This is a genomic window from Pseudomonas sp. GXZC (genome assembly GCF_026967615.1).
GTDB classification, from domain to species: Bacteria; Pseudomonadota; Gammaproteobacteria; order Pseudomonadales; family Pseudomonadaceae; genus Aquipseudomonas; species Aquipseudomonas azotoformans_A.
Genome location: NZ_CP114115.1, coordinates 5,578,046 through 5,632,105, shown reverse-complemented (window position 1 = coordinate 5,632,105; position 54,060 = coordinate 5,578,046). Strand labels below are relative to the sequence as shown.

Sequence of the window (54,060 nt, the reverse complement as noted above, 5' to 3'; positions counted from 1 at the left end):
GAGCTGAAAAAGTGGCGTTTCACCGGGCTGCTGGGGCTCAACACGCTATTTGTGGCGTTGATGGACCATCCTGATTTCAAGTCCCTGGATTTCTCCCACCTCAAGCTCACCAACTCCGGCGGCACCGCACTGATCAAGGCCACCGCCGAGCGCTGGGAGCAGATCACCGGTTGCGCCATCGGCGAGGGCTACGGTCTGACGGAAACCTCTCCGGTGGCCAGCACCAACCCCTACGGCAACAAATCCCGCCTGGGCACCGTGGGCATCCCGGTGCCGGCCACGGCGATGAAAGTGATCGATGACCAGGGCGTCGAGTTGCCACTGGGCGAGCGCGGCGAGTTGTGCATCAAGGGCCCGCAGGTGATGAAGGGCTACTGGCAGCAACCAGCCGCGACCGCTGAGGCGCTGGACGCCGAAGGTTGGCTCAAGACCGGTGACATTGCAGTGATCGACGAGGATGGCTTTGTGCGCATCGTCGACCGCAAGAAAGACCTGATCATCGTCTCGGGCTTCAACGTCTACCCCAACGAGATCGAAGACGTGGTGATGGCCCACCCGGCGGTGGCCAACTGCGCGGTGATCGGCGTGCCGGACGAGCGCACGGGGGAGGCGGTGAAGCTGTTTGTGGTGGCGCGGGCCGAGGGGGTGAGCCTTGAGGAGTTGAAGGCCTACTGCAAGACCAACTTCACCGGGTACAAGGTGCCCAAGCATATTGTGCTGCGCGAATCGTTGCCGATGACGCCGGTGGGCAAGATTTTGCGGCGTGAATTGCGCGACATCGCCTGACCATGAATTGAAATGCAATAAAAGTGTGGGAGCGGGCTTGCTGTGGTGAGCGGGCTTGCCCCGCGCCGGACTGCGCAGCGGTCCTCATTGATTTGCGGTGAACCTGTCGGGGGACAAGCCCCCTCACCACAGCAAGCCCGCTCCCACATTCGTCTTGTGTTGCCATGAAAACCCTATTCCAGAGCGTTTTTCGCAGGCAATTAGGTGTTGTTTAAAGTGTGACCGAATATTGTAGGACAGTCGCGTTTATGACCACGGGGCCCATCTTTGGCTCTAGGCGACCTTTGGCAAAGCTGCTACTCTCGGCGCGCTTTGTGACGTCTCGGCCTGCTTGAAAGCGCCAGATTCACCTAAAAAAACATACACCAATAATAATCGCATCAAATGCGATGATGAATTCGCGTCGCTGACGTCGCTGAGGAGTGGGCTTCCATGAACGAAGACTTTTGGAAGGATAAGTACCCCGCCGGGATTGCTGCACAAATCAATCCAGACGAGTATCCGAATATTCAGGCGGTACTGAAGCAGTCCTGCCAGCGCTTCGCCAACAAACCGGCTTTCAGCAACCTGGGCAAGACCATCACCTACGGTGAGTTGTACGAATTGTCCGGCGCCTTCGCCGCGTACCTGCAACAGCACACCGACTTGAAGCCCGGCGATCGCATCGCCGTGCAACTGCCCAACGTCCTCCAGTACCCGGTTGCCGTGTTCGGCGCGATCCGTGCCGGCCTGATCGTGGTCAACACCAACCCGCTGTACACCGCGCGGGAAATGGAACACCAATTCAACGACTCCGGTGCCAAGGCCCTCGTCTGCCTGGCCAACATGGCGCACCTGGCGGAAAAGGTCGTGCCCAAGACCGCCGTCAAGCACGTGATCGTCACCGAAGTTGCCGACCTGTTGCCGCCGCTCAAGCGCCTGCTGATCAACAGCGTCATCAAGTACGTGAAAAAAATGGTCCCGGCGTATCACTTGCCCCAGGCGATCAAATTCAACGACGTGCTGGCCAAGGGGCACGGCCAACCGGTCAACGACGCCAGCCCGGCCAGCGGCGATGTGGCCGTGCTGCAATACACCGGCGGCACCACCGGCGTGGCCAAGGGCGCGATGCTCACCCACCGCAACCTGGTCGCCAACATGCTGCAGTGCAAGGCACTGATGGGTTCCAACCTCAACGAAGGTTGCGAGATCCTGATCACGCCGCTGCCGCTGTATCACATCTATGCGTTCACCTTTCATTGCATGGCGATGATGCTGATCGGCAACCACAACATCCTGATCAGCAACCCGCGCGACCTGCCGGCGATGGTCAAGGAACTGTCGAAGTGGAAGTTCAGCGGCTTTGTCGGCCTGAACACCCTGTTCGTGGCGCTGTGCAACAACGAGGCGTTCCGCAAGCTGGACTTCTCCGCGCTGAAAGTCACCCTGTCCGGCGGCATGGCCCTGCAATTGGCCGCCGCCGAGCGCTGGAAGGCCGTGACCGGTTGTGGCATTTGCGAAGGCTACGGCATGACCGAAACCAGCCCGGTGGCCACGGTGAACCCGATCCAGCACATCCAGATCGGCACCATCGGCATTCCGGTGCCGTCCACCGTGTGCAAAGTCATCGCTGACGACGGCACTGAACTCGCCCTGGGTGAAACCGGCGAGCTGTGCGTGAAAGGCCCGCAAGTGATGAAAGGCTACTGGCAGCGCCAGGACGCCACCGACGAGATGCTCGACAGCGAAGGCTGGCTCAAGACCGGTGACATCGCGATCATCCAGCCCGACGGCTATATGCGCATTGTCGACCGCAAGAAGGACATGATCCTGGTGTCGGGCTTCAACGTGTACCCCAACGAGCTGGAAGATGTACTGGCAGGCCTGCCGGGCGTGTTGCAGTGTGCGGCCATCGGTGTGCCGGACGAGAAGTCCGGGGAACACATCAAGCTGTTCATTGTGGTCAAGCCGGGCGCGACCCTGACCAAGGACCAGGTGATGGAGCACATGCGCGCCAACGTCACCGCCTACAAGGTGCCCAAGGCCGTGGAATTCCGCGATGCGTTGCCGACCACCAACGTGGGCAAGATCCTGCGGCGTGAGTTGCGTGATGAAGAGCTGAAGAAGCTCGGTCTTAAAAAGTAACCCATAAAAAACCCCGCCGAAGCGGGGTTTTTTATTGAAGGGGGTTACAGGGCGAAATGCGCGAAGCTCACGTTAGCACCTGTTGGCCGCACATCCTTCAAGAACGAGTCCTTGTCGGCACTCAGCTCCAGCGTGATCTCCGGCTTGCGCTTGTTCGCATTGCGCACCACCAACCCTTCGATGTGCTCACGCAAAAACGCGGTCGGCACCTTCAGGTGCAGCAACTGGTCAGTCTCGGCGTTGTGCATCAACAGATGGATCCACTCGTACTGGCCCACGGCAATACGGCCCACCGGCAGGTCGAACCACCAGATGTTGCGTTTGCGGTCCAGGTCGGTGAAGTGGCAGTTGTTGACGCCGAGTACGGCACCGCCCAGTTCGGTGTTTCGGCGGGCGATGGCCTGTGCTTTATTGAGTTTCATAACCTTCCTACGGGATCTGTTATTCAGCGTTTGAGCCTGAATGTGCCGGGCATTCTCAGGGGTTGGCGGCAAAACATAAAGCCAAACCTGCGGCTGGCGATGAAATGCGTGGGCAAAAATAATTGAAACTCTGCCGAACAGCCTCGGGTCAATCTTTAGGTAATGACCAAAACCCTTGATTGTTCTTACGGAGAAATACCATGGGCAGCACAGCGGATAAGGCAAAAGGTTTGAAAGACGAAGCCGTCGGCAACATCAAGCAAGGCGTCGGCAAAGTCACCGGTAACGACAAACTGCGCGCTGAAGGCGTGGTGCAGGAAAAGAAAGGCCAAGTCGAAAAAGCAGTTGGCGACACCAAGGACGCTGTAAAAAAAGCGACCAAGTAAACGCGCTTTCAAGCAGTCCAAACGGCCATCCACGGATGGCCGTTTTTATGTCACATGCTGTGATTAAAGTTTCGAAATTGTTTCAAGGTCGCCAAATAGGCTACCTTGATGTAGAAAACGGCCCCTGAGTCGCCCACGAACTCAACCTTTTTGCGGCGAAAGGAGACGCTATGATTTTTCCGGTTCTCGATGGGCTCAAGCTGCACAAAGTGCTGCTGCGCACCGTCAAGGAATTCGTCGATGACGAAATGCCCACCTACGCCTCGGCACTGGCCTACCAGATGCTGTTCTCGCTGTTTCCCTTCCTGCTGTTCCTGATTGCCCTGATCGGTTTCCTGCACCTGCCGGACTTCTTCACCTGGCTGCGCCTGCAGTCGGAACTGGTGTTGCCGCCCCAGGCCCTGGAGCAGGTCAACCCGGTAATCGACCAGTTGCAGCAATCCAAGGGTGGCCTGCTGTCGGTGGGTATCGTGATCGCGCTGTGGACGGCCTCGGCCGGCGTGCGCCTGATGATGAGCGCGATGAACGCCGCCTACGATGTGGTTGAAGGCCGGCCGATCTGGAAGCGCTTCCCGCTGTCGATTTTCTACACCGTTGGCATCGCCGGCATGTTGCTGGCCGCCGCCGCGCTGATGGTGCTGGGCCCGCAAGTGATGGAATGGCTGGCCGGTCAGATCGGCATGCAGGAATTCGTGGTGACCTTGTGGACCATCCTGCGCTGGCCGTTGATCGTGATTCTGCTGATGTTCGCCGTGGCCCTCATGTACTACGTGATGCCCGACGTCGAGCAGAAATTCCGCTTCATCACCCCAGGCTCGGTGCTGGCGGTGGTGGTGTGGATCGTCGCGTCGCTGGGTTTTGGCTACTACGTCAAAACCTTTGCTGACTACAACGCCATGTATGGCAGTATCGGCGCGATCATCGTGTTGCTCCTGTACTTCTACATTTCCGCCGCCGTGCTGTTGCTGGGTGCGGAGATGAACGCGGTGATCGAGCACATGTCCGCCGAGGGCAAGGATCCGGGTGAAAAAGAGTTCGATGAACCCGGCCACACCGATGAAAAACAGCACGTCTCAGGCCTCGGCCGGGACCACTCCAAGCCCACTGCCGATGAAGTCTGAGCGATGATCCGTGAAATCCTGAAAATGGGCGACGAACGCCTGCTGCGCATCGCACCTCCGGTCCCACCGGAAATGTTCGACAGCCCCGAGCTATGGCAATTGATCGACGACATGTTTCAGACCATGGAACACGTGGGCGGCGTCGGCCTGGCCGCACCGCAGATCGGTGTCGACCTGCAATTGGTGATTTTTGGCTTCGAGGCCAGCGAACGCTACCCGGACGCGCCGCCGGTGCCGCAGACGATTTTGATCAACCCACTGATCACACCACTGAGCCCGGTGCTGGAAGAGGGCTATGAAGGCTGCCTGTCCGTGCCGGGTTTGCGGGGGGCGGTGGACCGTTACCAACAGATTCGTTATGAGGGTTTTGACCCAAAGGGCGAGCCGATTGTGCGCATCGCCGAGGGCTTTCATGCGCGGGTGGTGCAGCATGAGTGCGATCACCTGATCGGCCGGTTGTATCCGTCGCGGATTACCGACTTCACCAAGTTCGGCTTTATCGAAGTGATGTTCCCGGACATGGATCCCACGGCTGACGACTGACCCTGCAGCTGAATGTGAGGCTGCTTGTTGTAGTGAGCGGGCTTGTTGTGGTGAGCGGGCTTGCCCCGCGCTGGGGCGCGAAGCGGCCCTAAAACCTGCCACCGAGTTTTGTCTGAATGAACGCGGTGGGTTTGTTGGGGCCGCTTCGCAGCCCAGCGCGGGGCAAGCCCGCTCACTACAGAAAAGCGATACTTCAATGTTTGTTAGTGGCCGGGTTTGACGAACCGCAACGTCATCCGATCCGACTCCCCGATCGCCACATACTTCGCCTTATCCTGCTCGCCCAATCTCAGCGTCGGCGGTAACGTCCACACGCCTGCCGGGTAATCCTTGGTGTCCTTCGGATTGGCATTCACCTCGCTCTGTCCCGCCAGCTTGAACCCGGCATCGGAGGCCAGCTTCACCACCTGTGCGGTGGTCAGGTAGCCGCTGTCCTTGATCGCTTCCAGATCCGCCCCATCCTTGGCCCGGTGATCTTCCACGCCCAACACGCCGCCCGGTTTCAGCACCTTGTAGAACGCACTGAACGTGGCCGGCGCAGTGCCTGCCTCGACCCAGTTATGCACATTGCGGAAGGTCAGTACGGCATCCGCCGAAGCCGGCTTGCCGAACACCGGCGCCTTGGGGTCGAACTCGACCACCTCAGCCTTGGCGTAGCGAGCTGGATCAGCCGCGAACTTCTTTTTCAGGTTCTCTTCAGACGTACGCGCGTAGGCGCTGCTGCTCGCCGCCTGCACGGCGGCGATGTAATGCCCATGCTCATTGAGCAACGGCGCCAGCAGTTCGCTGTACCAACCGCCACCGGGGGTAATTTCGATCACCGTCTGCTTGGCGCCCAGGCCAAAGAACTCCAGCGTCTGTTGCGGATGGCGATAGCTGTCGCGGGCGCTGTTGGCCGGGTCGCGCCAATTGCCGGCGAGCGCGCTCTGGTACTGCTTGGCGGTAATGGGCGCGTCGGCTGCCTGGCCCAAGACTGGAACGAGCAGGGCGGTGAGGGAGAGAGCTGCAAGCGTCGTTTTCATGATCATCCTGTAAAGGGCCACTGTGCCGCCGAGGCTAGCATGGGCCCTGCAGGCGCCGATCACACATTATCTGCGGTCGACCTTACCAAACGATCTAAGCCCATCGCGATCATGGGTTTGTTGCGCTTGTAGCGTACCCAGCGTTCGCTGAGGGATTGCGGCAGCACGGTGTCCTGGGTGAAGCCCATGCGTTGATACAACCCTTCCAGGTCTGGATGACACAACAACCACAGGGTGCCGTCGACATCGGCAACCGCGGCCTCAATCACCCGCGCCGCCAGCCCTTGGCCGCGATAGGCCGGGTCAACGAACACCCCGGTCAGCCATTGCCCTCCCACCACCGGCGTCAGGCACAACCCGGCGACGATCTCTGCGTCCCGCGCCACCCACAAACGCCCACCCTTGAGGGCCTTCATCGACGAATTGTGGTTGCGGTAAAACTTGTTCAGCAGCGGCCACAACGGCTCTGCCAGCGGTTCGATGTTCAATTCGGGCATGGTGTTCAGGCAGCGTTATCCAGGGCCTTGGATTATAAGCGCCTTCTGCCGGGCAATAGGTGGTATACCCAGTGCTACATCCCCTGTCAGTGGAGCATGCATCATGGCCAAAGGTATGGATTCAAAGAAAGCCGCGAAGAAAAAACCGGCAAAGACCGCCGATGAAAAACGCGCAGACAAAAAGGCCAAGAAGTCTGAAACCGGCCTTTTCGGTCACTGAGTTACAAGCTTAGAACCAAACGATCTGCAAGATTTTCCCGCGCCATTGCACAGAGCAGGAAACACCTGCTCTGAGCGGCTGATGGCAAACTACCTTGATCTGACCCAACGCCGGGAAATCGAAGCCCTGGCCAGCACCTTTATCGCAAGAACCGAATGGCCGACCTGGCTGCTGCTGATCGGCGTGTACGCCGGTTGGTTTGCCGTGATCCTGGGCAGCCATTGGCTGGGCCTGGGGTTGAGCCTCTTGCTGCTGATTCCAATCGTGACGCTGTGGCTGTCGGTGCAACACGAATTGCTCCACGGCCATCCCACCCGTTCGTTGCGGCTCAATAAACTGCTTGGTTACGCGCCCTTTGCTGTGTGGTACCCGTACACGCTGTACCGCGACAGTCACTTGCTGCACCACAACGACGAAGACTTGACCCTGCCGGGCATCGACCCGGAAAGCCGTTACCTCAACCAGCAGCAATGGGACAACAGTTCGTTGTTCGAGCGTGGCGTGCATTGGCTGACCAAGACGGTTCTGGGTCGCTTTGTGTTGGCCGCCCCCTTGGCAATCGGGCGTTTGGCCCGGCATGAATTCCGGCGCCTGCCCCAAGTGTGGCCGATGTGGCTGGCCCATGGCGTCGTCACCGTGTTGATGCTGAGTTTCATCGCCCATTACAGCGCGCTCTCGGTGTGGCATTACCTGCTGCTGGTCAGCGTGCCGGCCTTGTCCCTGGCGTCGATCCGTTCCTACTATGAACACCGCCCGCACCCGCAGCCGGAGCAACGTACCGTGCTCAACGAAGCGTCCTGGCCGTGGACCTGGCTGTTCCTCAACAACAACCTGCACCTGGTGCACCACGACCTGCCGAAACTGCCCTGGTACTTGCTGCCCACGGTCTACCGGGCCCGACGTGAGCAATGGGTGGCGCGCAGCGGCGGCTTCCTGGTGCAAGGCTACGGCCAGTTGATCAGCCGCCACGGCCTCAAGGCCATCGACAGCCCCCGGCACCCTTTTGCGTGAGAGATGACCATGAGTGACCACTATGCCGAGCTGCTGATGTACGTCGCGCCCGAGCCGATCGAGCAGGCCAACCAGCAGTGGATTGCGCGCATCCTCGACCACCTGAACCTGGGGCGGCGCAATGCCGATCACCTCGACCTGCACGGTCTGTGGCTTGCGCCTGAATTGCTCCTGACTCAGACCTGCGGTTATCCGCTGATGACCCAGCTGCGCGGCCAGGTCCGCGTCATCGGCCGCCCATGCTACGAGTTGCCCCATAGCAGCCAAGGCGAGCATTGCAGCCTGTTGCTGACTCGCGATGACAACCCACGCCGCACCTTGGCGGACTTCTACAACAGCCGTGGCGTGATCAACGGCCACGATTCCAACAGCGGCATGAACCTGCTGCGCGAACGCCTGGCCCCCTTGCAACGCGACGGGCGCTTCTTCGCCAACGTCGCCATCAGCGGCGCCCACCGCGAGAGCCTGCGTTGGCTGCGCGAAGACCGCGCCGACCTGGCGGCCATCGACAGCGTTACCTACGACTACCTCGCCCGTTTTGCGCCGCAGGAAGTGGCGGCGCTGCGCATCGTCACGCGCAGTGCACCGAGCCCGACCTTGCCCTATATCGGTCCAGTGGGCTTGAGCGATGAACAGGTCGTTCAGATCCGTCAGGCCATGAACCAGGCACTGCTGGATTTACCGCAGGTGGCCGAGACATTGGGCCTGCAAGCCGTACTGCCCGCCAGAGAAGACGACTACCAGGTGCTGTTGGGCTACCAGCAACAAGCCGCCAGCGCGGGCTACCCAGCACTTCAATAAGGTTATATAAAAATGCCTTTTAAATATTATTAAAGAATAAGCAGCCTTGCTAGGATCGCTCCACCGGAACACCGGACATAACGCGCAACCTACTCAGATGGAGCCACTATGTCCGGCGCCGACACTTCTCACAGCGATTACGTGGGCGGATTGTTCCGCAGTCATTACGACTGGCTGTGCAGCCGTTTGCACCGCCACCTCGATTCTCGTGCCCACGCCGAAGACATCGCCGCCGACACCTTCGTCCAGCTGCTGAGTGCGCCGGGTGTGGTGCCCATCCGCCAGCCGCGTGCGCTGCTCACCACCATCGCCCAGCGGCTGATGTATCAACTGTGGCGCCGGCGTGATCTGGAACGGGCCTACCTCGACGCTCTGGATAACGACGAAACCTCCACCGCGCCCTCTCCCGAAGAGCTGGCGCAAATGCTTGAAGCCCTGCAAGCCATCGACCAGCTGCTCGACGGCTTGCCGGCCAAGGTCAAGGCGACCTTTTTGCTCTCGCAACTCAATGGCCTGACCTACCCGGAGATCGCCAGCGAACTGGGGATTTCCCAGCGCTCGGTCAGTGACTACATGACCCGCGCCTTCAACCGCTGCCTGCGGCTGTGCCTGGAATGAGCGACGAGCTGATCGACAGCGCCACGCGCTGGTACGTGCTGTTGCGCTCCGGCCAAGCCACTGCGGGCGACTGGCAGCGCTATGAACAATGGCGCGCCGCCGACCCGCGTCATGACGCCCTGTGCCGACAGTTGGAAACCCGCTTGGGGGTGTTCCAGGTTCCCCAGGCGCAAGGGGTGAGTGGCAAGGTGCTGCAACAGGCGCTGGAGGCGCCGTCCAGTCGACGGCAGGTGTTGCAGGTCGCGCTGGCCGGTGCTGGTGTGGCGGTTGGCGCGGTGTTGTTGGCCAAGCCGCTGGGCTTGCCATTGACTGAACTGACGGCGGATATCCGCACCGGCACCGGCGAGCGCCGTACCGTCGCGTTGGACGATGGCAGCGAATTGCTGCTCAACGCACAAAGCGCGGCCGACATCCAGTTTGATCCGCAACGCCGGCTGATACGCCTGCGCGAGGGCGAGTTGCTGGCCAAGGTCGCCAGCGACCGCATCCGACCGTTTTTGATCCAGACCGACCAGGCGCGTCTGCGCGCCGACGGCACCCGTTTCCTGGTGCGTGAACGGCAAGGGCAGGGCCAGGTGGTTGCCCTCAACGGCGCAGTGGAAATTGACGGCCAGCACGGCGAACGCCTGCAACTCGCCGCCGGCCATGAAGTGCATTACGACCGCGCCGGATTCGGCCCGGTGCAGGCCAGCTCCTCCGGGGCCACGGCCTGGGTCGACGGCTTCCTGCAAGTGCGCGACCGGCCACTGGCCGAAGTCATCGACGCACTGCGGCCCTATCACAATGGCGTGCTGCGCCTGGACCCCGCTGTGGCGGGCCTGCGCGTCAGCGGCTTGTATCGGCTCGACAACCCCCAGCAAATCCTCGACACCCTGGCGCGCACCTTGCCGATCCACATCACCCGCCGCAGCGGTTTTTGGGTGACCGTCAATGCTGCGTGACCTCGGTTCTATCGACATAACCAAACGATCTGCAAGTTTTCCCCCCGCCGTCCCACATCACTCCCGTAAGCGCTGCGGGGAGCAGCGCCGTCGAGTTTCCTTGGGGGGAGCCAAAGTGAATCAGTTCAACCGTGTGCCGCTTCGAACCTTTGCCCTGGTGCCGTTCGCCAGCCTGTTGTTGTCGTTTGCCGCGAGTGCCGAGGAGGCGCGCCAGGTCTATCACATTGCACCTGGCCCGTTGGATGAAGTGCTGCTGAGCATCAGCCGCCAAAGCGGCCAGGTGATCTCGTTTACGCCGCAGTTGGGTAACTATTCCTCGGCCAGCGTGGACGGTTCTCTGTCGGCGCAACAGGCGGTGGACGCCGCGCTCAAGGGCACCGGCCTGCAAGTCCAGGTGAGCCCGGACGGCGCGTTCATCATCAAGGAAGGCGCGAGCAAAAACGCGACCAGCAACGTCAACGCGCAAACCCGTGCAGCGCAAGCACCGACCCTGGACCGCGTGGTCGCCATCGGCACCCGGCGCAGCGACGCCACCGCCTTGACCAGCGCCGCGCCGGTGGATGTGATCAACGCCGAAGAACTCAAGCAGACCGGCGCCACCAGCCTCAACCAGGCGCTGTTCCAACTGCTGCCGTCGTTCAACTTTCCGCAGAACCAGAGCGCCACCCGTGGCCAGAACCCCAAGGGTGCGTCCCTGCGTGGCTTGGCGCCGGACCAGACGCTGGTGCTGATCAACGGCAAGCGCCGTCATGCCTCGGCGGTGGTGAACATCTCCGGTGGCGTGCCGTTCATTGGCGCGCAGCCGGTGGACCTGGACATGATCCCCATCAGCAGCATCGACCACGTCGAAGTGCTGCGCGATGGCGCCTCGGCGCAATACGGCTCGGATGCGGTGGCGGGCGTGGTCAACATCGTGCTCAAGGAGCGTGACAGCGGCGGCCAGGTCAACACCCAACTGGGCAAATACGCCCAGGGCGACGGCTTCAGCAAAACCACCGACGGCTGGTACGGCCTGGGGTTGCCGGGGGATGGTTTCCTGACCCTGAGCTTCAACACCCTCAACAACAAACCCACCGACATTGGCGACAAATACGTCGCCGACGGCCAACTGCAAGACCCGCGCTGGGGCGGTGCCGGGCGCGATAAATTCAACCTGGCGGCCAACGCCGAAGTCGGCCTGAGCGACCAATGGCGCCTCTACAGTTTCGCCACCTTTGGCCAGGACAAATCGGTAAACAACACGCCGCCGTTGCTGGCGAATAATCCGAATAACGTGCAGGGCATTTACCCCAACGGCACCATTCCCAAATACCGCTACCGCTATGAAGACGGCGCACTCACCGTCGGCACCCGCTATGAAGACGACACGCTTGGCCGCTTTGACCTCAGCGCCACCTACGGTCGCGACAAGCACGATGAACTGGCCTTCAACACCGTCAACCCGAGCTACGGCCTGAACAGCCCGACCAAGTTTGACGTGGCGACACTGGTCAACGAGCAGACCAACCTTGGCCTGGATTACGCCAAGGACCTGGACGTCAACTGGTCGAGCCATCCGCTGACCGTCTCGGCAGGCATTGCCTACCGCCATGAGCAGTATCGTCTGGAGGAGGGCGACTACGAGTCCTACTCCTTTGGCGGCATCAACGGTGTGCAGGTCGGCGCGGTGCAAGCCTCCGGTCTCACACCAGACGACGCCGGCACCTATAAGCGGGATGTCGGCGGCGTTTACTTTGGCCTTGAGCACCAGCTCACCGACAAATTCCAGGTCGGCCTGGCGGGGCGTACCGAGCACTACTCGGACTTCGGTTCGGCCACCACCGGCAAGCTCTCGGCGCGGTATGACTTCACGCCGCAGGTGGGCTTGCGCGCCACGGTGAACAACTCCTTCCGTGCGCCGACCCTGGGCCAGATCGGCACGTCGTGGACCACCACCACCAACGTCGACATCAACGGCAACCCGGTGCTCACGCGCATGTTGCCCGCCGACAACCCGGCCGCCCGTGCGCTGGGCGCCGAGCCGCTCAAGCCCGAGAAGTCCACCAACTACTCACTCGGCTTGGTGCTGCGTCCGGTCGAAAACGCTTCATTGACCATCGACGCCTACCAGATCTCGATTCGTGATCGCCTGCTCTACAGCGGCGGTATTTCCGGGCCGCGTGCCGAACAGATCCTGCAACAAGCCGGGTTTGGCCAGTACACCTGGGCGCAGTTCATGACCAACGCGGCCAATACCCGCACCCGTGGCGTCGACATCGTCGGCAAGTACAACCTGGACCTGGCGCAGTACGGCGCGTTGAGCCTGTCGGCCGGCTACACCAAGGCGCGCACCACGATCGAGAAGGTCCACGAAAACCCCAACGGCTTCGACATCCTCACCCGCGAAGCCCGTGGCTTCCTGGAACACGGCTACCCCGAAGACAAACTGGTGCTCGGTGCGACCCACCGCATCGGCGCATGGACCATCGCCCTCAGCGAAACCCGCTACGGCGAATACCGCAAATACGCCGCCAGCGAAGCCAACGCCCAGTACGACCAGACCTTCGGCGCACAGTGGAACACCGACCTGGACGTGAACTACGCCTTCACTAAACAACTGCGCTTGTCAGTCGGCGCCAACAACCTGTTCGACAGCAAGCCCGACGACTTCAACACCCGCCTGCGCCAGACCCCGGGCCAGCAGTACAGCTACCTGTCGCCGTCGGCGCCGGAAGGGGCGTTTTACTACACGCGGCTCAGTTATGACTTTTAACGAACATCACCGCACAACTATGAGGTTGCCGATGAAGCATCTGAAAAAACTCCTGGGCGGTGGTCTGCTGGCCCTGAGCCTGCTGACCCCAGCCGCCCACGCCGCCGAAGCTGTCAAACCCATTCACTTCGGTGACATCACCTGGGAAAGCGGCAGCCTGATCACTGAAGTGCTGCGCCTGATCGTCGAGAAAGGCTACGGCCTGCCGACCGACACCTTGCCCGGCAGCACCGTGAGCCTGGAAGCCGCCCTGGCCAAGGACGATATCCAGGTGATCGGTGAAGAGTGGGCCGGGCGCAGTCCGGCGTGGGTCAAGGCGGAAAACGAAGGTAAGGTATTCGGCCTCGGTGACACGGTCAAAGGCGCCACTGAAGGCTGGTGGGTGCCGGAGTTCGTGATCAAGGGCGATGCCGCGCGCGGTATCAAGCCCCTGGCGCCGGACTTGAAGTCGGTGGCCGACCTGCCGCGCTACAAGGACGTGTTCCGCGACCCCGAAGACCCGAGCCGTGGGCGCTTCCTCAACAGCCCAACCGGCTGGACCTCGGAAATCGTCAACAGCCAGAAACTCAAGGCGTACAAACTCACTGACAGCTTCGTCAACTTCCGCACCGGCTCTGGCGCGGCGCTGGATGCCGAAGTCGCATCGTCGATCCGTCGTGGTAAACCCGTGTTGTTCTACTACTGGTCGCCGACGCCGCTGTTGGGGCGGTTCAAGCTGGTCAAGCTGGAAGAGCCGCCGTTCAACGCCGAAGCCTGGAAGACCCTGTCCGACGCGAAAAACCCCAACCCCATTGGCACCCGCTCGATGCCGGCGCGCCTGGCCATTGGTGTGTCGGCACCGTTCAAGGCGCAGTACCCGCAACTGGTGAGCGTGTTTGAAAAGGTCGACCTGCCGATTGACCTGCTTAACGGCATCCTCGGGGAAATGAGCGAGAAACGCACGCCGCCCCGCCAAGTGGCTGAAGCCTTCCTCAAGGACCATCCAGACGTCTGGCAACAATGGGTGCCAGCCGATGTGGCGGCCAAGCTGAAGGGGGCGCTCTGATGCTTAAAATCTTCGCTGCTGCGGTACTTTCACTGGTTGCCGCTCAGGTTCTGGCGGCCGAACCGGCCACGTTGCGCATCGGCTACCAGAAAAGCTCTGTGAGCATGGTGCTGGCCCGTGAGCACAAACTCTTCGAGGACGCGTTGCCCGGTACCCAGGTGCAGTGGATCGAGTTCCTCGGCGGCCCGCCGCTGATCGAGGCGCTGAACGGCGGCAGCCTGGACATCGGCAATATCGGTGACATCCCGCCAATCTTCGCCCAGGCCGCAGGCATCGATTTGCAGTATTTCGCCGTCGAACCCAACGAGGGCAAGACCGAAGCGGTGTTGGTGCCCAAAGCCAGCAGCGTGCAGAGCGTGGCCGAACTCAAGGGTAAACGCGTGGCGCTGCTCAAGGGCTCCAGCGCCCACAACCTGTTCCTCAAAAGCCTGCTGCGCGCCGGTTTGCAATGGAAGGACGTGAACGTGGTGTACCTGTCGCCGTCCGATGGCCGCGCTGCGTTCGAGCAAGGCAAAGTCGACGCGTGGGTGGTGTGGGACCCGTACTACTCCGCGGCCGTGGTCGACGGTTCCGCCCGCGTGTTGGGCGACGGCCAGGGACTCAATCCGGCGGGCAGTTTCTTCGTGGTCAGCAGCCCATTTGCCAAGCAATATCCGCAGTCCATTGGCGCGATCATCAAGACGTTGGCCAAGGCGCAGCGCCTGTCCCTCGACCAGCCCGAAGACAGCATCGCGCTGATGGCCAAGACCCTGGGCTTGCAACCAGCGGTGGTCAAAAGCTACTTCGAACACCGCTCGCCCGCGCCGATTCGCCCGTTGGAAGCGGTTGACGTCGGCAACCAGCAACGCACTGCCGACCTGTTTTTTGCTAACGGCCTGATCCCGAAAAAGGTCGATGTGCAGCAGGCGGTATTCAAGGCGCCCTAATGAGCGGGCTTTTTTGTGGTGAGCGGGATTTCTGTGGTGGAGAGGCTTTTTGTGGTGAGCGGGCTTGCCCCGCGCTGGGCTGCGAAGCAGACCCAAAACCTGTCACGCGGTGTGCCTGAAGTAACGCGGTGGCCTGAATAGGGGCCGCTTCGCAGCCCAGCGCGGGGCAAGCCCGCTCACCACAACAAGCAAGCCCGCTCGCCACAAGGTAAAGCGCACTCATCCAAAATTAATCAGTGAGCAGACCATGCAACCGATCTACATCGATTTTCTCAACGGCCTGGACATCGACGAACTGGGCCTCACCAACGAAGAAATCCTCACCGCCATCGAAGCCAGCCTGGCGATCCAAGGCCGTGGCGAGGCGGTGATCGAGCCGCGTACCCACCTGATTCCCGGCGGTGAGATCAACGGCCACTTCAACGTATTGCGCGGTGTACTCGGCGGCGATATCGGCTATGCCGGCGTCAAAGTGGTGGGGGATTTTGTCGACAACTACCGCAAGGGTTTGCCCTCGGAATTGGCCATCCTCAACCTGCTGGACCCGGCCACCGGGATTCCCAAGGCGATCCTGGATGCCTCGGCGATCACCGATATGCGTACCGGTGCGATTACGGCCATCGGCGCCAAATACCTGGCCCGGCCCGACAGCAAGGTGCTGGCGCACATTGGCGCGCGCGGCACGGCGTATTGGAACGTGCGCTTGCTGGATCACCTGTTCGACTTCGACGAAATTCGCGTGCACTCACGCCGCAGTGAAAGCCGCGAAGCCTTCGCTGAGCGCTTGCGCAAGGACCTGGGAAAACCCGTGATCGTCACCGACGATTGGGCGTCCACCGTGCGTGGCGCCGACATCGTGGTCGAGGCGTCGCGCCTGGACCAGCCCGAGCCCTTGTTGCGCACCGAGTGGATCAAACCCGGCGCCTTTGTGGTGCCCTACGGCACCATGAGCGCGGTGGAATTGTCGCTGACCGACATCATGAGCAAGCTGGTAGTCGATGATTGGGGCCAGTGCAAAGGCGGGCTTTTTGGCGCGCTACGTGCCCATGTCGACGCTGGAAAACTCAGTGCCGAAACCCTGCATGCCGAGCTGGGCCAGATCGTGGCCGGCTTGAAAACCGGCCGGGAAACCGCCGAGGAAACCATCCTGTTCTGGCACCGTGGCCTCAGCCTCAGTGATATCGCGCTGGGCCATGCACTGCTGGAAAAAGCCAAGCGCCTGGGGATTGGCCAGCGGTTGCGCTGGGCATGATTCACTTCGATCCCCAAGGTTTAGCCCTGGCAGATTTGCTGGCGATTGCCCGGCAGGATGTGCCGGCGGATTTCTCTGTGCAGGCCCGTCAGCGCATCGATGAAGGCCACCAGTTGTTGGTGAAACTGGCGGCTGAAGGCACGCCGATTTATGGCGTAAATACCGGCCTCGGTGCAGCGGTGGATACGCCGGTGGCGCCCGTGCAGGCGAGTATTCCGTTGGGGCGCGCGGTGGGTGTCGGACGTTTGGCCAATCGTCAGGAGCTGCGCGCCATTACCGCCGCGCGGCTGGCAGGATTGGCTCAGGGGCGTTCGGGTATTTCAGCGCAAGCTGCGCAGGCGTTGCTGGATTTACTTAACTCGGGTGCCGAACCGCAAGTGCCGTTACTCGGCTCGTTGGGCGAGAGCGACCTGGCGCCGTTGGCACACTTGAGTCTGTCGCTTTCGGTGCCATTGACCGGAAAGGACGGGCTGGCGCTGGTCTCAGCGAATGCCGCCAGTGTCGGGCTCGGCGGATTGCTGGTCGCCGAGGCACAGCAAGTGTTGGCAGCGGTGCTGGCGGCGCTGGCGTTGTCGTGCGAGGGCTATCGGGCCAACCTCAGTCCGTTCCAGCCATGGGCTTCGCGCCTGCGGCCGGCACCGGGGCAAACCGAGCAGTCGGCGGCGTTGTTGCAGTTGCTGGCGGGCGGTGAGCTGGCGGACAGCCCGCGTCGTCTGCAGGACCCCTTGAGCTTCCGCTGTGCCACGGTGGTCCAGGGTGCGGCGCAGCAGGCGTTGCAGCAGTTGCATGAGCTGGTCGAACTGGAATTGCGCAGCGGTGCGGATAACCCGGCGTTGATCAGCGAAGCGTCGCTTGTGTTAGCCACGGCGAATTTCGACAGCACCCACTTGGCGCTGGCCGCTGAAGGCTTGGGCCTGGCGCTCAATCGAGTAGCCGCATGCAGCGCCGAACGGATTGCCAAATTGCTATCGCCGGCTTCGAGTGATCTGCCGCGTTTCCTGATCACTCAACCCGGTCATGTCGGTATGGCCGCCTTGCAGCGCACCAGTTCGGCGTTGGTCGCGGAAATCGGGCATCTGGCCAATCCACTGCCGGCGGTGAGCGTGCCGGTGGCGGACCGTGTTGAAGACTATGCGGGCCAGGCGCTGGCCGTGGTCGACAAGACCCGTCGCTTGACCGAGCGGGTGTTGTGGCTGGCCAGTATTGAACTGATTGTTGCCGCGCAGGCGGTGGACTTGCGCGGCGAGCTACGTTTAGGTGAAGGCGCTCGGCAGATCCATGAAACCGTGCGTAGCCAGGTGGTCCACCTGGACCAGGATCGCTCGGGTTCGGTGGATGTGCTGGCGTTGAGTGCCTTCATCTCGACTCATGGGTTTTCGGCGGCCAACGCCGCAATCACCGCCGGTCGCTCACCCACCCGCTGCTGAAACGCCGCCAGCGCCGGCCACTCACCCAAATCAATCGCGTGAAACGCCGCCCAACGCAGCACCACGAACAGGTAGGCATCCGCCACCGAGTATCGCGCACCCAACAGGTAATCCTGGCGCTCCAGCGTCTGCACCAGCACCGCGAAGCGCTTGAACAGGGTGGCCTGGAATGAGGCCTTCACCTCGCCCTGGATCGCGCCGTTGAAGAACACCGCCAAGCCGCCATGAATCTCGGTGGCGATGAAGTTCAGCCATTCCTGCAGACGCACGCGTTCCCAGCTGCCAGTGGCCGGCGCCAGGTCTGCGGTGGGTTTCAGGTCGGCCAGGTATTGCAGGATCGCGCTGGCTTCGGTCAGCACCTGGCCGTTGTCCAGTTTCAGCGCAGCAACGTAGCCCTTGGGGTTGATCTGCAGGAAGTCGTCGCCGTCGGCGGTGGTCTTGGCTTGGTTATCCACCAGGACCAGGTCGAACGGCAGCGCCAATTCGCGCAGCACGATATGCGGGGCGAGGGAACAGGCGTGGGGGAAGAAATACAGTTTCATCTGGGGCAGCTCCGTTGAATTTGCGCCAGTCTCGCGGGCGTGGCACCGTGCGTAAAATTAAACGTTCAGACCCCCGCCATAAGGACAGCTACTGCCATGATGAACCTGATGCACTGGCGCTTGCTGGTGGCCGTGGCCGATCACGGCAGCATCACCGCCGCCGCCGAGCGCGTGGGCATGACCCAATCCGCCGCCAGCCAGGCCATGGCCGGTATGGAGGCGACGCTGGGTGCGCAGTTGTTTACCCGTGAACCGCGCAAAACCCTGCCCACCGCCTTGGGCTTGAGTGTGATCGAGCAGGCACGGGTGATGCTTGGGGCCTTGCAGGCGATTCGCAGCACCGTGGACGAAGCCAGACCGATGCTGCGTGGGACGATTCGCATCGCCAGTTTCCCCATGGTGCTGGCGACGTTTCTGACACCCGCTTTGCAGCGTTTTGCGCAGCTCTATCCCGGTATCGAGGTCACCACCCTGGATGTCACTGACAACGAAGTGCTCACCCTGCTCGACACTGGCCTTATCGATTTAGGCGTGGTGCTCAACCCCGCGCCCGAGCGCAACGCGACGGTGCTGGGCCGTGACTTATGGACGGCCGTGCTGCCAGTGGCGCATGCGCTGGCGCAACGCCCGGCGGATGCCACGGTGTCGCTTGAGGAACTGCTTGAGCAGCCTTTCGTGCTGGCTACCGGTGGCTGCACCGCCAATGCCCGCAGCCTGGGCGCCGCGGCAGGCCTGACCCTGCGCGATATCCGCGTTGAGGTGCGTGAATGGAACAGTGCCTTCAGCCTGGTGCGTGAGGGCGTCGGCGTCACACTGGTGCCGGAAATGGCCTTGCCGGTTCAGCGCAAGGGCCTGCGCGTGATGGCCTTGGATGTGCCGCTGCACCGCGAATTTGCCTTGGTCGGCTCGCCGGACCGCCCACCGTCAGCCGCCGCCCTCGCATTGTTAAAAATGCTGGCTGACTAGTGGCCTTGCATAGCGCCAAGCCCTGTCTATGCTCACCCAGAACCGTTGATGACGCTTGGCATATAAAGCGATTTGGATGGTTATTTCCCCATGAAGGTGTGCCAGCAATATCCAACAAATGAATGGAATGCGCCTTCCAGGCGCCGGGAATCTAGGGTGATCTGACCATGTTCAACCGCCATCACAAATCCGACCTGCAACAAATCGAACGTTTCTCCTGCGCCCTCACCGAATCCAACGCCAAACTGGCCGCCATCAGCCGTTCCATGGCCATGATCGAGTTCGACCCCAGTGGCGTGATCCTCGACGCCAACGACAACTTCTGCAAAACCATGGGTTACAGCGCCGAGGAAATACGCGGTAAACATCACCGGCTCTTTTGCGACGAGCCCTACACCCATACCGACGCCTACGCCAAGCTATGGCGCGACCTGGCGCGGGGCGAGGCCCTTAGTGGCACCTTCATGCGCCTGAACAAGCATGGCCAGGAAGTCTGGCTGGAAGCCAGCTACATGCCGGTGCTGGACAAGGACAACCACGTTCAAAGCGTGATCAAAGTCGCGTCGGATATCACGGCGCGGGTCCATCACGAACATGAAAACCAGAGCCTGATCGATGCTATTGGCCGTTCCATGGCGGTGATCGAGTTCACCCCGCAGGGCCAGATCCTCAACGCCAACGAAAACTTCCTGAAGACCGTGCAGTACTCCCTGGATGAAATCGTCGGCCAGCACCACAGCCTGTTCTGCCACCGCAACGAAGTGGAGTCGCCGGCCTACAAGGCGTTCTGGGCATCGCTCAATCGTGGCGAATACCACTCGCACCGCTTCGAGCGCAAAAACAAGTACGGCAAGACCCTGTTCCTGGAGGCGTCCTACAACCCGATCTTCGACACCAATGGGCGCCTGTACAAGGTGGTGAAGTTCGCCAGCGACATCACTGACCAGGTCACCACCCTGCGCACCGCCGCCGACTCGGCCCACGCCACCTCGGTGCAAAATGACGCCTGCGCCCGCAAGGGCTCGGAGGTGGTGCAGCAAACCGTGCAGATCATCGAGGAAATTTCCCACGACCTGAACCAGGCGGCGCAGAGCATCGATGCGGTCAGCAAACAATCGGACATCATCGGCGCCATCGTGCAGACCATCCGCAGCATTGCCGAGCAGACCAACATGCTGGCGCTCAACGCCGCGATCGAAGCAGCACGGGCCGGTGAGCATGGGCGCGGCTTTGCCGTGGTGGCCGACGAAGTGCGCAGCTTGGCGGCGCGGACCAGTCAGGCGACGGTGGAAATCGTCGATGTGGTGCGCAAGAACCACGATTTGTCGCTGAGCGCGGTATCGAGCATGCAATCGAGCTTGAGCCGCACGGGCTTGGGGGTGGAATTGGCGAATGAAGCGGGGCAGGTGATTCTGGAGATTCAGGAAGGGTCACGGCATGTGGTGGATGCGATCGGGCAGTTCAATTCGACGTTGCAGCTGCAATAAACGCATTTTCGGCTTGATAACCTGATCACTGTGGGCGCTGGCTTGCCTGCGAAAGCATCACCTCGGTACATCAGAAACACCGAGTGATCCGTATCGCAGGCAAGCCAGCTCCCACACAAGTGCGGCTTAGATCGCCGCCAGGGTCTCTTTCACTGCCTGCGCTTGCGGGTCAACGGTCTTTGCCGCTACCTGCTGCTCTTGCTGCTGCTTCAGGCGTTCGGCCACTTGCTTGGAAATCGCATCCTGCTTTTCCTGGGACATGTTCTGCACGTCCGCCTCGGTCAAACCTTGTTCCTTGAGCAATTGCTCACGGATGCGCTCGGCCGGGGATTTGCTCATGTAGTCAGTGAACTCAGAGCGCGCAGTGCTGGCGGTGGCGCCGGTTTTCGGTACGTCCGGTGTCGCCGTAGCGGCAGTGACCGCCTCTGTGGACGTCTGCAACTGCACGCGGGTCTTGGCGAAGGCCTCGTCAATGCGGTCGTTGGCCTTGTCCAGTTCCTTCTGCGCGGCCGGCACGGTCACGCTTTGTTGCGCGGCTTGCAGGGCACCGCTGTACAGCGCGCTGGCAGCGGCGTTGGCGGGGTCCATGTCGGGCCGTTTGAGTTGTTGAACGGTCGACACGGCTAAGGTGTTGTTGTTAACCAGCATGATCGGTCACCTGGGGAAATGTTCGGTGCCACAGGTGCAGCAAATAGCGTGCCGGGTGTAAACGCTAGGGAGTTGGGGCCTGGACCAAGCCGCTATGGCAAGAGTTGTCCTGCTGCCGGCCAATTCTTGCCGGTTGCTGGCAGTTTGAAAGCCCCCTGCAGGCCTGCTTATTATCTCAAAGGCCGATACCCACTAACTGCATCTCCCCTCCATTGACTTCCAGCAACTCACCCCCTGCACCTGTGGCTCTCATGTAGAACCGGGCATGGACTTTTCCAGTGCTGGTATTGAATTCATAAAATGTAATTTCTCCGGACGAAGCTTGAAACTTGAGGGGAGCAGGGTCGGAGGTGTATTTCAATTCGCAGCTGGCGGTCACTTGTCCGCTGGGGTTGCTGATGGTGTATTTGTCTCGGTCTCCCGTAATTCCACTTGGGAGGTGAAACTCCAGGTAAGCGGCATTTGAGCCTTGCATAGTGGTATCCAATACATAGCCGAAGGGCGTTTTCTTTAGCCTGATTTCGTCGGCGATGTATTCAAAAATCACGCTGCCCCTGACCAGTTGTGCGGTAAATGTTCCATTGGTGGGATTTTTGTCGTCGCGTTCAACTTGGGAATTTGTCATGACGTTATCCTGATGTGTTCGCTAAGGGGCTTCATAGAGCTGTCCTAGCCCTGCTCAAAATCTGATGCCTATAGCGACTTCAAGTCTACTGTCAGAAATAACAGTCACGACAAATGGCAGCGTTGCTATCAGTGGGCGATATTTTCCAACGCCAGGTTCCGCGTACGCGGCCCGAACCAACTGATGGTGATCATCACGATCAACATGCTGCTGGCAATGAATGCCAACACCCCCGGTGTGCCCAGGTGTTCGAGGATAAAACCGATCAACAAGCTGCTGAACACCGTGGACAAACGGCTGAACGAGTAACAGAAGCCTACCGCCCGTGCGCGGATGTTGGTGGGGAACAATTCACTTTGGTACGAGTGATAACTGAAGCTCAGCCAGGCGTTGCAGAAGGTGATCATCACCCCACAGATCACCAGCCCCACCGCCGTGGTTTGCAGGGCGAACAGGCTGCCGAAGACCATCGCGCCCAACGCCGAGCCGACGATCTGCCATTTGTTTTCAAAGCGGTTGGCCACCTTCACGAACAACAACGGCCCCAGCGGATAGGCGAGGGTGATGATGAAGGCGTAGAGCAAGCTGTGGGTCACGCTGACGCCCTGGCCCGACAGCAACGCTGGCAGCCAGTTACCAAAACCGAAGAAGCCGATGGCCTGGAACACATGAAACACGATCAGCATCAAGGCGCGACGGCGGTATGGTGGTTGCCAGATATCGGCAAAGCGACCGCTGCCCTGCACGCTGACGGCTTCGGGCTCGGGCTCATCCAAGGGTTTGCCATGATCCTTTTGGCAGCGCGCTTCAAGGTTGTCCATGATCACACCGGCTTCTTCGAAACGTCCTTTTTGTGCAAGCCAACGCGGCGACTCTGGTAAACGCTTGCGCAATTGCCAGATAAACAGCGCAAACACGGCGCTCGACAACACCACCCAACGCCAGCCGGATACGCCGAACGGCGCCTGTGGCACCAGCCACCACGACATCAACGCCACCGCCGGCACGGACAGGAACTGGATAAAAAACGCAAAGGCAAACGCCGAACTGCGCATGCGCTTGGGCACCAGTTCCGAGAGGTAGGCGTCGATGGTCACCAGCTCGATGCCCAGGCCAATGCCGACCAGGAAGCGCATGCAGATGATGCCCACGGCGGAGGTCTGGATGCCCATCAATACCGTGGCGACGGTGTACCAGATCAACGCAAAGGTGAAGATCGCCCGCCGTCCGAAGCGGTCGGCGATAGGGCTGAGCAGGCTGGCGCCGAGGAACAGGCCGAGGAAGGTTGCCGAGGCAAAAGCGGCCTGGTCCGAGAAACCGAATACGCCTTCGCTGCCGGTGTGGAAGATTCCGTCACTGATCAGGCCGGGGCTGATGTAGGCGGTCTGGAACAGGTCGTACAGCTCGAAAAAGCCGCCGATGGACAGCAACGCCACCAGGCGCCAGACCGTGGCGACGGCAGGCAGGCGATCGATGCGTGCGCTGATATGGGCGGCGCGGATCGGATCGATGCCGTCGGTGCTAGAGAGTGCGGGCATGGGGAAACTCAATAAGTGATCGGAATCTCGAATGTCTGAAACGCATCATCCTGGGGATGGTAACCCAGCACCCGCGTGGTTTCGCTCAGGTCCAGGCGCTTGAAGCGGTTATTGGAAATGCCATGGGCAATCAGGTGCTTCACACCCTCGGCTTCCACCGAGCGTTGCAGCAACTGCACCGCGTCACGCGGGCTGAGCCAGGCGCTGAGGTCACGGGCGTTATTGAGGTCGTGGGTTTCGGGGAATTCGAAGGCGCCGATGCGCAGGGCAATCGTCGACAGCGGGGTTTTCGCGGCGTAGTAGCCACACAGCGCCTCGCCGTAGCATTTACTCACGCCGTACAGGTTGGCGGGCATCACCGGCATGCCGGGCGTGATCTGGCGGTCTACCGGGTAGCCTTCGATGGTTTGCGCGCTGCTGGCGAACACTAGGCGCTTGACTCCGGCGGCCACGGCGGCTTCGAACAGGTAGGTGGTGGCGAGGATGTTATTGGGCAGCAATTCATCGAACGACGCGCTGGCGTGGGGGATGCCCGACAGGTGCACGATCACGTCGATGCCGTCGAGCAAGGCCGCCAGGCTGGATTTGTCGCTGAGATCGGCGTGCACGAAGCGGTGCTCGCCCAGGTCGAAATCCGGCGCGATGCGGTCGGTGAGGGTAAAGCGGTAACGGTCTTTGGATGCGTCGAAAAACGTCTTGCCGATTCTCCCGCAGGCGCCGGTGAGCAGTACGTTGAGTCCTTTCACGCTGTAGTCCTTGTTTTAGTTATGGCCGTCGAGGGCAAAGGTTTTGAAACCGGGGCGCTGGCTGAGGCGCTGGTAATACGCCTCCACCGCCGGGTAGGGCGGATGCTCCAGCGGCGCGTTGCGCCAGCGGTGTACCGAGAGGCCGACGAGGATGTCGGCCAGGGTGAATTCATTGCCGGTGACGTAGGCGCCGGTCTTGATCAGCTGTTGTTCGAGCAGGCCCATCTTGTCGTTCCAGGCCTGCACGCCGGCCTGGATGCGTTGTGGGTCCTGGTAGTCCGGGTTCTGGCGCACCAACGCATGGAACGCGTAGCCCCAGGACGGGTTGAGTTCGGTGGCTTGCCAGTCCATCCATTGCTCGACCCGGGCCCGTGGCGCGGGCTCGGCGGGGAGCAGGTCGTGGCGTTGGTAGAGGCTGACCAGGTAACGGCAGATGGTGTTGGATTCCCACAGCACGCCGTGGTCATCGATCAGCACCGGGACCTGGGCGTTGGGGTTCAGGGCGAGGAAGTCGGCGGACTGGGTGGGCTGGAAGCCGATGCCCCAGTCTTCGCGCTGGTAATCGATGCCCAGTTCCTGGCAGGTCCAGAGCACTTTGCGCACGTTGATGGAGGACGTGCGGCCCAAGATTTTCAGTGAGTGTCCCATGGTGCTTCCCTGGCGGTGACAAGGGACTCAATTTAGCAGGGACATGGGGGCGGTGCGAGACCGTTGTCAGGCATAGGTGGCAAGAGCGCTTTTAGAGGACACAGTGCTCTTGCCACTTTAAGAACATGCACTTTATTAATGTTAAAGGCTGGTGAGCGTAACGATCCCATTCGTAACGTTTACTGCCGGCCCATCTGGCCTGCCAGTTGCTTCGAACTCAAATGTCCCGTCAATTTGAGTCTTGGCGAAATCAACACTATTCAAGTTGAAGGTTCCGGTTTCGGCATAGTGGTTATATTGACCATCTGAGTAAGTGTGGAAAATGTAGGCGCCCACATCTTCGTCGCCACCTGGGGCACCTATGGAGTAAGTGCCAGGGACGATATCTTTATCTACGTAAATCAATACTGCGCGGTCACTTGATTCGCTGGTTGCGAGAATCAGGTACTGGTTGCCCGTATCTAGAAAATTCACAGTATGAGAAGTAAATGGCAAGGGGGTGATGGATACAGTACAGCCGACAACCCCTTTGGCGAGTAGCGATGGAGTGGAAGTTTTAGAGGGCATGGCAGGGTCCTTTTCGGTGAGATTCAAGCGTCAGACGTCTTCGTCGACGCTTCACTTATAAGGCGCACATGCGCGGGTGCCTACTGTCAAAGTTGACAGGTAGATAGACGCGGATCTGCTCTGCCTTGGCTCAGAACGCAGGCAGCAACCCTCTTACGTACTCTCCCGCACCTGCAACTCAAACCCCATGTCCACCACCGGCTTGGCGATCTTGTTACCCGCCATGATCGTCAACAGATGCTCCGCCGCACGCCGCCCAATCGCTTCACGCGGGGTGCTGATGCTGCTCAGGCGCGGCACCATGAAGGACGAGGCGGGCAGGTCGTTGAAACCCAGCACGGCCACACGTTCCGGCACCTTGATGCCATGGCGCATGGCTTCCAGCAAGGCGCCCTGGGCCAGGTCGTCGTTGCCGAAGAAGATGGCGTCCACGTCGGGATGGGCGGCCAGCAGTTGCAGGAACAGTTCGCCGCCCAGGCCGACTGAGGAGGGGCGGGGTGTCAGCAGTTCCAGTGCCGGGTCGTACAGGCCAGCCTGTTGCAGCGCGCGACGGAACCCTTCGCCACGCAGCAGCGTGCGTTGGTCCAGTTGCGCGCCGATATATGCCAGGCGCTTGTACCCACGGGACAACAGGTGCGCCGCCGCCGTCTCGCCCGCGCTCAATTGCGAGAAACCCACGCAGTTCACCCCGGCGTTCGGGTCCAGGTCCATCATATAGACGCAGGGCACATTGCTGGCCTCGACCATCCGTCGGGCGCTTTCGGTGCGATCAAACCCGGTCAGCAGCAAACCCCGTGGCTGGTAGGCCATGTAGTTGCGCAGCAGGTTTTCTTCTTCATCGCGGGAATAGTGGGAGTTGCCGATCAGCACTTCAAAGCCCTTGGGCCGCAGCACCTGGTGGATGGCTTCGAGGGTTTCGATAAACAGCAGGTTCGACAACGATGGCACCAACACCACCACCGAATGGCTCTGGGCCGAGGCCAGGGCGCGGGCGGCGGGGTTGACCACGTAGTTGAGTTCGGCGGCGGCCTGCTGCACTTTTTCCACCAGTTCGGTGGCCACGGTGCTGATACCGCGCAGGGCGCGGGAGGCGGTAATCGGGCTGACGCCGGCCAGGCGGGCGACTTCGTTAAGGGTCGGGCGACCCGTGGTGCGCAATTTTTTATCGTTCTTGGAGGTCATCAGGCGGCTTGCCAAACAAAAATCGAGGCACTAAGGTAGCGCTGTCTCCAAAAGGCTGCAAATTCTTGAACAAAGGGTTGCCTGATCCTGTTCAAAGCGTTGGAGCGGATGCACGCGTCACTCCATAAAAAAAGACAAGACGGCGCGGGAAAAGCCTGTTTTTGCACTAGCCTTACAGCGTGCAAAGGTAGCGCTATCTGCGTCCTGAGGTGTTTCATGAGTCAACCTGTTACCGCCCTGGTCATCATGGGTGTTTCCGGCTGTGGCAAGTCCAGCGTCAGCGAGGCCCTGTGCCGCCTGAACGGTGCCACCGCCATTGAAGGCGACAGCTTTCACCCTGCCGCCAACATCGAAAAGATGAGCGCCGGCCACCCCCTCAACGACGACGACCGCGCCGGCTGGCTCGACATCCTCTGCGATGAACTGCGCCGTTCGCTCAAAGCGGGCGAGCATCCCGTGCTCACCTGTTCCGCCCTGAAAAAGAAATACCGCGACCACCTGCGCGAAGCCGCGCCGGGCCTGGGTTTTGTCTTTTTGGAGCTGACCCGCGCCGTGGCCGCCGACCGCGTGTCCCATCGCCCTGGGCATTTCATGCCGGCCAGCCTCATCGACAGCCAGTTCGCCACCCTTGAATCGCCCAAAGGCGAACCGCTGACCCTGGCCCTCAACGCCAGTGAAGACAGCGTCGAGGAACTGGCCGAGCAGACCAACGCCTGGTGGCTGCAACACGGCTTTGAACCTACTCATTAATTTTTTGCCGGAAAAGATAGCGCTATCCCCGGCAGGAAATTCAACACCCGCTTTAATAACAACAACAAACAGGAGAGACCCCCCATGTTTGGCATGTCCCACGAGTCCTACCTGCTGCTTGATGCAGTGGTCACAATCATTGGGTTGATCGTTCTGATCACCAAGTTCAAGGTGCACCCGTTCATTGCGCTGATCATCGCGGCCGGCTTCCTCGGCCTGACCTCGGGCATGCCCGTGGACAAGATCATCAAGGCGTTCCAGGACGGCTTCGGCGGGGTGCTCGGCTTTGTCGGCATCATCCTTGCGCTGGGCACGATGCTCGGCAAGATGATGGCCGAATCCGGCGGTGCCGATCAGATCGCACAGACCCTGATCCGCGCGTTCGGCAAAGAGAAGGTCCAGTGGGCCATGATGTTCGCCGCGTTCCTGGTGGGCATCCCGCTGTTCTTCGAGATCGGCTTCGTGCTGCTGATCCCGCTGGTGTTTATCGTCGCGCGCCGTACCGGCGTGTCGTTGATCAAGATCGGCATCCCGCTGCTCGCCGGCCTCTCGGCGGTACACGGCCTGGTGCCACCGCATCCCGGCCCGCTGCTGGCGATTGGCGTGTTTGGCGCGGACATCGGCAAGACCATCCTCTACGGCCTGATCGTCGCACTGCCGACTGCCATCATCGCCGGCCCGATCTTCGGTACGTTCATCGCCAAGTACATCCCGGGCAACCCGTCCCAGGAACTGGTCGATCAACTGGCCCGCGAGTCGGAACACAAAAACCTGCCGAGCTTCAGCATCACCCTGATTACCGTGTTGTTGCCGGTGTTCCTGATGCTGCTCAAAACCTTCGCTGACATCGGTTTGCCGGACGGCCATATCGTGCGCAACTGGATGGACATGATCGGTCACCCGATCTCCGCCCTGTTGCTGGCGTTGCTGCTGTCGCTGTACACCTTTGGCCATCGCCAAGGCATCCATTCCAAGCAGATCCTCAAGTTGCTCGACGCCAGCCTGGCGCCGACCGCTGCAATCATCCTGATCATCGGTGCCGGCGGTGGCTTCAAGCAGATGCTGGTGACCAGCGGTGTGGGCGACGTGATCGGCCATATGGCGGTGAACGCGCAGATCAACCCGATCCTGCTGGCGTGGCTGGTGGCGGCGGTGATTCGTGTGGCAACCGGTTCGGCCACGGTGGCGACCATAACTGGCGCGGGCATTGTGGTGCCGGTGGTGGGGATGATTCCGGGGGTTAACCGTGAGCTGCTGGTGCTGGCGACGGGGGCGGGTTCGTTGATCCTGTCTCACGTCAACGATGCGGGGTTCTGGCTGGTGAAGCAGTACTTCAATATGACGGTAGCCGAGACGTTCAAGACGTGGACGGCAATGGAGACGATTCTGTCCGTCGTGGCGTTGATATTCATCATGCTGTTGTCGCTGGTGGTCTGACCGCCGCGCAAACAAAAAAGGGAGCCGCTGGGCTCCCTTTTTTCGTTATTCGCTGGTCTTCTTCACCAGCCCATCCGCCCTGAACATCCCGCGAATACCCCGCACCGCCTGGCGGATCCGGTCCTGGTTCTCGATCAGCGCAAAGCGCACGTGATCATCGCCATACTCGCCAAACCCAATCCCCGGCGACACACACACCTTGGCCTCCAGCAGCAGCTTCTTGGCAAATTCCAGCGAACCCATGGCGGCATATTGCTCGGGAATCTTCGCCCACACGTACATCGACGCCTTCGGATTTTCCACCATCCAGCCCAACTCATGCAGGCCCTTGACCAGCACATTGCGGCGTTGGCGGTACTGCTCGGCGATGTCCTTCACGCACTGCTGATCGCCTTCCAATGCTGCAATGGCGGCGACTTGCAGCGGGGTGAAGGTGCCGTAGTCGTGGTAGCTCTTGATACGTGCCAGAGCGTTGACCAGTTCCGGGTTGCCCACCATGAAACCGATGCGCCAGCCCGCCATGTTGTAGCTCTTGGACAGGGTGAAAAACTCCACCGCAATGTCCTTGGCGCCGGGCACTTGCATGATCGACGGGGCTTTCCAGCCGTCGTAGACGATGTCGGCGTAGGCCAGGTCGTGGATCACCAGCACGTCGTATTGCTTGGCCAGGGCGATCACACGTTCGAAGAAATCCAGTTCCACGCACTGCGCGGTGGGGTTGGACGGAAAGCCGAGGATCATCATCTTCGGCTTGGGGATCGAGCCGCGAATCGCCCGTTCCAGCTCCGCGAAGAAGTCCACGCCCGGCACCAGCGGCACCGAACGCACTTGCGCGCCGGCAATCACCGCACCGTAGATGTGAATCGGGTAGCTCGGGTTGGGCACCAGCACGGTGTCGCCCTGGTCCAGGGTGGCCAGCATCAAGTGCGCCAAGCCTTCCTTGGAACCGATGGTCACGATGGCTTCCGACTCAGGGTCGATGTCCACTTCATAGCGGTCTTTGTACCAGCGCGAAATCGCCCGGCGCAGACGCGGAATGCCTTTGGACGTGGAATAACCGTGGGTGTCTTCACGCTGGGCCACTTGCACGAGTTTTTCAACAATGTGCGGCGGCGTGGCGCCGTCAGGGTTGCCCATGCTCAAGTCGATGATGTCTTCGCCGCGCCGACGCGCAGCCATCTTCAGCTCAGCCGTGATGTTGAAAACGTAAGGGGGGAGTCGATCTATGCGCGCAAAGCGGCGCGGCGAACCTTGGTCGGCCATTGTTGCCTCGAAGTACGTAAGCGCCCGGAACCGTCCGAGCGACGTCGGCCACTGCGGTGGCCTGCGGGGCAGACAATACGGTCGATGATGGCCGGTTGTCCAGATGCGTAGGAAAATTTTCTGCATGGAGCCCAATGCGGATATGCCCCTATACTCGATGCGGGTTTGTTCCCTCATAAGAAGGAGACTGTTCGTATGGATCAGCAGACAAAACAACCGTTAGAGCCACGCATGGAAGCCGGTAAAGCCCTGGTGATCGCCGGGGTGCAAGGGCGTTATTCGAAGGCCACCGTGGGGGATATCCCCAAGCTGTGGGAGTTGTTCGATACCTGCATCAAGGACATCAAGAAGCGCGTGGGCGGTGTGACCTATGGCGTTTGCCACAACCCCAAGCACGGCGAGTTCGACTACATGGCCGGTGTCGAAGTGCCGACCAAAGCCGATGTGCCAGGCAACTTCGAATGCATCGAAATCCCCCCGCTCAACTACGCAGTGTTCCCCCATTACGGACCGGTGCAGGCGCTTGAGCAAACCTACGAGCGCATCATGTTCGAATGGCTGCCGCATTCGGGCTACAAGGTGATGGGCGCGGATTTCGAGCGCTACAGCGCGGACTTTGACGTGAGCAAGGGCACCGGGACCGTGGAGGTCTGGTTGCCGGTGGGCGAAAGAGGCTAAACACAGCCCCGTGACGAAGCCCGGCAAGCCGGGCTTCTGCAGGCGTATCAATACAGTGTGGCTTTGACCCGCTCAGGCATCTCCCGGTCATACGCTTCTGCGTCAAACTGCCCATCATTGAGCCGCTTGTGAAACTCCCCCGCTGACGGCAACGCCGAGCGGTCCAGGTGCTTCTCGGGGTTCCAGCAGTCCGAACGCACAAATGCCTTGGAACAGTGGAAATACGCAGCCTCCACCTGCACCAGAATCACCGATCGCGCCGGTTTGCCATTCACCGCAAAACTCTCCAGGAGTTCAGGCTCAATGGAAATCTGCGCCCGGCCATTAACGCGCAACGTCTCGCCAATCCCCGGAATGATGAACAGCAGCGCAATTCGCGGGTCCTGCACCAGATTGCGCAAGGTATCCAAGCGGTTGTTCCCCGGCCGATCGGGAATTGCCAAGGTGCGCTCATCCACAATCCGCACGAACCCCGGCACATCCCCGCGTGGCGAACCGTCGATACCGTCGGGCCCGGACGAACTCACCACCACCAGCGGCGAAGCCTGCACCATCGCCTGGTAGTCCTCGTTGAGAAGCGGGATTTCCTTGCGCACGGCGCGCTCGTGGGGGAGGCCATAGAGGGTTTCGAGTTGTTCGAGGGTTGTCAGCATGGAAGTCACCTTGTCCTTGGATGAAAGCAGGCGCGTGTTCAGCCGCCAAAGCTGTATTGATAACCCTGAGCAGATTGTCGAATGGCGTTTGCCACCTCAGGCGCTAACCGGCAGTAATCGTCTTCACGCTTGAGCGTTACTTCAAGGGTTTGGAGCAGCGCCTGGATGCGTGTTTCGGGATTCTCGACTTCGCAGGTTCTGGCAAATTCGAGGATGCCCAGGCGTGAGGCGAACAGCGATTTGTTTCCGCTCAGATCCAACGCCAACGAGTCTTCGGGAATATAGGCAGTCGTGTTCACGATGTCGTAAGCGGGTGCCAAACGTGCGTCCGATTTCACTGGATCGCTGTAGAGTACCCCGAAGTTTTTCAGATGCGCATCGCCGTTACCTACGATGCAGCTCAGCGCTACGCTATCGAATAACTGATCGAGCGAACTGCGTTGATGTACCTGTGCGCAAAACACGCGGACGGCCTTTGCAATGGCGGCGTAACTCTTGGTGTACTTTTGTTCGGCGGACAGGCCCATCAGCGTGGTCATGTCCTCAAAACCCAGTGGGTTGAGGTGTTCATCCCGGTCAAAGCGTCGCATGATGAACAACTTATGATTTTTTGACAGGTAAAACGGTGGCACCGGCAGTCCTGCATCACGGGCAATGGACATGCAGAGGTATTCATTGATGGCTAGCCCCGGAAACTCTTCGCGCCCGCTTTTTATAATCAGGTCGTTGGTTTTCGAGGTGAATTTCTGTTCGGGTGTTTGTGGTTTTTCCGGCACCAGCACCTTGGGCTGCACGCCAGAAATGCCTGCTCGCAGGATGTAGCGATCTACCAGTTCGACGAACAAATCTTCCACGCCGTCCCAGGCGAGAATTTCGTCGAGGTTTTCTCCGGCCGTGGGAGGGCTGTTGCGATGGATCAGCTCGTTTATTTGATCTGACGATACGAACACCCGGCCGATCGGTGCGCTGCTACCCGAGAGCGCCAAGAGCAGCATCGGATCTACTTTGACGGTCTTGGCGAGGCGGTTGCGTAGTTGCTCGAGAACGTAGCCTTCCGGCAGATTCATCTGGAAAATCGGGTGAAGTTCTCGCCGACGGTATTCTTCTGCGCGGACTGGCATCGACAGGCTGACTGCGCTTTGCGCCAGCGTGTTCTCGCCGTAGCGAAACAGATAGTCGTTGGCACTCATCAAAACACTGCCGCTTTCGCCTTGGGAGGTACGAACGCGTAAGTGGGGGCTATTCATTGAACAAGTCCTCCAGTTCCTCCAGGGTCGGCATGGTGACAGGTACTAATTTGAATTCACTGCCTAGCGCGGCAACCACTCGCGCGTAGGCACTCATCGACACCGAAAGGCTGCCTTTCTCGATTTCAATCAGTTTTTGCCGGGTAATCCCGGCCAACTTCGCCAAATCGGCCTGTTTATAGCCGCGATTGAGTCGCAGGGTGCGCAGTTGGGTGCCAAGTCGTTGAGTGATTACAGAAGTATCCATGTCACGTATTCATTACTTTGTCAGTCATAAGTTATGTATACGTTACATTTATACCCTGTCAAGGTCGCCCTGACCAAAGGCCCACCTCAACCTCCGCTCATACCCAATCCGCCCCTTATACGCCTCTCCGCCATCCACCCACCCAGCCCCCAGATACAGCCTCATCGCCGCCACATTGTCCGCATCCACCGACAACTCCAGTCCCTTGATCTGCGGCCACGCTTGCAATGCCGCTGCGGGCAGCGCCTGCAGGCAGGCTTTGCCGAAGCCACGCCCTTGCTGACGCCGATCCACCTGCAACGCATGCAAGGTCGCGCTGTGCTCATCCGCCCAGTGGGGCAGGCAAGGCGGGCGTTTGAGCAGCAGGAAGGCCACGGGCGTTTCGTCGGCGAGCAGGGCGAAGCCTTTGATGGCGTCAGGATGGGGATTGACCAGCAGGCTGTTCAGCGCACAGTAGATATCGCCGGAATACGCCAGTTGCTCGGGGTGCACTTGCAGGGTGTCGAGTTGCTGTTTCTGCGCAAGGCTCAACGTCTCATACAGGGCGAGGCGGGTTTCCATCGGGTGCGTATCCGAAATCCTACAAAGAGGCGTGGATTCTAGCGGGTTTGCCGGGGGCGAAATTATTTTTAAGCGGCTTGTCGATTGGCCGAAGGGCCATTCGACTAAGAGTGTCTTCCGTGATGTTTTCTACCCCAAGGAGTATCGCCATGAGCACGGCCATCAACACCCTGATCGACCAATGGAAACAAGCCGTCACCGCCAAGGATGTCGAGAAGATTGTCAGCTTTTACGCCGACGATATCGTCGCGTTCGACGCCGTTGGCGCCCTGCAATTCAAAGGCAAGGCGGCGTACCAGGCGCATTGGCAGGCCTGCATGGAATTCTGCCCTGGCCCCGGCGTTTTCGACTTTCATGAGCTGCATATCGTTGCCGGAGCAGACAGCGCTTTCGCCCACTGGTTGGCCCACTGCGGCGGCACCGGCCCGGACGGCGTGCTCAAGACCTGCTGGATGCGGGTCAGCGCCGGCTACCAGCGCATCGATGGTCAATGGAAAGTGGTGCATGAACACTGGTCCGCGCCGGCTACCAGCGCATCGATGGTCAATGGAAAGTGGTGCATGAACACTGGTCCGCGCCGTTCGACATGGAAACCGGCGCTGGTCTGTTCGACCTGAAACCTTGACCTGCGCGATCTATAGTCAGTCGTCCGAAAACGGAGAAACCCATGAAATATCTCTGCCTGATCTACAGCAACGAACAGGTGCTGCACACCTCGCCCGACAGCCCGGCAGACCCGGAGTGCTTCGCCTACGCGCAGTCGGTTCAGGCCAGCGGCCGCATGCTGGCTGCCGAGCCGCTGGAGTCGGTGACCACCGCCACCACTGTGCGCATGCGCAATGGCAAGCTGTCGATCACTGACGGGCCGTTCGCCGAGACCAAGGAGCAGCTCGCCGGGTTCTACCTGATCGAGGCCCGTGATTTAAATGAGGCGATCCAAGTGGCCGGCGGCATTCCGGCCGCCCGGGTCGGCAGTGTGGAAGTGCGCCCTGTGCGTGAATTGAATCTCTGAATACAACAACCCTAAGACTCAAGAGGTTTACCCCAATGTCTACGCAACCTGCCGAGTTTGAATTGTCCATCAGCCGCCTGATCGATGCGCCGCGCAGCCGTGTGTTCCGTGCCTGGACCGAACCCGCCTTGCTCCAGCAATGGTGGGGGCCCCATGGCATGACCACCCCCGAGTGCGAAATGAACCTGTGGGTCGGTGGCCTGTTTCGTACCTTGATGCGTGCCCCGGACGGCGCCGAATACCCGACCCAGGGTGTGTTTCTGGAAATCGATGCGCCCAATCGGCTGGTGTTTACCGACGCCTTCATGCCCGGCTGGATCCCTTCGGGCAAGCCGTTCATGAGCGCCGAAGTGACCTTCGAAGAGGTCGACGGCAAGACGCTTTACACCGCCCGCGCCATGCACTGGAGTGCCGAAGACAAGCAGGCCCACGAAGCCATGGGCTTTCATGACGGCTGGGGCCAGAGCCTGGATCGGCTGGTCACCCTGGTGACCGAGGGCATGCCCGATTGACCCTGTCGGTCGAGGCCATTTACCGCGGCGAATCACGCCGGGTCCTCGCGACGCTGATTCGCTTGCTGGGCGATTTTGACCTGGCCGAAGAAGCCCTGCACGAAGCGTTTTTCGTGGCGGTGCAGCGTTGGCCGCTAGACGGAGTGCCGGACAATCCCCGCGCCTGGCTGGTGTCGACCGGGCGCTTCAAGGCCATCGACCGTCTGCGCCGCCAGGCGCGGTTCACCCCGCTGTTGCAGGCGCAGGCCGATACACTGGAAGCGGCTGACTGGAGCGATGAAGACGTGGAAGATGACCGCCTGCGCCTGATCTTCACCTGCTGCCATCCCGCGTTGGCGGCTGATGCCCAGGCGGCGTTGACCTTGCGCGAGATCTGCGACCTCACCACCGAAGAAATCGCCCGGGCGTACCTGGCCACGCCGGCCACCATTGCCCAGCGCATCGTGCGGGCCAAGGGTAAGATCCGCGAGGCGAAGATCCCTTACCAAGTGCCATCCCGCGACGAGTTGCCCGAGCGCCTCGAGAGCGTGTTGCGGGTGATTTACCTGGTGTTCAACGAGGGTTATTCGGCGTCCATGGGGGCGGACCTGACCCGCGAGGATCTGACCCGTGAAGCCATTCGACTAGGCCGATTGTTGATGGAATTGCTGCCCGAACCGGAAGTCATGGGCCTGCTGGCGTTGATGCTGCTGCACGAATCCCGCCGCCCGGCACGTACCACGGCCAGTGGGGAGTTGGTGCTGCTGGATGAACAGGACCGTTCGCTGTGGGATATGTCCATGATCGGTGAAGGCTGTGCACTGGTGGAGCACGCGCTGAGCACACGGCGCTTTGGTCCGTATTGCCTGCAAGCCGCAATTGCGGCGGTGCACGCCGAAGCGCCCACTCCGGGTGAAACCGACTGGCCGCAGATCGTCGGGCTCTATGATGTGTTGCTCAGGATGATGCCGTCAGCCGTGATCGAACTGAACCGCGCCGTAGCGCTGGCCATGCGCGATGGACCCTTGGCGGGATTGCAGCAGGTAGAAGGGATTCTGGCGCGTGGCGAGTTGCTGGATTACCACCTGGCGCACTCGGCGTGCGGGGAGTTTTACCGGCAATTGGGTCGTGTCGAAGAGGCACGAGTCGCCTACGAACGGGCGCTGGCCTTGACCCAGCAAGCACCCGAACGCAGGTTTATCGAAAAGCGTTTGGCTGAGCGCTGAATCAAGGCTGCTGACGTGTCGCCGCCAACACGATTTCGCGAATGCACACATGCTGCGGCTGCTGGTAGGCATAGGCAATCGCCGAGGCCACGTCATCGGCGCTGAGCACGGTGCCGCCCATGTCCTGTTTCCACGCCTGATAGCCGGTCTTGATCGCTTCATCGGTGGTATGGCTGAGCAATTCGGTTTCCACCGCACCTGGGGCAATGGTGATGACGCGCACGTTGCTGGGCGACAATTCTTCGCGCAGGTTTTCCGAAATCCCATGCACGGCAAACTTGGTGCCGACGTATGCCACGTGATTCGGGAAGGTCTTGCGGCCCGCCACCGAGCTGACGTTGATGATGGTGCCGCCTTGGCGTGCAACCATGCTGCCCGCCACGGCGTGGATGCCGTTGAGCAGGCCTTTTACGTTCACATCCAGCATCTGTTCCCACTGCGCCGGGTCTTGCTCGCTGACCGCGCCCAGCAGCATCACGCCGGCATTGTTGATCAGCGCATCGGCCGGGCCGAACTGGGCTTCGGCTTCTTGCACGGCGGCGACCAGGGCGGCGCGATCGGTGATGTCGACACCACGGTTCAAGGTATTCGGCAGGCCCAGATCATTAAGGCGATCAATGCGACGCGCCAGCAGCAACAACGGGTGGCCGGCGGCCGACAACAAGCGGGCAGTGGCTTCGCCGATACCGGAGCTGGCGCCGGTGATGATGATCAATGGCTTGCTCATGCATGAACTCCTGAGATAAGAAAAAACGATAACTGGATCGTGGGCGCAGTATATTTACCGTCGCCAAGGCTGAAAAATGCCTTATTTCTCTGTCAGTCATCGGATTAAGCTATGGATGTTCGTCACCTCAAGGCATTTCTTGCAGTCTTTGAAGAGCGCAATATCACTGCGGCAGCCCAGCGGTTGTTTATCAGCCAGCCGACGTTGTCGGTGACGATCAAGCAGTTGGAAGACGAGCTGGGCGTGGCGTTGTTTGTGCGTCAGCCACGGGGTGTGGAAGTGAGTGCCGAGGCGCGTGTGCTGTACCCTCAGGCGCGACGCATGGTGGCCGAAGCCGAGGCGTTGAGCCGCCTTTTTCGCGGACGCGAAAATCGCATCGCCCTGGAACTGGGTGTGGAAGGCGATATTGCCGACAGCCAGATCGAAACCTTCCTGCGCATGGCGCACCAAGGCCTGCCGGGTTTGCTGCTGACCTTGCAGGAAGGCTGCGAAGGCGAAGGACGCCTGGCCGTGGAGGAAATGTGCTGTGAGGACGAATTGTTCCTGCCACTTTGGGAAGAGTCCTACGTGATGGTATTGCCTGCCGCGCACCCCATGGCGCAGCCGGGCAAGGAACAGGCCTGGACGCCGATTGAAGACTGGATCACCTGCCCACAACACGATTCACACCAACGCTTGATGGCCTTGTACGGCCGGTCGCCACAAGCGGTGGCCGGGCACGCCGGTTCGCTGACCCAGGCGCTGCATATGGTGGCGGCCGGTGTGGGCGTGGCGATGTTGCCGCTGTCGCTGGCGGTTGAGCGGGCCGGTGTGGTGATTCGGGAGTGGCATTTGCCGGCACCCACGCGTCGGGTCGGACTGTGTTTCGCCGCGCAAGCCCTGGAACTGCCTGCGTTGCGTGCCTTGCACGAATACTTCCAGAACAACCGCCCGCCGCAATTGTCGGCCGCATAACCCTGTGGGGTTATTCGAGCATCTGGCTCATCATCCAGCTGCCAGCCGGCCCTGGTGGATGCTGCCGCGACCACAGCGCATCCACCGCCACCGAGCGGGGCCAACCCCTGACGTTGAGTTCAACCAGCCCGGCATTGCCAAAGCGCTCCACCAACCAACGCGGTAACTCTGCCCAGCCAAAGCCGAGTTGCGCCATCTCCATCAACATCAGAAAACTCGGCGCCGACCACACACGGCCCGAGGGGCGCGTTTCGTTGGGGCTGATGATGCTGGCCAGGCGCAGTTCACGGTGTTGTTGCAAGGCTTGCGGGTCGATGTTCTCTACGCGGGTCAAGGCGTGGCCGGGTGCGACGAACAGCGCGATTTCCGTGCGTTCGGCGACGGGCGAGCGGGTCAGGTCGGGCGGGTAAACCGCCTGGGCTTCGATCAAGGCAATCTGTGCGCGGCCGCTCTGCACCAGGGCGATCAGGTCTTCGCACTCGGCGATCAGCCATTCCAGTTCAAGATCCGGGTAGCGTTGTTCGAACGCCTTGAGCGCAAGCTCAAAACGTTCCGACTGATAAGTGTCTGACATGGCGATTGTCACCTTCGGCTCCAGCCCCTGGGCCAACTGGCTCGCGGCCAACTCCAGACGACTGCTCGCCTCCAGCACCTGCTCGGCGCGTTGCAGCAGCACATGCCCGGCGGGGGTCAGTGTCGGTTTGCGACTGCTGCGGTCGAACAGCACCACATCCAGGTCAATCTCCAGGCTCGCCACTGCCGCGCTGACGGTGGACTGGCTCTTGCCCAGCTTGCGCGCCGCCGCGGAAAACGAACCCTGGGTCGCGGCCTGGACAAACGCTTGCAGCACTTCGTGGGAGGCCATGACTATCGCCTTGATCGATGGTTATTAGTTATGAAGTATCGATTCAAAGGGTAATCATGGCAACCATCGTCACTCACGGAGAAGGGTCATGCACCCCACCAAGTCGATTACTGAACGTGTTTGCCAAGCCCTGGGGTTTGAAGGCCTGGCGTTGTTGATCTGTACACCGCTGCTGGTCTGGATCACCGGGCGGCCGGCCCTGGAAATGGGCGCGGTGACCCTGGGCTTGAGCCTGTTGGCGCTGACCTGGAACATCATTTTCAACAGCCTGTTCGACCGCCTCAAGGTGCGCCTGCGACTCTCGGGTGGCGGTTGGACGCGGGTGTTGCATGCGCTGATGTTCGAAGGCGGACTGATCATCGTCGCGGTGCCGTTGATTGCCGCGTGGCTCAACATCAGCCTGATGCAGGCGTTTATGCTCGATATTGGCGTGCTGCTGTTCTTCCTGCCTTACACCTATGTGTATCACTGGGGGTATGACGTGATCCGGGAAAAAGTCGTACAGCAGCGCCTGCCTAGCCAAGCTTGAGCCCGGCGACAAAATCCAGGAACGCCCGCACCTTGGCGGCGGGCAAATGCCGCGACGGGTAGTAGGCGTACAACGGAAAACGCTCGTCCGGCCAATCCGCAAACAACTCCACTAACCCGCCGGCCTTAAGCGCCGGCGCCAGCCCGAGGTCGAGCATCTGCGCCACCGCGTGCCCGTGTTCGCACACGCTGTACAAGGTGCTGGCATCGTTGACCACCAGGCGACCATTGGTGCGCACGATCAGCTTTTCGCCGGGGCGGTGGAATTCCCAGGCAAACGGACGACCGGTTTGCGAGTCGCGAAAGTCCAGGCACATGTGCCCGGTTTCCAGGTCTTGCGGGACTGTGGGGCGACCGTACTGCTCAAGGTAGGCCGGGGAGGCCAGGGTCAGCACGCGCACTTCCATGAGCTTGCGGGCGATCAACGAGGAGGATTGCGGGATGCCGAAGCGAATCGCCAGGTCGAACCCGTCGGCCACCAGGTCACCGAGTTGGTCGCGGGTGTGCAGGTCCAGTTGCAGGTGCGGATAAAGGCGCATGAAGTCGCCGAGTACCGGGCCTAACACCAGCCGCGAGAAGTACGGGTCGATGTTCACCCGCAGGCGCCCGCGCACGGTCAATGCACTGTCGGCAGCGGCGTTGGCGGCGTCTTCGAGGCCGGCCAGCAGTGGGGCGATTTCCTGGTAGAAACGTCGCCCCTCGTCGGTCAATTGCACTGAACGGGTGGTGCGGTCGAACAGGCGGATGCCCAGGCGTTTTTCCAGACGGGAAATCGCCCGGCTGACCCCCGACGGGGTCATGTCCAGGCTGTCGGCGGCGCGGGCGAAACTGCCGCTGTCGACCACGGCCGCCAATACGCCCATGCCGCCGGCCAAACCTGGATCAAAACTCATCGGTGATTGCCTGTCAGTGATCTGAAGGCATGGATGCTAGCGCAGAATGTTCAGAGAAACATGCCGCCCGAGGCCTCGATGCGCTGGCCGGTGATCCAGTTGCTGCCATCGGCCAGCAGCGTGGAAATCGCCCCGCCGATGTCGTCCGGCAAACCGGCGCGCCCCAGGGCCGTATTGTTGGCCACCATCGCATTCACATCCGGGTTGTCGCGCACCGCGCCGCCGCTGAAATCGGTGGCAATCGCGCCGGGAGCCAGGGTGTTCACGGTGATCCCGCGCGGGCCCAGTTCCTTGGCCTGGTAGCGCGACAGCACTTCCACGGCGCCTTTCATCGAGGCATAGGCCGCATACCCCGGCAGACTGAACCGCGCCAGGCCGCTGGAGATATTGATGATGCGCCCGCCATCGCGGATCAGCGGCAGCAGTTTTTGCGTGAGGAAAAACGGTGCCTTGAAGTGGATCGCCACCAGTTGGTCGAACTGCGCTTCGGTGGTCTCGGCAAAACTGGCGTGGGCGCCGATGCCGGCGTTGTTGATCAGAAAGTTGAAGTGATCCTGTGCGAATACATCCTTGAGCAAGCGGCGGACTTCACCGACAAAGCCATCGAAGCGGCCACTCTGGCTCACATCCAGTTGCAGCATGGCGGCGCGGCCACCCAGGGCTTGAACCTGCTCGACCACCGCTTGGGCTTCAGCTGCCGCACTGTGGTAGGTGCCGATGATGTCAACGCCCTGTGCCGCCAGGTGCAACGCGGTGCTTTTGCCCAGGCCACGGCTGGCGCCGGTGATGAGTGCGATTTTACGGGTCATGGTGCGGTCCTCTCAGGTGATCAGTGGCAGCGAGTGTATTTATTCGCCCATAACGTGATAAACAGCGCTATACCGGAATCACTGGCCGGATAAGGCGAACAATCCCATGAACAAACTTGAGCTGCTGCGCACCTTTGTGCGCGTCACCGAACTGTCGAGTTTCACCCAGGCCGGCGAGAGCCTGGGCCTGCCGCGTTCTACCGTGTCGGAGCATGTGCAGGCGTTGGAGGAATTGCTCGGCGCACGTTTGTTGCAACGCACCACGCGCAAGGTGCAGGCGACCCAGGATGGCCGTGTGCTGTATGAGCGCAGCAAGGACTTGCTGGCGCACATGGAAGAGTTGGAAGGGTTGTTTCGCCAGGATGAAGCGCAACTGACCGGCCGGATTCGCGTGGACATGCCCAACGTGATGGCGCGCGGCATGATCCTGCCGCACTTGCCGCTGTTCATGGAGCGCCATCCGCTGATCCAACTGGAAATCAGCAGCTCGGACCGCCAGGTGGACCTGATCGCCGAAGGCTTCGACTGCGTGTTGCGGGTGGGCGCCCAGCCCGATCAAACCGTGGTGGCGCGCCGGGTGTGCAGCATGCCGATGGTCAACTGCGCGAGCCCGGCCTACCTGCAACGCCATGGCGTGCCGCAGACCCTGGCGGACTTGGCGGATCATCAATTGGTGCATTACGTACGGCCGTTGGGCGCGCGTTCGTCCGGCTTCGAATATCAGGCGGGCGGCAAAGTGCAGCGGGTGCCGATGGCCGGGCGTGTCACCGTCAACAGCACGGATGCCTACCAGGCGGCGTGCCTGGGCGGCTTCGGCATTACCCAGGTGCCGCTTCTGGGGATTCGCACCTTGTTGGCCAATGGCGAACTGGTGGCGGTGCTGCCGGATTACCCGGCGCCGCCGCTGGACGTGTCATTGCTGTACGCCGGCCAGCGGCATTTGCCGTTGCGGGTGCGAGTGTTCATGGACTGGTTGGCGGCGACCTTGCAAGCCCACCTCTAGCGCCGTGCCGACAACTGCTGCGGCGCCAGGAACGCGTCGTGGAAATAATCGCGCACCGCCTGCATTGCCGGGGTAAACGCGCGCTCGCGGTGCCAGGCCAGGCCCACGCTCATCGGCGTCACTGGATCGGTGACCGTGAGCGTTTCGATGCGTTTGCCTTCCAGGGACCAGGGCCGGTGCACCAGGTCCGACAGGATCGCCACGCCGCTGCCGTTGGCGACCATGCTGCGCACCGCCTCCACCGAACTGGTGCGCAGGCGCACCTTGGGCGTCTGCCCGGCCTGTTCCCAATAGCGCATGGCGCTGTGTTCAGCCTCGTCGACCGTGAGCAGGATATACGGCTCCTGGGCCACATCCGCCAGGCTCACGGCGCCACGTTCGCACAAGGGATGATGGCTGGGCAGCCACAGGCGGCGCTCTGAATTGAACAGGATTTCCGAGACGATATCCGGGTGGGTCAGGTTGGCAGTGAGTACCACCGCCATGTCGAACTGGCCGTCGAGCAGACCCTGTTCGATGGCCTGGCGTTCCTGCTCGAAGACTTCGATGGTCACGTCCGGGTGCCAGTGTTCCAGGCGTTGCAAGTGGTGCGGCAGGAAGTAACCGAGCACCGTGTAACTGGCGGCCAGGCGCAGCACGCCACGGGCGCGGTAGTCGGGCAGCGGGCTGTTCAGCGCGTCATCGACACTGCGCAGGATCACGTAGGCACGGTTGAGAAAATGCCGGCCCGCGTCGGTCAGGTTCATGCCCTGGGCCGAACGCACGAACAGCTGCACGCCGAGCATCGCCTCCAGCTCCTTGATCGCCGTGGTTACCGCCGATTGCGAGATGTTCAGGTGAATGGCCGCCTGGGAAATCTGGCCGATTTCGGCGGTGGCGACGAAATAACGAATCTGGCGCAAGGTGAGGGACATCAGTCTCTCCAAAACATAGGGCTATCTGATTTTCAGAAGATGGGCCATCTGATAATAGATCTTCCCAAGGGGTCAAGCCGCAGCCTACTTTTCGTCCATCACTTAGGCGGAGCGACTTTGATGCAGGCAGTGGATTTCAACTCAGACATGGGCGAAGGCTTTGGCCCCTGGACCATCGGCGACGGCGTCGACGCGGAGCTGATGGCCTACATCAGCTCGGCCAATATCGCCACTGGCTTCCACGCTGGCGACCCCGGCACCATGCGCCGCACCGTCGAGCGCGCCAAGCAACTGGGCGTGGCCATCGGCGCGCACCCGGGCTTTCGCGACCTGGTCGGTTTTGGCCGTCGCCACATCAACGCACCGGCCCAGGAACTGGTGGACGATATGCTCTATCAGCTCGGCGCCCTGCGGGAAATCGCCCGCGCCCAAGGCGTGACCCTGCAACACATCAAGCCCCATGGCGCGCTGTACATGCACCTGGCCCGTGATGAAGAAGCCGCGCGGCTGCTGGTGCAGAACCTGCAAATCATCGAACCGACGCTGTTGTTGTACTGCATGCCCAACTCGGTGATCTGGCGCGTGGCCAAGGAGTTGGGGCAGCCGGTGGTGCGGGAGTTTTATGCCGACCGTGAGTACGATCTGACCGGCTCCATCGTGTTTACCCGCAACGTACGCGCGCTGGATCCGGCAACGGTGGCGGCGCGCGTCCTGCGGGCTTGTCAGACCGGGCTAGTAAGAACCGTGGAAGGTGAAGACCTGTTTATTGAATTCGATTCCATCTGCCTGCACAGCGACACGCCGGGTGCGCTGGAGCTGGTAGAGGCGACCCGCGAAGCGTTGGACCGAGCGGGCATCACCGTCAAAACACCCCAATAAAAACGATCCCTCAATTTTTTCGCCTGCCTTTCTACAATGATTCCAAGAGGAACAGACATGGCTGAAACATCCCCCATCCGCTACAGCTTCGGCGGTGATGAACACCTGTTTGCCGAGGTCAGCGACAGCATGTCCCTGGAGGCCTTTTTCAAAGGCATGGCCGTGACCCGCGCCGTGGAGCGCCTGGCGTTGGAGGGTGTGCTGGATGTGTGCCTGGCCAATGCGTCGTTCCAGATCCGCTTCGACCCCGACCGCATCGCGCCCCATGTGCTGCTCGACGCGGTGCAGACCGCCGAAGCCCAGGCCGTGGCTGAGCGCACCTTGCACACACGCATCATCGAAATCCCGGTGCTGTACAACGACCCGTGGACCTTTGAGACCCTGATGCGTTTTCGCGACCGCCATCAAGACCCCAGCGGTACGGACCTGGAGTACGCCGCGCGCATCAACGGGCTGGCCGATGTGGAGGCGTTTATTGCCGCTCACAGTGGGGCGCCGTGGTTTGTGTCGATGGTCGGGTTCGTGGCGGGCCTGCCGTTCATGTTCCAAATGGTCGAGCGCGAACGGCAGTTGCAGGTGCCCAAGTACCTGCGGCCACGCACCGACACGCCCAAACTGACTCTTGGCCATGGCGGCTGTTTTGGTTGCATCTACTCGGTACGCGGTGCCGGCGGTTACCAGATGTTCGGCGTGACCCCGGCGCCGATCTACGACCCGGCGCAGCAACTGGCCTACCTCAAGGAACACATGGTGTTCTTCCGTCCTGGCGATATCGTGCAGTTCACACCCATGGACCGGGAGGCCTACGACCTGGCCGTTGCCGAAGTCGACGCAGGACGTTTCGACCTGCGCATCCGCCCTGTGGAATTTTCCCTCGATGCTTTTCTCGCCGACCCCATCGGTTATCCGAAATCCCTGCAGGAGGCGCTGGCATGATCAAGGTCCTCAAACCCGGCCTCGCCACCTCCGTGCAGGACCTTGGCCGCGAAGGCTATTACCACCTGGGCATCCCGCCGTCGGGTGCATTGGATCAATACGCGTTGAGTGCGGCCAACCATTTGGTGGGCAATCCCGTCGGTGCGGCGGGCCTGGAATGCACATTGATCGGCCCCGAGCTGGAGTTCCAGCAAGACGCGCTGGTAGCCCTCAGCGGCGCCTTGATGTCGCCGCGCCTGGACGGTGAAGTGGTGCACCAGGACACCGCGTTCCAGGTGCGCGCCGGGCAGGTGTTGCGCTTTGAGTTTCCCAAGGCGGGCGCGAGGACTTATCTCGCGGTGGCCGGTGGCATTGACGTGCCGTTGGTGCTCGGCAGCCGCTCGACTTATACCCTCGGCGCGCTTGGCGGATTTAGCGGGCGGCGCTTGCAGGAAGGCGATGAATTGCCCATCGGTACAGCCAGTGGCACGGGCCGGGCGGGCAACAGTCTGCCGATGGCACTGCGCCGATCAGTGGGCGGCGACGTGACCCTGCGTGTGGTGCCGGGGCTGTATTACGAGCGCCTCACTGATGCGGCCAAGAGCAGCTTCTTTGCCGAACCCTGGACCGTGGGTTCCGAAGCCGACCGCATCGGTTATCGCTTCAAGGGCGGCAGTGCGTTGAGCTTCCAGCCACGGGAGCAGCCGTTTGGCGCGGGGTCGGATCCGTCGAATATCGTCGACAGTTGCTACCCGATTGGTTCGATCCAGGTGCCGGCAGGATTGGAACCTATAGTGTTGCACCGGGATGCAGTGTCGGGCGGAGGCTACGCGATGATCGGCACGGTGATCAGCGCCGACCTGGACCTGATCGGGCAGATGCAGCCGAACCAGCGGGCGGGGTTTGTGGCGGTGACGCTGGAAGAGGCGTTGGAGGCGCGGCGGGTGTACAAGAAGCGGTTGAAGATGATGTCGGGGTTGTTCGCCGGCTAAAAAGTGTGGGAGCTGGCAATCCAGCTCCCACATTTTGCTCGGTGTTGTGTCAGAAAAGTTTGGTAAACAGCCAGTACAAGCTGCCCGACAACAGGATGGCCGCCGGCAACGTCAGCACCCACGCCATCGCCAGATTACGGATCGTGCGCATCTGCAACCCACCGCCATTCGCCACCATCGTCCCCGCGACACCGGACGACAACACGTGGGTGGTCGACACCGGCAGCCCATACATATCCGCCGCGCCGATGGTCAGCATCGCCACCATTTCCGCCGAAGCGCCCTGGGCGTAGGTCAGGTGCGTCTTGCCGATCTTCTCGCCGACGGTGACCACGATGCGCTTCCAGCCCACCATAGTGCCCAGGCCGAGGGCGATGGCCACGGCGATCTTCACCCACAGTGGAATGAAGCGTGTGGAGCTGTCGATCTGTTGCTTGAACAGTTGCAGCTTGCCCTGGGTATCCGCGTCGAAATTGCCGACTTTGCCCTTGTCCATCAGGCGGATGGTTTCGCTGGTCAGGTACATGTCGTTGCGCACGTTGCCCACGGCTTCGGCGGGCACTTTGGCCAGGGAGCCGTAGCCTTTCACCTCATCACCGATCTGCCCGGCCAGGGCGGCGAGGGCGGGGACCAGTTCCGGCGTGGCTTCCTTGGTGCGCACGTAGGTCGAGAGGATCGGGCGCGGGTCGCCGGCCAGTGCTTGCGGCGCACTTTTCACCAGGGCGACCTGGGTCACTTCGGCCACCGCCGCAAACTGCAACGACTGCTCGGCGGGCATGGTGCGGTTCAGCGCGTAGGCCATCGGCAAGGTGCCCACCAGGATCAGCATGATCAGGCCCATGCCTTTCTGCCCGTCGTTGGAACCGTGAGCAAAAGACACGCCGGTGCACGTGGCGATCAGCAGGCCGCGAATCCACCACGGTGGCGGGGTGTCGCCTTTGGGTGCCTTGTACAGCGCGCGGTTCTTGACGAACGCGCGCAGGGCCAGCAGCAACATCGCCGCAAACGCAAAGCCGATCAGCGGCGACAGCAGCAAGGCGTAACCGATCTTGATCGCCTGGCTCCAGTCCACACCGCTCGTGCCGTCACGCCCGTGCATCAAGGCATTGGCCACGCCGACGCCGATGATCGAGCCGATCAATGTGTGGGACGACGACGCCGGCAAACCCAGCCACCAGGTACCGAGGTTCCACAGGATCGCGGCGATCAACAGGGCAAAGATCATCGCGAAACCGGCGGAAGAACCCACCTGCAAAATCAACTCCACCGGCAGCAACGCAATGATGCCGAACGCCACCGCACCGCTGGAAAGCAGCACGCCAAGGAAGTTGAAAAAGCCCGACCACACCACCGCAAAATGCGGCGGCAGCGAGTTGGTGTAGATCACCGTCGCCACGGCGTTGGCGGTGTCGTGGAAGCCGTTGACGAACTCGAACCCCAGGGCGATCAACAGTGCCACGCCAAGCAGCAAGAAGGGCGTCCAGGTGGTGAGTTGGGCGCCCATTTCGTGCATGTCGTGCATCAGGCTGTAGGCGGTGAACAGCAGGCCCATGGCGAGCACGGCAAAGAAGATGATCACCGTCACCAGGCCGGGTTTCTTGTCCAGCCTGGGTTTGGGGTCTGCGGGAGACGCGTGGGGGGAGGCAGTCAGGGAAGGGGTGGCCATGCCGGAGCATCCATGTTGGGAGGATGTCGTTCATGATCATTGCAAGATGTTACAGAGATGCTGCCATATATCAGTGTTTAGGTGATTGAACCGGCCGCTGGTCAGTAATCCTTGCGCTTCCTGAACGCCCAGCGCCCGGCGATCAGGGTAAAGGTCGCGACCAACGCCACCAATATCCAGAAGCCTTCCGGGTCTTGGGAAAGCGGCACGCCGCCCACGTTCATGCCGAAAAAACCGGCGATGATGTTGATCGGCAGCGCCAGCACCGTCACCACCGTGAGGGTGAACAGCGTGCGGTTGCTTTGCTCGTTGAGGTTGGCGGCGATTTCTTCCTGCAACAGCTTGATGCGTTCACCCAGGGCCATCAGGTCGTTGATGATCAGCGCGAACTCCTCGGTGGATTTGCGCAACTCCTTCACGTCTTCCTTTTGCAGCCATTGCGGCGGGCGGTTGAGCAGGCGCAACAGCGAGCCCGGCTCCAACGCCAGCAAGCGTTGCAGGCGCACCAGCACCCGGCGTGCGGCGCCCAGTTCAGCACGGTTGGTGGACAGGCGTGAGGACAGCAACTGGTCTTCGATATGGTCGACGCTGATGCTGGTCTTGCGTACGATCTGGGTCAGTACTTCACCCTGGTCGCGCAGCAAATGCACCAGCAAGGCCAGCGGCGAACGAAAGCTTTCACCAGCCTTTACCGACGAGCGCAACTTGTCTACCGAGTGCAGCGGTTGTAGGCGCGCGCTGATCAGCAGGCGGCTGCGGGCGCAGACCCACAGCGTGGAAATGTCCGACGAGACCATGCTGCTGAAGTTGAACACCACATCGTTGACCACCGCCAGCAAGGCCGAGTCGACGTGTTCGATGCGCGTGGAGCGCGAGCCTTCATGCAGGGCTTCGAAGAATTCTTCCGGCAGGTCCAGATGGGCCTGCATCCAACGCTCGCACGCGGCATGGGCGAGGTTCAGGTGCAGCCACAAAAACTCCTCCGGGTCGCCCGGTTGGCGCAACGCCTGGAGCGCCGCCGCCGAATCTATCTGCTCACCCTTTTCCCCTGGGCGAAAACGAAAACCGTAGAGCAAGCCAAACAGGTCGGAATCCTGGTGGCTGTGATCGATGCTGTGGTTCATGAGGGCTCGCAGAAAAAGCGCCTGTAGGAGATTTCACAGGTTCGCATGCGCGAATCATTGCAAGGGGATTTGACAGTTTTGTGACGGTTTTGAATTTATTTCGTTGCGATGACATTTATTTGACCGTTTGTCAGGAACCGTTCAAGAAGGCTCTAATTCGGCCGATTCAGGGCATCAAGAACCGCTGTGGATGGGCGGTGCCTTTTGATGACAAGGACGTTAGGCGTGCATGCACCAATTCCTTGTATCGAGGCTTTTCCCCGATGAATGTTTTGCGAACCTCCTTGAGAGCACAAATCCTGTCGCTGCTCGGTGGCAGTCTGTTGGCGATGCTGTTGATCGCCCTGGCCTGTTTCAACTTTTTGTCCAACGGGGTGCAGAGCTATCGCAGCTTGATCGATGGGCCGCTGCTGACTTCACAATTGATTGACGAGGCCAACCTGCAATTCAAGGTGCAGGTGCAGGAGTGGAAAAACGTCCTGCTGCGCGGCAAACAGCCCCAGGACATGGAGAAATACTGGGGTCAGTTCCAGGACCGCCAACGCGATGTGCAAGGTATCCTCACCCGGTTGGTCACCCAGACCAGCAGCGACCCGAGCCTGAGCCGACGCATTGAAACCCTGCGCCAGGAACACCAGCAACTCGGCGTGGCTTACCAGAAGGGCCGCGATGCCTATGTGGCCGCCGGTGGCGATGCAACGGCCGGCGACACCGCGGTAAAAGGGGTGGACCGCGCCGCCAGTGAGCAGATGAGTGCATTGGTCAGCGACCTGCGCGAACAAGGCAGCCAGCAATCCAAGGCCATCAGCGCCTATGCCGAACGCACCGTGCTGGTGGGGCTGGCGATCATGCTGTTGTCGGGTGTGTTGATCGGACTGTTCAGCCTGTGGCTGATCAACCGCAACCTGATCCTGCCGATCCGTGGCTTGATCGACTACGTGACGCAACTGAGCCATGGTCGCTTTGCTGAGCGTGTTGCCAGCCGTCGTCAGGATGAGCTGGGCGACCTGGCCGCTGCCGCGAATACCTTGCGCGACTTCCTGGCCGAAACCTTCAGCCGTTTGCAGCGCAGTGCGACCGACCTGGTCAGCGCCAGCGGCGAGTTGAATGCCATCGCCGGGCAGATGGCGACGGGCACCAACGATCAATTCAACCGTACCGACCAAGTGGCCACGGCCATGACGGAAATGTCGGCCACCGCCCAGGAAGTCGCGCGCCACGCCGCCAGTGCCTCCCGCGCGGCAGACGAGGCCGATCACTCGGCCCGCGAAGGCGGTGAAGTGATGAAAGTCACGATTGCCACCATCGGCCAGATGCGTAACGAGATCCTTAATACCGGCACCATCATCCGCCGCCTGGAAACCGACAGCGTGCGCATCGGCAAGGTGCTGGAAGTGATTCGCGGCATTGCCGAACAAACCAACCTGCTGGCGCTCAACGCCGCCATTGAAGCGGCACGCGCGGGTGAAGCCGGCCGGGGTTTTGCGGTGGTGGCCGATGAAGTGCGCAGCCTGGCGCAACGCACGGCAGCATCGATCATCGAGATCAACGGGATTATCGAAGCGGTGCAGACCGGCGCGGTGGATGCCGCTGAAGCCATCGTGAGTGGCCAGTCGTGCAGCGATGAGAGCGTGGAGAAGGTCACACAGGCCGGCGCCATGCTCGCGCACATCACCCAGGCGGTGGAGGCGATCCGCGACATGAATCGTCAGATCGCCACGGCGGCCGAAGAGCAGACCTCGGTGGCCGAGGACATCTCGCGCAACATCACGCAGATCACCACGGTGGCGACGGCCAACCTGGATAACGTGCAGCGCACCGAAGCAGCGAGCCACAACCTGCGTGGGTTATCGAGCGAGTTGAATGAAGTGACGGCACGTCTGGGCGCCTGATCGGGCATAAAAAAACGCCACCCTTGGGTGGCGTTTTTTTGCGTGTTCAACTCAAGTATCGAGTTTGTTTTCCAGCACTTCGCTGGTTTTGGCATCGAGCTTCACGTCCCACTTTTTGCCGGTGGTGTCGGTCAGGTCGACTTCGTAGACCAGGCGGCCGGCTTCGTTATCCAACTCGGTGTCGTTGATCACGGCGCCGGGGTGTTTAGCCAGGGCGTCTTTGTTGAGCTGCTCGAAAGGCTTCACCGCACCCGATTGCAACAGGCTTGGAATCTGGTCCGGGCGAACATCGGCCTGGGCCAGGCCGGCGGTCAGGGTCAGAGCAGTAGCGGCGAACAAAGCGGTCAGGGTTTTCATGGTGTGTGTCCTTCTGGTGAGCTGTTTAAGTGGCGCCAGATTAACCAGCGCAACTTAACTCATCCTTAATGGCACACTGACTACATCAATACTTATAGTCGTTCAGCAGATCTTGCACGCTGGACGACGGCCAGCGCTTGTAGAACTTCAGCAGTTCGGCGGCGCGGTTGGTGAAGATGCCATCGACGCCGGCCTTCATCACTTTGTCGAAGTCCACCGGCTCGTCGACGGTGTAGACGTGCACCAGCAAGCCCTTGTCGTGGGTCAGCTTGTTCATCTCCGGTTTGACCAGGTCTGAATAGCTCTGGTCGCCGTGGTGGGTCAGCTCAGCCGAGGGACCGGTGCCGATGGCGCCGAGGCTCTTGGCTTCGTCGACCCACTTTTCAAACTCGGCCGCGTCTTTCGGCTCTTGCTTGGCGTAGTAGGCGGCCTTGGTGGTTTCGCCGGACTCCGCGAACGTCTGCTTGTTCTTCGGCTCGATGCTGCCTTCACCCACCCACAGCAGCAGGATTTTCGGGGTGTTCGGCATTTCTTTCTGCAGCTCTTTCAGGCTGGCCACTTCGAAGGTTTGCAGCACAACGCGACCCTTACCCTGGCCGACGCCAGTGTTGCTCTTGCCCAGCTTGGAACCGGCGGAGCTCAGCCAGCCTTTGTCGAGCAGCTTGTTCTTCAGGTCGGCTTCGATGCCTGGGAATTGCTTGGGCTCCTTGGTTTCGATGTACAGGCCGGGTTTGTGCTGCGGGTTGCCTTCGGCGATCTTGATGATGTCGTCCAGGCTCTGGATTTTCAGGCCGACGAAGCCTGGGCGCGCACGGTCCGGGTACGCGGCGTTGAACCAGCTGCCGGCGTCGAGGGTTTGCAGTTCTTTCCAGGTGAACTCGTTGGCTGGAGCGTCCTTGCGATCCGGGAACTTGGTGGCCACGTCGGTGGTGCGCTGCAGGTTGTTGTCGTGCAGGGCGAACAGCACGCCGTCCTTGCTGCGCTGCAGGTCCATTTCCAGGTAGTCGGCACCCAGGTCGCGGGCGATCTTGTAGGCGGCGGCGGTGGATTCCGGTGCATCGAAGGAGGCGCCACGGTGGGCGATCACGGCCGGGTACGGAATGCCTTCATTGGTTGCCAATTCAGCCGGGCTGATCGGGTCTTGCGCATGTGCCTGGCCAAGGCCGAGCATCAGGGCGAGCAGCAGGGCGCTCTTGGTAAACGTGACAGGCATATGCGAAGTCCTTTCGTGGAGGTAGCTTTGAGAAGGCCTCCTTTTTAACAATTGATTGCGAAAGGCGCTATCACCAAACCGACATTAACGTGCGCAGGCTTCAATTTTCTCGGATTTTTTGCCAGGCATTGCAGTATTCTTGCCCGAAGCTGCCCCGTTAGAGGGCGGTACTTTCCGCCACGCGTGTAAACCATCTTTCCAGTCCCTGTGGGACTTTTCAGTGAGGTTTACCATCCGCATCACTTCCGAACTTATCTGCCAGGCTGCCGACCAACTCCACGGGTTTGTTGGCCTCAACCGCAAGACCGGCCAGTACATCGTGCGTTTCAGCGAAGACGCCTTCGGCATGGACGTGGCCGATGACGGCATCATCCCCACCGCCGAATTCGTCTGGCTGCCGGCCCCGGAGCAGACCATGACCCTGTCCCGCGAGCGCATCCAGTTGCTGCTGGACCAGAACATCGACGACCGCATCAACATCACCGAGCCGTTGCGGGTGTATATGCGCCGGGTGGAGATACCGCAGATCAGTGCGTTGCGCAGTCTGGTGAGCTAATCCTGTGGCAAGCCCGATCACCACAGGAAGCCACAACAAGTCCGATCACCACTGGGTTTATTTGCTTTCGAAGGCGTAGGCCCGTTCGACTTTGCACACCCTGGTCTGGAAGGCCGAGTACCAGGCAGCGCGCCCCTGTTCGCGCACCGTCCGGTGTTCAGCCTGCTGCTTCCAGGCCAGGATGGCCGCCTCACTCTCCCAGTACGACACAGTAATGCCCAGGCCGTCTTCCCGTGCGGACTCCACGCCGAGAAACCCCGGTTGTTCACGCGCCAGTTCCAGCATGCGGCTGGCCGCCTGGCCGTAGCCTTGATCGCCTTCGGTGCGCAGTGAGCTGAAGATCACCGCATAGTAGGGCGGCGAAGGTGTGCGGGCGATCATGCAGACACCGCCTGGCAAGCCTTGAGCAGGGCCATCGCCAAGGGCGGGGTAATGCCTGCCAGCGCGGTACGTTCGGGCTGGAACAGGGTGGCGACGAAGAACGGGTGATCGAGCAGCTCCACCGCGCGCAGGTCACCTGCGCAATCGTGGCCGCTGGGGATCAGGTCGCCTTCGAGCAAGGCACCGAGGAACTCGGGGTTCACGCCATAACGGCAGCGATAACCTTCTTGCACATCCAGGGTGCCATAGGCTTCGGCGATCCGGGTGTAGGGCGCCAGGCGCACGGTGTCGGTGGCTTCCACCAGGGCGCAGCTCAGCGGTGCGATCACGGCGCGCTTGGCGTGTGGCTCGAGTTCGCCATGTTCGGCATCCTTCCAGCCCAGGACATTGCGTGCGTATTCCAGCACGGCATGCTGAAAACCGCCGCAGGTGCCGAGGAAAGGTCGGCGTTGCTCGCGGGCAAACTGGATCGCCCGCATTGCGCCTTCAGTGTCGCGGTAAGGGCTGGCGGGGACGCACCAGAAACCGTCGAAGTCATGCAGTGATTGGGGCAGGTTATCGGTATCGAGCCACTGCACATGAACGTTCAGGCCGAGGGTCTCGGCCGCCTGTTGCAGCGCCACAGGGATGGCCTGGTGGGCGATGACATCGGGGTTGTAATCGCCGATCAGAGCGAGGTGCAGAGGCGTGGTTTTCATCGTGTTCATCCCATGGCTTGTGGTGTCCTGGGGCGCACTATAGATTGGCGCTCACGCAATCAATATTGGCGTTTTAGCACATGCTCAATGCAGTCACGCACTATTCAATCGACTACCCGGACCTCGCGCTGATCCTCGCCTTGGTGCGCGGCGGCACACTCGCACGAGCGGCCGCGTTGTTGCGGGTAGACGTGTCCACGGTGTTCCGTGCGGTGCGGCGCCTGGAGGCGGCGCTGGGTCAGACGTTGTTCGAAAAAAGCCGCGCCGGCTACCTGCCCACCAGCCT

At 61.0% G+C, this 54,060-nt stretch carries 58 protein-coding genes and 2 pseudogenes (2 of these 60 only partly in view); 33 read left to right on the top strand and 27 right to left on the bottom strand.

What is annotated here, in order from left to right; genetic code table 11:
* Together fadD2 and fadD1 are read left to right on the top strand one after the other, a co-directional pair.
* A protein-coding gene (fadD2, locus tag OZ428_RS26605; RefSeq protein ID WP_038850559.1) for a long-chain-fatty-acid--CoA ligase FadD2 crosses the window boundary here: on the top strand, positions 1-786 show its end. 903 nt of this gene lie to the left of the window's left edge; only the last 786 of its 1,689 coding nucleotides appear in the window; its start codon lies beyond the left edge, outside the window; it ends in the stop codon at positions 784-786.
* 432 nt (positions 787-1,218) lie between these two features.
* Positions 1,219-2,910, top strand: a complete 1,692-nt coding sequence (gene fadD1 / locus OZ428_RS26600) for a long-chain-fatty-acid--CoA ligase FadD1 (RefSeq protein WP_038850560.1) — start codon at positions 1,219-1,221, stop codon at positions 2,908-2,910.
* A 44-nt stretch (positions 2,911-2,954) separates the two neighbouring features.
* Here fadD1 and OZ428_RS26595 read toward each other — a convergent pair whose 3' ends face one another.
* Positions 2,955-3,332 carry a hypothetical protein gene (locus OZ428_RS26595; RefSeq protein ID WP_033896314.1) on the bottom strand — a complete coding sequence of 126 codons (378 nt, stop codon included), beginning with the start codon at positions 3,330-3,332 and terminating at the stop codon, positions 2,955-2,957.
* Between the two features lie 200 nt (positions 3,333-3,532).
* Here OZ428_RS26595 and OZ428_RS26590 point away from each other — a divergent pair, with 200 nt between their 5' ends.
* From OZ428_RS26590 to def, 3 genes are all read left to right on the top strand, one after another.
* On the top strand, positions 3,533-3,718 hold the full coding sequence (locus tag OZ428_RS26590; protein ID WP_016973106.1) for a CsbD family protein: 186 nt from the start codon (positions 3,533-3,535) through the stop codon (positions 3,716-3,718).
* 170 nt (positions 3,719-3,888) lie between these two features.
* A complete protein-coding gene (locus OZ428_RS26585; RefSeq protein ID WP_016975971.1) occupies positions 3,889-4,839 on the top strand; it encodes a YihY/virulence factor BrkB family protein in 951 nt (316 codons plus the stop codon).
* Between the two features lie 3 nt (positions 4,840-4,842).
* Positions 4,843-5,382 carry a peptide deformylase gene (def, locus tag OZ428_RS26580; RefSeq protein ID WP_016975972.1) on the top strand — a complete coding sequence of 180 codons (540 nt, stop codon included), beginning with the start codon at positions 4,843-4,845 and terminating at the stop codon, positions 5,380-5,382.
* 203 nt (positions 5,383-5,585) lie between these two features.
* Here def and OZ428_RS26575 read toward each other — a convergent pair whose 3' ends face one another.
* Together OZ428_RS26575 and OZ428_RS26570 are read right to left on the bottom strand one after the other, a co-directional pair.
* Positions 5,586-6,404 (bottom strand): class I SAM-dependent methyltransferase, encoded by an 819-nt coding sequence (locus OZ428_RS26575; protein WP_269131836.1) that lies wholly within the window; start codon positions 6,402-6,404, stop codon positions 5,586-5,588.
* Between the two features lie 59 nt (positions 6,405-6,463).
* Positions 6,464-6,901, bottom strand: coding sequence for a GNAT family N-acetyltransferase (locus tag OZ428_RS26570; protein ID WP_061449333.1), 438 nt, complete (start codon positions 6,899-6,901; stop codon positions 6,464-6,466).
* Positions 6,902-7,202: 301 nt separating this feature from the next.
* Between OZ428_RS26570 and OZ428_RS26565 the strand changes: the two genes are divergently transcribed.
* The 9 genes from OZ428_RS26565 (at position 7,203) to OZ428_RS26525 (ending at position 17,894) form a co-directional block, all read left to right on the top strand.
* Complete coding sequence (locus OZ428_RS26565; RefSeq protein ID WP_269131835.1) at positions 7,203-8,132, top strand: fatty acid desaturase; 930 nt, start codon at positions 7,203-7,205, stop codon at positions 8,130-8,132.
* A gap of 9 nt (positions 8,133-8,141) precedes the next feature.
* Positions 8,142-8,933, top strand: a complete 792-nt coding sequence (locus tag OZ428_RS26560; RefSeq protein WP_269131834.1) for a phosphate/phosphite/phosphonate ABC transporter substrate-binding protein — start codon at positions 8,142-8,144, stop codon at positions 8,931-8,933.
* Positions 8,934-9,041: 108 nt separating this feature from the next.
* A complete protein-coding gene (locus OZ428_RS26555; RefSeq protein ID WP_016975977.1) occupies positions 9,042-9,551 on the top strand; it encodes a sigma-70 family RNA polymerase sigma factor in 510 nt (169 codons plus the stop codon).
* On the top strand, positions 9,548-10,492 hold the full coding sequence (locus OZ428_RS26550; RefSeq protein WP_269131833.1) for a FecR domain-containing protein: 945 nt from the start codon (positions 9,548-9,550) through the stop codon (positions 10,490-10,492). The genes OZ428_RS26555 and OZ428_RS26550 overlap by 4 nt, the downstream gene beginning before the upstream one ends.
* A gap of 115 nt (positions 10,493-10,607) precedes the next feature.
* Positions 10,608-13,244 (top strand): TonB-dependent receptor, encoded by a 2,637-nt coding sequence (locus OZ428_RS26545; protein WP_269131832.1) that lies wholly within the window; start codon positions 10,608-10,610, stop codon positions 13,242-13,244.
* A 31-nt stretch (positions 13,245-13,275) separates the two neighbouring features.
* Positions 13,276-14,289 (top strand): ABC transporter substrate-binding protein, encoded by a 1,014-nt coding sequence (locus OZ428_RS26540; RefSeq protein WP_038850570.1) that lies wholly within the window; start codon positions 13,276-13,278, stop codon positions 14,287-14,289.
* Positions 14,289-15,215 (top strand): aliphatic sulfonate ABC transporter substrate-binding protein, encoded by a 927-nt coding sequence (locus OZ428_RS26535; RefSeq protein WP_269131831.1) that lies wholly within the window; start codon positions 14,289-14,291, stop codon positions 15,213-15,215. The genes OZ428_RS26540 and OZ428_RS26535 overlap by 1 nt, the downstream gene beginning before the upstream one ends.
* Before the next feature lie 247 nt (positions 15,216-15,462).
* Positions 15,463-16,467, top strand: coding sequence for an ornithine cyclodeaminase family protein (locus OZ428_RS26530; RefSeq protein ID WP_269131830.1), 1,005 nt, complete (start codon positions 15,463-15,465; stop codon positions 16,465-16,467).
* On the top strand, positions 16,464-17,894 hold the full coding sequence (locus tag OZ428_RS26525) for an aromatic amino acid lyase (protein WP_269131829.1): 1,431 nt from the start codon (positions 16,464-16,466) through the stop codon (positions 17,892-17,894). Before OZ428_RS26530 ends, OZ428_RS26525 begins: the two co-directional genes overlap by 4 nt.
* On the opposite strand, the gene gstA is transcribed toward OZ428_RS26525, so the two are convergent.
* Positions 17,834-18,436, bottom strand: a complete 603-nt coding sequence (gene gstA, locus OZ428_RS26520; RefSeq protein ID WP_061449327.1) for a glutathione transferase GstA — start codon at positions 18,434-18,436, stop codon at positions 17,834-17,836. The genes OZ428_RS26525 and gstA overlap by 61 nt on opposite strands.
* 96 nt (positions 18,437-18,532) lie before the next feature.
* Here gstA and OZ428_RS26515 point away from each other — a divergent pair, with 96 nt between their 5' ends.
* The 3 genes and pseudogenes from OZ428_RS26515 (at position 18,533) to OZ428_RS34765 (ending at position 20,889) form a co-directional block, all read left to right on the top strand.
* Positions 18,533-19,402: a LysR family transcriptional regulator gene (locus OZ428_RS26515; RefSeq protein ID WP_269131828.1), complete on the top strand. Its 870-nt coding sequence runs from the start codon at positions 18,533-18,535 to the stop codon at positions 19,400-19,402.
* 167 nt (positions 19,403-19,569) lie between these two features.
* Positions 19,570-20,346: pseudogene (locus tag OZ428_RS34770) on the top strand (PAS domain-containing protein); the annotation flags it as partial.
* Complete coding sequence (locus OZ428_RS34765) at positions 20,320-20,889, top strand: methyl-accepting chemotaxis protein (protein WP_371923946.1); 570 nt, start codon at positions 20,320-20,322, stop codon at positions 20,887-20,889. The pseudogene OZ428_RS34770 and the gene OZ428_RS34765, both read left to right, overlap by 27 nt.
* A 126-nt stretch (positions 20,890-21,015) precedes the next feature.
* On the opposite strand, the gene OZ428_RS26505 is transcribed toward OZ428_RS34765, so the two are convergent.
* The 7 genes from OZ428_RS26505 to OZ428_RS26475 all read right to left on the bottom strand — a co-directional run bounded on the left by OZ428_RS26505 (position 21,016) and on the right by OZ428_RS26475 (position 26,846).
* Entirely contained in the window at positions 21,016-21,537 is a 522-nt protein-coding gene (locus tag OZ428_RS26505) for a hypothetical protein (RefSeq protein WP_177074004.1), read from the bottom strand.
* 175 nt (positions 21,538-21,712) lie between these two features.
* Positions 21,713-22,162, bottom strand: a complete 450-nt coding sequence (locus OZ428_RS26500) for a hypothetical protein (protein ID WP_269131826.1) — start codon at positions 22,160-22,162, stop codon at positions 21,713-21,715.
* Between the two features lie 128 nt (positions 22,163-22,290).
* Positions 22,291-23,700: an MFS transporter gene (locus tag OZ428_RS26495; protein WP_269131825.1), complete on the bottom strand. Its 1,410-nt coding sequence runs from the start codon at positions 23,698-23,700 to the stop codon at positions 22,291-22,293.
* 8 nt (positions 23,701-23,708) lie between these two features.
* Complete coding sequence (locus tag OZ428_RS26490; RefSeq protein WP_269131824.1) at positions 23,709-24,446, bottom strand: NAD-dependent epimerase/dehydratase family protein; 738 nt, start codon at positions 24,444-24,446, stop codon at positions 23,709-23,711.
* A 15-nt stretch (positions 24,447-24,461) separates the two neighbouring features.
* Complete coding sequence (locus OZ428_RS26485; RefSeq protein WP_269131823.1) at positions 24,462-25,094, bottom strand: glutathione S-transferase family protein; 633 nt, start codon at positions 25,092-25,094, stop codon at positions 24,462-24,464.
* Between the two features lie 141 nt (positions 25,095-25,235).
* Positions 25,236-25,661, bottom strand: coding sequence for a DUF6252 family protein (locus OZ428_RS26480; protein WP_269131822.1), 426 nt, complete (start codon positions 25,659-25,661; stop codon positions 25,236-25,238).
* 153 nt (positions 25,662-25,814) lie between these two features.
* Complete coding sequence (locus OZ428_RS26475; RefSeq protein ID WP_161630256.1) at positions 25,815-26,846, bottom strand: LacI family DNA-binding transcriptional regulator; 1,032 nt, start codon at positions 26,844-26,846, stop codon at positions 25,815-25,817.
* 213 nt (positions 26,847-27,059) lie between these two features.
* On the opposite strand from OZ428_RS26475, the gene OZ428_RS26470 reads away from it, so the two are divergent.
* Both OZ428_RS26470 and OZ428_RS26465 read left to right on the top strand, forming a co-directional pair.
* Positions 27,060-27,593 (top strand): gluconokinase, encoded by a 534-nt coding sequence (locus tag OZ428_RS26470; RefSeq protein ID WP_033896292.1) that lies wholly within the window; start codon positions 27,060-27,062, stop codon positions 27,591-27,593.
* A gap of 84 nt (positions 27,594-27,677) precedes the next feature.
* Complete coding sequence (locus tag OZ428_RS26465; RefSeq protein ID WP_017738791.1) at positions 27,678-29,030, top strand: GntP family permease; 1,353 nt, start codon at positions 27,678-27,680, stop codon at positions 29,028-29,030.
* A 45-nt stretch (positions 29,031-29,075) separates the two neighbouring features.
* Here OZ428_RS26465 and alaC read toward each other — a convergent pair whose 3' ends face one another.
* Positions 29,076-30,293, bottom strand: coding sequence for an alanine transaminase (gene alaC / locus OZ428_RS26460; RefSeq protein WP_269131821.1), 1,218 nt, complete (start codon positions 30,291-30,293; stop codon positions 29,076-29,078).
* A gap of 195 nt (positions 30,294-30,488) precedes the next feature.
* Here alaC and OZ428_RS26455 point away from each other — a divergent pair, with 195 nt between their 5' ends.
* Positions 30,489-30,971 (top strand): GyrI-like domain-containing protein, encoded by a 483-nt coding sequence (locus tag OZ428_RS26455; RefSeq protein WP_269131820.1) that lies wholly within the window; start codon positions 30,489-30,491, stop codon positions 30,969-30,971.
* A 47-nt stretch (positions 30,972-31,018) separates the two neighbouring features.
* Here the strand turns inward: OZ428_RS26455 and OZ428_RS26450 are convergent, their stop codons facing one another.
* From OZ428_RS26450 to OZ428_RS26435, 4 genes are read right to left on the bottom strand one after another with little or no spacing between them, the layout of a single operon-like run.
* Positions 31,019-31,624, bottom strand: a complete 606-nt coding sequence (locus tag OZ428_RS26450; RefSeq protein WP_269131819.1) for a pyridoxamine 5'-phosphate oxidase family protein — start codon at positions 31,622-31,624, stop codon at positions 31,019-31,021.
* A gap of 38 nt (positions 31,625-31,662) precedes the next feature.
* Positions 31,663-32,871, bottom strand: coding sequence for a type II toxin-antitoxin system HipA family toxin (locus OZ428_RS26445; protein ID WP_269131818.1), 1,209 nt, complete (start codon positions 32,869-32,871; stop codon positions 31,663-31,665).
* Positions 32,864-33,118 (bottom strand): helix-turn-helix domain-containing protein, encoded by a 255-nt coding sequence (locus OZ428_RS26440; RefSeq protein ID WP_016978315.1) that lies wholly within the window; start codon positions 33,116-33,118, stop codon positions 32,864-32,866. Before OZ428_RS26440 ends, OZ428_RS26445 begins: the two co-directional genes overlap by 8 nt.
* A gap of 48 nt (positions 33,119-33,166) precedes the next feature.
* Positions 33,167-33,679, bottom strand: a complete 513-nt coding sequence (locus OZ428_RS26435) for a GNAT family N-acetyltransferase (protein WP_269131817.1) — start codon at positions 33,677-33,679, stop codon at positions 33,167-33,169.
* Between the two features lie 149 nt (positions 33,680-33,828).
* Between OZ428_RS26435 and OZ428_RS26430 the strand changes: the two are divergent.
* The 4 genes and pseudogenes from OZ428_RS26430 to OZ428_RS26415 all read left to right on the top strand — a co-directional run bounded on the left by OZ428_RS26430 (position 33,829) and on the right by OZ428_RS26415 (position 36,408).
* A pseudogene (locus tag OZ428_RS26430) lies at positions 33,829-34,304 on the top strand (YybH family protein).
* A 42-nt stretch (positions 34,305-34,346) separates the two neighbouring features.
* A complete protein-coding gene (locus OZ428_RS26425; protein WP_061449320.1) occupies positions 34,347-34,691 on the top strand; it encodes a YciI family protein in 345 nt (114 codons plus the stop codon).
* 35 nt (positions 34,692-34,726) lie between these two features.
* Entirely contained in the window at positions 34,727-35,203 is a 477-nt protein-coding gene (locus OZ428_RS26420; protein WP_269131816.1) for an SRPBCC family protein, read from the top strand.
* On the top strand, positions 35,200-36,408 hold the full coding sequence (locus tag OZ428_RS26415) for an RNA polymerase sigma factor (RefSeq protein ID WP_269131815.1): 1,209 nt from the start codon (positions 35,200-35,202) through the stop codon (positions 36,406-36,408). The genes OZ428_RS26420 and OZ428_RS26415 overlap by 4 nt, the downstream gene beginning before the upstream one ends.
* A 1-nt stretch (position 36,409) precedes the next feature.
* Here OZ428_RS26415 and OZ428_RS26410 read toward each other — a convergent pair whose 3' ends face one another.
* A complete protein-coding gene (locus OZ428_RS26410; protein WP_269131814.1) occupies positions 36,410-37,135 on the bottom strand; it encodes an SDR family oxidoreductase in 726 nt (241 codons plus the stop codon).
* 111 nt (positions 37,136-37,246) lie between these two features.
* On the opposite strand from OZ428_RS26410, the gene OZ428_RS26405 reads away from it, so the two are divergent.
* Positions 37,247-38,089 carry a LysR family transcriptional regulator gene (locus OZ428_RS26405; RefSeq protein ID WP_269131813.1) on the top strand — a complete coding sequence of 281 codons (843 nt, stop codon included), beginning with the start codon at positions 37,247-37,249 and terminating at the stop codon, positions 38,087-38,089.
* A gap of 10 nt (positions 38,090-38,099) precedes the next feature.
* Here OZ428_RS26405 and OZ428_RS26400 read toward each other — a convergent pair whose 3' ends face one another.
* Positions 38,100-38,954, bottom strand: coding sequence for a LysR family transcriptional regulator (locus OZ428_RS26400; RefSeq protein WP_269131812.1), 855 nt, complete (start codon positions 38,952-38,954; stop codon positions 38,100-38,102).
* An 88-nt stretch (positions 38,955-39,042) separates the two neighbouring features.
* On the opposite strand from OZ428_RS26400, the gene OZ428_RS26395 reads away from it, so the two are divergent.
* A complete protein-coding gene (locus tag OZ428_RS26395; RefSeq protein ID WP_269131811.1) occupies positions 39,043-39,483 on the top strand; it encodes a multidrug/biocide efflux PACE transporter in 441 nt (146 codons plus the stop codon).
* Here the strand turns inward: OZ428_RS26395 and OZ428_RS26390 are convergent.
* Positions 39,470-40,375, bottom strand: coding sequence for a LysR family transcriptional regulator (locus OZ428_RS26390; RefSeq protein WP_038850605.1), 906 nt, complete (start codon positions 40,373-40,375; stop codon positions 39,470-39,472). The genes OZ428_RS26395 and OZ428_RS26390 overlap by 14 nt on opposite strands.
* A 50-nt stretch (positions 40,376-40,425) precedes the next feature.
* The gene (locus OZ428_RS26385) at positions 40,426-41,184 is read right to left on the bottom strand and encodes an SDR family NAD(P)-dependent oxidoreductase (protein WP_269131810.1); all 759 of its coding nucleotides are present in this window, start codon (positions 41,182-41,184) and stop codon (positions 40,426-40,428) included.
* A 106-nt stretch (positions 41,185-41,290) separates the two neighbouring features.
* On the opposite strand from OZ428_RS26385, the gene OZ428_RS26380 reads away from it, so the two are divergent.
* A complete protein-coding gene (locus tag OZ428_RS26380) occupies positions 41,291-42,187 on the top strand; it encodes a LysR family transcriptional regulator (protein ID WP_269131809.1) in 897 nt (298 codons plus the stop codon).
* Here the strand turns inward: OZ428_RS26380 and OZ428_RS26375 are convergent.
* Positions 42,184-43,101: a LysR family transcriptional regulator gene (locus tag OZ428_RS26375; RefSeq protein WP_016978327.1), complete on the bottom strand. Its 918-nt coding sequence runs from the start codon at positions 43,099-43,101 to the stop codon at positions 42,184-42,186. The genes OZ428_RS26380 and OZ428_RS26375 overlap by 4 nt on opposite strands.
* A gap of 120 nt (positions 43,102-43,221) precedes the next feature.
* Here OZ428_RS26375 and OZ428_RS26370 point away from each other — a divergent pair, with 120 nt between their 5' ends.
* From OZ428_RS26370 to OZ428_RS26360, 3 genes are read left to right on the top strand one after another with little or no spacing between them, the layout of a single operon-like run.
* Positions 43,222-43,980, top strand: a complete 759-nt coding sequence (locus OZ428_RS26370; RefSeq protein WP_122685439.1) for a 5-oxoprolinase subunit PxpA — start codon at positions 43,222-43,224, stop codon at positions 43,978-43,980.
* 57 nt (positions 43,981-44,037) lie between these two features.
* On the top strand, positions 44,038-44,916 hold the full coding sequence (locus tag OZ428_RS26365; protein WP_177074018.1) for a 5-oxoprolinase subunit B family protein: 879 nt from the start codon (positions 44,038-44,040) through the stop codon (positions 44,914-44,916).
* Positions 44,913-45,887 carry a biotin-dependent carboxyltransferase family protein gene (locus tag OZ428_RS26360; RefSeq protein WP_269131808.1) on the top strand — a complete coding sequence of 325 codons (975 nt, stop codon included), beginning with the start codon at positions 44,913-44,915 and terminating at the stop codon, positions 45,885-45,887. Before OZ428_RS26365 ends, OZ428_RS26360 begins: the two co-directional genes overlap by 4 nt.
* Before the next feature lie 49 nt (positions 45,888-45,936).
* Here OZ428_RS26360 and OZ428_RS26355 read toward each other — a convergent pair whose 3' ends face one another.
* Both OZ428_RS26355 and OZ428_RS26350 read right to left on the bottom strand, forming a co-directional pair.
* Entirely contained in the window at positions 45,937-47,553 is a 1,617-nt protein-coding gene (locus tag OZ428_RS26355) for an inorganic phosphate transporter (protein WP_269131807.1), read from the bottom strand.
* 101 nt (positions 47,554-47,654) lie between these two features.
* Positions 47,655-48,677 carry a transporter gene (locus OZ428_RS26350; protein WP_016978332.1) on the bottom strand — a complete coding sequence of 341 codons (1,023 nt, stop codon included), beginning with the start codon at positions 48,675-48,677 and terminating at the stop codon, positions 47,655-47,657.
* A gap of 263 nt (positions 48,678-48,940) precedes the next feature.
* Between OZ428_RS26350 and OZ428_RS26345 the strand changes: the two genes are divergently transcribed.
* A complete protein-coding gene (locus OZ428_RS26345) occupies positions 48,941-50,569 on the top strand; it encodes a methyl-accepting chemotaxis protein (RefSeq protein ID WP_269131806.1) in 1,629 nt (542 codons plus the stop codon).
* Positions 50,570-50,620: 51 nt separating this feature from the next.
* Here the strand turns inward: OZ428_RS26345 and OZ428_RS26340 are convergent, their stop codons facing one another.
* Complete coding sequence (locus OZ428_RS26340) at positions 50,621-50,926, bottom strand: PepSY domain-containing protein (protein ID WP_033896270.1); 306 nt, start codon at positions 50,924-50,926, stop codon at positions 50,621-50,623.
* Positions 50,927-51,011: 85 nt separating this feature from the next.
* Positions 51,012-52,139: a glycerophosphodiester phosphodiesterase family protein gene (locus tag OZ428_RS26335; protein WP_033896267.1), complete on the bottom strand. Its 1,128-nt coding sequence runs from the start codon at positions 52,137-52,139 to the stop codon at positions 51,012-51,014.
* 232 nt (positions 52,140-52,371) lie between these two features.
* Between OZ428_RS26335 and OZ428_RS26330 the strand changes: the two genes are divergently transcribed.
* Entirely contained in the window at positions 52,372-52,695 is a 324-nt protein-coding gene (locus OZ428_RS26330) for a DUF2025 family protein (protein WP_033896266.1), read from the top strand.
* 57 nt (positions 52,696-52,752) lie between these two features.
* Here OZ428_RS26330 and OZ428_RS26325 read toward each other — a convergent pair whose 3' ends face one another.
* Positions 52,753-53,076 (bottom strand): antibiotic biosynthesis monooxygenase family protein, encoded by a 324-nt coding sequence (locus OZ428_RS26325; RefSeq protein ID WP_269131805.1) that lies wholly within the window; start codon positions 53,074-53,076, stop codon positions 52,753-52,755.
* Positions 53,073-53,774, bottom strand: a complete 702-nt coding sequence (locus OZ428_RS26320; protein ID WP_269131804.1) for a CTP synthase C-terminal region-related (seleno)protein — start codon at positions 53,772-53,774, stop codon at positions 53,073-53,075. Before OZ428_RS26320 ends, OZ428_RS26325 begins: the two co-directional genes overlap by 4 nt.
* Positions 53,775-53,854: 80 nt before the next feature.
* On the opposite strand from OZ428_RS26320, the gene OZ428_RS26315 reads away from it, so the two are divergent.
* Positions 53,855-54,060: the 5' end (the start) of a LysR family transcriptional regulator gene (locus OZ428_RS26315; RefSeq protein ID WP_269131803.1), read on the top strand. Its footprint extends 673 nt past the window's final position; the window shows 206 of its 879 coding nt (coding positions 1-206); it begins with the start codon at positions 53,855-53,857; its stop codon lies beyond the right edge, outside the window.

Excerpts from the sequence above, each read along its gene's own strand:
- OZ428_RS26425 (WP_061449320.1), top strand. The coding sequence starts at position 34,347 with ATGAAATATCTCTGCCTGATCTACAGCAACGAACAGGTGCTGCACACC.
- OZ428_RS26535 (WP_269131831.1), top strand. The coding sequence starts at position 14,289 with ATGCTTAAAATCTTCGCTGCTGCGGTACTTTCACTGGTTGCCGCTCAG.
- OZ428_RS26325 (WP_269131805.1), bottom strand. The coding sequence starts at position 53,076 with ATGATCGCCCGCACACCTTCGCCGCCCTACTATGCGGTGATCTTCAGC.
- OZ428_RS26340 (WP_033896270.1), bottom strand. The coding sequence starts at position 50,926 with ATGAAAACCCTGACCGCTTTGTTCGCCGCTACTGCTCTGACCCTGACC.
- OZ428_RS26335 (WP_033896267.1), bottom strand. The coding sequence starts at position 52,139 with ATGCCTGTCACGTTTACCAAGAGCGCCCTGCTGCTCGCCCTGATGCTC.
- alaC (WP_269131821.1), bottom strand. The coding sequence starts at position 30,293 with ATGGCCGACCAAGGTTCGCCGCGCCGCTTTGCGCGCATAGATCGACTC.
- OZ428_RS26375 (WP_016978327.1), bottom strand. The coding sequence starts at position 43,101 with ATGTCCCTCACCTTGCGCCAGATTCGTTATTTCGTCGCCACCGCCGAA.
- OZ428_RS26455 (WP_269131820.1), top strand. The coding sequence starts at position 30,489 with ATGGATCAGCAGACAAAACAACCGTTAGAGCCACGCATGGAAGCCGGT.
- OZ428_RS26395 (WP_269131811.1), top strand. The coding sequence starts at position 39,043 with ATGCACCCCACCAAGTCGATTACTGAACGTGTTTGCCAAGCCCTGGGG.
- OZ428_RS26570 (WP_061449333.1), bottom strand. The coding sequence starts at position 6,901 with ATGCCCGAATTGAACATCGAACCGCTGGCAGAGCCGTTGTGGCCGCTG.
- OZ428_RS26540 (WP_038850570.1), top strand. The coding sequence starts at position 13,276 with ATGAAGCATCTGAAAAAACTCCTGGGCGGTGGTCTGCTGGCCCTGAGC.
- OZ428_RS26435 (WP_269131817.1), bottom strand. The coding sequence starts at position 33,679 with ATGGAAACCCGCCTCGCCCTGTATGAGACGTTGAGCCTTGCGCAGAAA.
- OZ428_RS26445 (WP_269131818.1), bottom strand. The coding sequence starts at position 32,871 with ATGAATAGCCCCCACTTACGCGTTCGTACCTCCCAAGGCGAAAGCGGC.
- OZ428_RS26495 (WP_269131825.1), bottom strand. The coding sequence starts at position 23,700 with ATGCCCGCACTCTCTAGCACCGACGGCATCGATCCGATCCGCGCCGCC.
- OZ428_RS26365 (WP_177074018.1), top strand. The coding sequence starts at position 44,038 with ATGGCTGAAACATCCCCCATCCGCTACAGCTTCGGCGGTGATGAACAC.
- fadD1 (WP_038850560.1), top strand. The coding sequence starts at position 1,219 with ATGAACGAAGACTTTTGGAAGGATAAGTACCCCGCCGGGATTGCTGCA.
- OZ428_RS26515 (WP_269131828.1), top strand. The coding sequence starts at position 18,533 with ATGATGAACCTGATGCACTGGCGCTTGCTGGTGGCCGTGGCCGATCAC.
- OZ428_RS26590 (WP_016973106.1), top strand. The coding sequence starts at position 3,533 with ATGGGCAGCACAGCGGATAAGGCAAAAGGTTTGAAAGACGAAGCCGTC.
- OZ428_RS26385 (WP_269131810.1), bottom strand. The coding sequence starts at position 41,184 with ATGACCCGTAAAATCGCACTCATCACCGGCGCCAGCCGTGGCCTGGGC.
- OZ428_RS26405 (WP_269131813.1), top strand. The coding sequence starts at position 37,247 with ATGGATGTTCGTCACCTCAAGGCATTTCTTGCAGTCTTTGAAGAGCGC.
- OZ428_RS26360 (WP_269131808.1), top strand. The coding sequence starts at position 44,913 with ATGATCAAGGTCCTCAAACCCGGCCTCGCCACCTCCGTGCAGGACCTT.
- OZ428_RS26500 (WP_269131826.1), bottom strand. The coding sequence starts at position 22,162 with ATGACAAATTCCCAAGTTGAACGCGACGACAAAAATCCCACCAATGGA.
- OZ428_RS26420 (WP_269131816.1), top strand. The coding sequence starts at position 34,727 with ATGTCTACGCAACCTGCCGAGTTTGAATTGTCCATCAGCCGCCTGATC.
- OZ428_RS26485 (WP_269131823.1), bottom strand. The coding sequence starts at position 25,094 with ATGGGACACTCACTGAAAATCTTGGGCCGCACGTCCTCCATCAACGTG.
- OZ428_RS26380 (WP_269131809.1), top strand. The coding sequence starts at position 41,291 with ATGAACAAACTTGAGCTGCTGCGCACCTTTGTGCGCGTCACCGAACTG.
- OZ428_RS26525 (WP_269131829.1), top strand. The coding sequence starts at position 16,464 with ATGATTCACTTCGATCCCCAAGGTTTAGCCCTGGCAGATTTGCTGGCG.
- OZ428_RS26565 (WP_269131835.1), top strand. The coding sequence starts at position 7,203 with ATGGCAAACTACCTTGATCTGACCCAACGCCGGGAAATCGAAGCCCTG.
- gstA (WP_061449327.1), bottom strand. The coding sequence starts at position 18,436 with ATGAAACTGTATTTCTTCCCCCACGCCTGTTCCCTCGCCCCGCATATC.
- OZ428_RS26440 (WP_016978315.1), bottom strand. The coding sequence starts at position 33,118 with ATGGATACTTCTGTAATCACTCAACGACTTGGCACCCAACTGCGCACC.
- OZ428_RS26355 (WP_269131807.1), bottom strand. The coding sequence starts at position 47,553 with ATGGCCACCCCTTCCCTGACTGCCTCCCCCCACGCGTCTCCCGCAGAC.
- OZ428_RS26560 (WP_269131834.1), top strand. The coding sequence starts at position 8,142 with ATGAGTGACCACTATGCCGAGCTGCTGATGTACGTCGCGCCCGAGCCG.
- OZ428_RS26470 (WP_033896292.1), top strand. The coding sequence starts at position 27,060 with ATGAGTCAACCTGTTACCGCCCTGGTCATCATGGGTGTTTCCGGCTGT.
- def (WP_016975972.1), top strand. The coding sequence starts at position 4,843 with ATGATCCGTGAAATCCTGAAAATGGGCGACGAACGCCTGCTGCGCATC.
- OZ428_RS26465 (WP_017738791.1), top strand. The coding sequence starts at position 27,678 with ATGTTTGGCATGTCCCACGAGTCCTACCTGCTGCTTGATGCAGTGGTC.
- OZ428_RS26410 (WP_269131814.1), bottom strand. The coding sequence starts at position 37,135 with ATGAGCAAGCCATTGATCATCATCACCGGCGCCAGCTCCGGTATCGGC.
- OZ428_RS26505 (WP_177074004.1), bottom strand. The coding sequence starts at position 21,537 with ATGCTGGTTAACAACAACACCTTAGCCGTGTCGACCGTTCAACAACTC.
- OZ428_RS26585 (WP_016975971.1), top strand. The coding sequence starts at position 3,889 with ATGATTTTTCCGGTTCTCGATGGGCTCAAGCTGCACAAAGTGCTGCTG.
- OZ428_RS26320 (WP_269131804.1), bottom strand. The coding sequence starts at position 53,774 with ATGAAAACCACGCCTCTGCACCTCGCTCTGATCGGCGATTACAACCCC.
- OZ428_RS26480 (WP_269131822.1), bottom strand. The coding sequence starts at position 25,661 with ATGCCCTCTAAAACTTCCACTCCATCGCTACTCGCCAAAGGGGTTGTC.
- OZ428_RS26390 (WP_038850605.1), bottom strand. The coding sequence starts at position 40,375 with ATGAGTTTTGATCCAGGTTTGGCCGGCGGCATGGGCGTATTGGCGGCC.
- OZ428_RS26370 (WP_122685439.1), top strand. The coding sequence starts at position 43,222 with ATGCAGGCAGTGGATTTCAACTCAGACATGGGCGAAGGCTTTGGCCCC.
- OZ428_RS26530 (WP_269131830.1), top strand. The coding sequence starts at position 15,463 with ATGCAACCGATCTACATCGATTTTCTCAACGGCCTGGACATCGACGAA.
- OZ428_RS26550 (WP_269131833.1), top strand. The coding sequence starts at position 9,548 with ATGAGCGACGAGCTGATCGACAGCGCCACGCGCTGGTACGTGCTGTTG.
- OZ428_RS26575 (WP_269131836.1), bottom strand. The coding sequence starts at position 6,404 with ATGAAAACGACGCTTGCAGCTCTCTCCCTCACCGCCCTGCTCGTTCCA.
- OZ428_RS26450 (WP_269131819.1), bottom strand. The coding sequence starts at position 31,624 with ATGCTGACAACCCTCGAACAACTCGAAACCCTCTATGGCCTCCCCCAC.
- OZ428_RS26400 (WP_269131812.1), bottom strand. The coding sequence starts at position 38,954 with ATGGCCTCCCACGAAGTGCTGCAAGCGTTTGTCCAGGCCGCGACCCAG.
- OZ428_RS26595 (WP_033896314.1), bottom strand. The coding sequence starts at position 3,332 with ATGAAACTCAATAAAGCACAGGCCATCGCCCGCCGAAACACCGAACTG.
- OZ428_RS26555 (WP_016975977.1), top strand. The coding sequence starts at position 9,042 with ATGTCCGGCGCCGACACTTCTCACAGCGATTACGTGGGCGGATTGTTC.
- OZ428_RS26345 (WP_269131806.1), top strand. The coding sequence starts at position 48,941 with ATGAATGTTTTGCGAACCTCCTTGAGAGCACAAATCCTGTCGCTGCTC.
- OZ428_RS26350 (WP_016978332.1), bottom strand. The coding sequence starts at position 48,677 with ATGAACCACAGCATCGATCACAGCCACCAGGATTCCGACCTGTTTGGC.